We start from the raw sequence: 57671 nt of genomic DNA, 5'->3' as shown, positions 1-57671 counted from the left end.
GTTTACCAACCGGATTTTCATCGTTAATCTACTCCTTCTGCACCCGCCAACTTGGCGGATATTATCATTATGGGCGCAAAAAGAACAAATCAGCCGGTCGGCAGCGGAGCCTGGAGATCAGGGCTGCGTTCACTATATAATCAAACGGAAGTCACGTCCCGCTGCCGGCATGCTGATGTCAATTCTCTATGCAGTTTGTCGGAATTCGGCTGCCAGTCAGGCCTCGGGTCGCCATCCATTTAATATGTCACCTCTCACATAAGGGTTTATAACACCTTGTTTAGTATACCGCTGGTACAAGGTGCTTTCAAGCGCAAAAATGTGTCTATTTCGCGCCCTGAGGCAGTGTATGACAACGGATGATGAACGGTTCCGATCTGGGAAGCAGACATCGAACTGCATCTTGACGTGAGGGCATTAATGTAATAAAGTAGACGGTGAACCATATTTAATTACAATCTAATACAGCGAAATCTTATCAAGAGTAGGTGGAGGGACTGGCCCGATGAAACCCGGCAACCGGCGGTATACCGCACGGTGCTAATTCTTGCAGCGACTAAGTGTCAAGTGGCACTGTTGTAACTGAGAGATGAGAGAGGCGCATATCTTTTTTACATATGACCTTTCTCGAAATCCGAGGAAGGTCTTTGTTATATGCCCCGACTTCTCAGCAGTGATTTTCGCTAAGGAACTTGAGGTTGTTTGTAACGTTGGATGAAAGAGCAATTCAATGTTTTTACAAGCTCAAGGCAGTCTATACCTGTATTGATGTGAAGACATCAAGCCAGGGGTGGCTGCATCTATCTATGCAAAAGGAGGAGTTAGACTTACTATGCCAATCAAAATACCCGATACTCTACCAGCAAAAGAAGTACTTGAAGGAGAGAATATCTTCGTCATGGATGAAACTTCTGCATATCAGCAGGATATTCGTCCACTCCGTATCGCTATATTAAACCTGATGCCCACAAAGGAAACGACCGAAACACAATTGCTTCGTCTGGTGGGAAACACGCCTATTCAGGTAGATGTTGTTCTCGTACATCCCAAATCCCATACGTCGAAGAATACGTCTCAGGAGTATTTGGATCTGTTCTATAAAACCTTTGATGAGATTGAGCACCGCCGTTTCGATGGAATGATTATTACGGGTGCTCCGGTGGAACAGATGGATTTCGAAGACGTGAACTATTGGAATGAAATCCAAGAGATCTTTGAATGGACTAAAACCAATGTGACTTCAACCCTCCACATATGTTGGGCTTCCCAGGCAGGTTTATACCATCATTTTGACGTACCTAAGGTTGCACTGGATGAAAAGTGTTTTGGCGTTTTCCCGCATACCATCAATAAACCACATGTTCCGTTGTTGCGTGGATTCGATGAAGTATTCAACGTTCCACATTCCCGTCATACGGAAGTGAGACGCGAAGATATTGAAAAGAATGAGAATTTAGAGATTTTGGCTGAATCCGAGGAAGCGGGGATCTTCCTGGTTGCTACCAAAGACGGCAAACAGATTTTTGCCACAGGACATGCCGAGTATGACCCGTTCTCATTAAAGTGGGAGTATGACCGGGATGCAGCCAAAGGGTTGGATATCGCATTGCCTAGACATTATTATCCGAATGATGATCCTTCCCGTGTGCCACCGGCTACTTGGCGCGCTCATGCCAACTTATTATTCTCTAACTGGCTCAATTACTATGTGTATCAAGAAACACCTTACGATATTGGCCCGCAAATCTAATCGAGATTACAGGAGGATGCAGCAATGGAAGACAACAACAAGTTGAAAATCGAAAGCCGCTTAGCACAAATTGGGTCCATCAATGAACCGGTAACAGGCGCCATTAACTTTCCGATCTATCAATCCACTGCGTTTCGCCACCCGAAGCTTGGACAAAGCACGGGGTTTGATTATATTCGTACGACTAATCCAACCCGTAAAGTATTGGAAGAAGCGGCCGCAGCGCTGGAGTCTGGTGATGCAGGGTTTGCCTGTAGCTCGGGAATGGCCGCGCTGCAAACGATTTTTGCCATGTTTGGTCAAGGGGATCATCTGATTGTATCGCTGGATCTGTATGGTGGAACCTATCGTCTGCTGGAACGTATTCTGTCCCGTTTCGGCGTAACGGCAAGTTATGTGGACACGAATGACCTTGCAGCACTGGAGAAGGTTCGTCAGCCGAATACAAAAGCTGTATTTATTGAGACACCAACCAATCCACTGATGATGATCACCGATGTGGAAGCCGTTGCTTCCTGGGCGAAAAGTTACAACCTGTTGACTATTGTTGACAACACGTTGCTGACTCCATTTTTCCAACGTCCGATTGAACTGGGTGCCGATATCATCATTCATAGCGCTACCAAATATCTGGGCGGACACAATGATGTGTTGGCCGGACTAATTATTACCAAAGGTGAAGCGTTATCTGCAGAGATGGCGTTCCTGCATAATTCCATTGGAGCGGTATTGTCTCCAAGTGACTCCTACCAGTTGATGAAAGGTATGAAAACGCTGGCTCTTCGCATGGAGCGTCATGAGCACAATGCACTTACTATTGCTAAATACTTGCTTGAGCACCCAGCGGTGGTTGAAGTATATCATCCAGGTCTATCCGATCATCCGGGGTATGAGATACAGAACAAACAATCCACGGGTAACACAGGTATCTTCTCTTTCAAAGTGAAGGATGCACGTTATGTTGAACCATTGCTGCGTCATATCAAACTCATTGCTTTTGCCGAAAGTCTCGGCGGAGTCGAATCACTCATGACCTACCCAGCGGTACAAACGCATGCGGATATTCCGCTTGAGATTCGTGACGCCGTGGGTGTGGATGACCGTTTGCTCCGGTTCTCCGTAGGCATTGAACATGCGGATGATCTGATTGCAGATCTCGGCAATGCGCTGACAGCTGCACAACAGGAAGTGGAAGGAGGCGTGCACTCATGAGTGAGTCCAATAACAAGCCTAATTCCGAGTTGAAATTTGATACCAAATTGCTCCATTTTGGAGATGAAATTGACAAAACGACTGGAGCATCCAGTGTACCGATCTACCAAGCATCAACCTTCCATCATTTTGATATCTTCAATCCGCCTCAGCATGATTACAGTCGTTCGGGTAATCCGACACGTCAGGCTTTGGAAGATTACATCACATTGCTGGAGGGCGGTGCACGAGGCTTTGCCTATTCTTCGGGGATGGCTGCGATTTCAAGCGTGTTCATGATGTTCTCCGCAGGGGATCACATGATTGTAACGGAAGACGTATATGGAGGTACGTATCGTTTGCTTACTTCCATATTAAGCCGTATGCAGATCGAGACAACCTTTGTAGACATGACCAACATTGATGAAGTAAAAGCGGCACTCAAGCCAAACACCAAGGCAGTTTATATGGAAACACCGTCCAACCCTACACTGCGAATTACGGATATCGCTGCCGTAACTGACTGGTCGAAGGAACATGACCTGATCACGATTCTGGATAACACCTTTATGACTCCGTACTATCAGCGTCCAATTGAGCTTGGTGTGGACATCGTCGTACATAGTGCTACGAAGTTTCTCGGAGGTCATAGTGATGTACTGGCAGGGTTAGCCGTTGCTCGTACGGAATCACTTGGCGTACAACTGAAACAGTTACAAAATGGACTTGGAACTGTACTCGGGGCACAAGAATCCTGGCTTCTGATGCGCGGGATGAAAACCTTGGGGGCTCGCATGGCTCATAGTGAACGGAGCACAGCTAAACTTGCGGCATGGCTTAATGAGCGTAGTGATATTACCGCTGTCTTTTATCCTGGACTGGAGGATCATCCGGGCCGTGAGGCACATGAGCGCCAGTCCACAGGATATGGAGCTGTCGTTTCATTTGACGTCGGTTCAGGCGATCGCGCAAAAGCAGTTCTTAACCGGGTGAAGCTACCTATTGTTGCTGTAAGCTTGGGAGCTGTGGAGAGTATTCTATCCTACCCAGCCATGATGTCTCATGCGGCAATGCCAGCTGAGGTTCGCCGTGACCGTGGCATTACAGATGGGTTGCTGCGCTTCTCTGTAGGTCTGGAAGATATCGAAGATCTCATTGTAGATTTGGAGCAAGCACTTCAGGAATCCTAATAAAAGTGGATGACCGAATACGCCGATGCGTATCACTTAATCTCGAATAAATTCCATTCCATATGTAAAAATTTTTACTTATTTTTAAAGCACCTGTACATAAGGTGCTTTTTTTCACATGTAACCTGTGTTACGATATGTGGAGTACAGAAATACGATGTTGCCACCAGAACTTGCTTCTCTTGAACAAGTTGGGACGGATCGTTATATAATTTCTCTTCATGAGGGAGGCTTTTTTACGATGAGTACGGTAGACCGTATCTTAGATAAAGCCCTTCGGGGCGAACGTTTGGACTTGGAAGACACGATTGAGCTATTTGAATCGAATGAAGTGGACAAAATCGGGGCAGCTGCTAATGTTATTATGAAACGCATGCACCCTGAACCATACAGAACATTTGTAATTGGGCGTAACGTCAACTACACAAACGTGTGTGATGTGTACTGCCGTTTTTGTGCTTTCTACCGGAGACCTGGTTCGGATGAAGGTTATGTGCTTCCGGACGAAGTTATTTTCCAGAAGATTCAGGAAACGGAAGATGTGAATGGTACCGAGATTTTGATGCAAGGTGGAACGAATCCAAACTTGCCTTTCAGCTATTATACAGACCTGTTGAAAGCCATCAAAGAGCGTTTCCCAAATATCACGATGCACTCTTTCTCCCCAGCGGAGATTATGAAAATGGTTGAAGTATCCGATGGCCTTACATTGGAAGAGGTTGTACGTGCCATTCACGAAGCTGGTCTGGATTCCTTGCCTGGCGGCGGTGCTGAAATTCTGGATGACCGCACACGTCGGAAGATCAGCCGCTTGAAAGGCTCATGGCGGGATTGGATGGACGTTATGCAAACTGCACACCGCATCGGCATGAACACCACGGCAACGATGGTTATCGGCCTTGGTGAATCGATGGAAGAGCGTGCATTGCACTTGCTCCGCGTACGTGAAGCTCAGGACGAATGTATTGCCAACAAGTATGATTCCGAAGGTTTCCTGGCGTTCATTCCTTGGACTTTCCAGCCAGACAATACAAACCTTAAGCTGGAGCGCCAGACTCCGGAAGAATACTTGAAGACTGTAGCCATCAGCCGACTGGTGCTGGATAATATCAAGAACATCCAATCCTCATGGGTAACCATGGGTCCGGAGATTGGTAAGAAGTCGCTTGAATTTGGCTGTAATGACTTCGGTAGTACGATGATCGAAGAGAACGTTGTATCTGCTGCTGGTGCAACATATAAAGTTAACATTGAATCCATTCTGCGTTTGATTCGGGAGTCCGGTTATATTCCGGCACAACGTAACACCCGATACGAGATTGTGCGCATGTTCGACGAAGAGAATTCCGTGCATGAAGATTTCGTAATGCAGAACTAATCCTGATTATTTGAATACTACTCCCATAAATGCTGATCGTTAGATAAGTATCTATGAAAATTTATGAAACCAAGCCCGCTGACTACTCCGTTTGGAGAGACGGCGGGCTTTTTGATTTGTTTCTGCGGATTGAGGTCATCAAACAGTACAAGTTACGCAATTGGCGATATTTTATATTGAAATTGAACTGTTACAATGAAAGGGAACTTGTGTAGTCAGACACGCTGGAAGGGGTAAACCGATGAAGAGAAGAATACTTGGCAAGACGGAACTGGACGTACCTGTATTGAGCTTTGGAGCATCCTCACTCGGTTCTGTATTTCGTGACATTGACCGGGACGAAGGGATTCGCACTGTACATGCGGCAGTAGATGCGGGGATGAATTACATAGACGTTTCACCTTACTACGGCCTGACAAAGGCGGAGACAGTGTTGGGTGAAGCCATCCGCAGCTTGCCGCGCAGTTCATATATGTTATCAACCAAAGCCGGACGGTACGGGGAAAATGAGTTTGATTTTTCACGTCAGCGGATTCTGGATAGCGTGCAAGAGAGCCTGGATCGACTGCATACAGACTATATCGACATTCTGTTCCTGCATGATATTGAATTTGTGCCAGCAGAGATCATCGTAGAAGAAGCCTTTCCAACGTTGCTGCGACTGAAAGAGCAGGGAGTTATACGACATGCGGGCATTTGTGGATTGCCCTTACCGTTGTTCGAGAAGGTTCTGCCGCAGATCGATGCGGATGCGATCATCTCGTATTGTCATTATTCATTGAATGATACCTCATTATTATCGTTATTGCCCTTGTTGGAAAAAAAAGAAATTGGCCTCGTCAATGCTTCGCCTCTTTCTATGGGCTTGTTGAGTACCCGAGGTGCTCCTGCCTGGCATCCGGCAGATGATCGGGTGAAAGAGCTCTGCCTGAAGGCAGCCCGCTTCTGTGCAGAACAAGGTAGTGACATTGCCAAGCTGGCCGTGCAATTCTCCACGTCGAATGAACGAATTCCAACAACACTGGTGAGCAGTGCCAGCCAGCGCAATATCCTCAATAATGCAGTCTGGATAGAGGAACCGTTGGATCAGAGCCTGCTGGATGAAGTGCTGCGCATTCTGGCTCCATTGCATAACGAGACGTGGTCAAGCGGACGACCCGAATATAATATTAAGCCAAGCAACACGACAGCGAAAGCATCCAAGGGGGAACAACGATGAGAGCCATTGTATGTGAAGAAATAGATCAATTGAAGCTCCAGGACCTGCCTCAACCGGAACGAGCAGAAGGAGAGGCGTTGGTTGCCATTCGGCGGATTGGGATCTGTGGAACGGATCTGCATGCATACAAAGGCAACCAACCATTCTTTACCTATCCTCGTGTTCTGGGTCATGAACTGGCGGCTGTTATTGAAGAGATCGGTCCGAACGATGTAGGGCTACAGCCAGGGGATCAGGTAAGTATTATTCCCTATCTTCATTGTGGTCACTGTATTGCATGTCGCAGTGGAAAAACCAATTGTTGTGCGTCCATGCAAGTCATGGGTGTGCACGTAGACGGAGGCATGAGAGAAAAAATCAGCGTGCCTGTCTCACATTTACTCTCAGCAGAATGTTTGACGCTGGATGAGACGGCAATGGTAGAACCATTAAGCATTGGAGCCCATGCCGTCAGAAGAGCAGGAATTAAACCTGGTGAGCATGTGGTTGTGATTGGAGCTGGCCCTATTGGATTGGGCGTGATGGCATTTGCCAAACAGGCGGGGGCGCGTGTTATCGCTGTTGATCGTAATCTGGACAGACTTGAGCTTAGCCGGACTTGGGCTGGAGCCGATGACCTGGTCCAGGCTAATGAACATACTGTACAACAAGTGGCTGAAATCACGGGGGGCGACTATGCTACGGCTGTCTTCGATGCAACAGGTAACGTGAATTCCATGAATGAGGCCATTCAATATGTTGCGCATAGTGGTCAACTCATTTTTGTAGGACTGGTGAAAGCGGATATTACCTTTCATGATCCTGAGTTTCACAAGCGGGAAATGAGTATCCTGGGCAGTCGGAACGCAACCCGTGAAGATTTTGAACAGGTCCTGTCCACCTTGCGTCAAAAGAAATTAAGTATGGATGGGTATATCACACACCGAGTGGAATTTGATGAGTTACCTACTGCAATAGACCAATGGTTATTGCCAGATTCACATGTAGTCAAAGCTATCGTTGAACTATAATATCAATTAATTATAAAAACAGAAAAAAACGCTCTCTGACCTTGTTGAACAAAACTGTTCATCCATAGGGTAAGAGAGCGTTTTTTTATTTTTCCGGATTCGTCATAATGCCCGCATGTGGATCAATGTGACGAACAATGGACTTCAACCAGATCATCTCCAGCACATGTACCTCATAATAAAGTGCACCCGGGATCTGCCTGATCCATCCTTCAGCCATCGCGAGTTGTGTTGAGTCAGAAGTGGCTTCCAGCGTTCCAGGTTCACGGCGCAGCCGTTTGCGTACAGCTTTTTCAACTTGAGAGCTTTGTGTGGTCAAAATGCATACTTTGCGTTTGGAAGAGAAACCCCTGAACGCAATGTACACCATTTCATAAGCAATAAGGTAGGCGATTACGGAATACATCGCTTGGTCCCAGCCAAAGACAACACCAGCGGCTGTCAGTATCAACAAGTTAAGCAGCATGATTATTTTTTCGATAAGCATCCGTTTTCCGCTAAATACACGTTCAGGTGGGCGGGAAGACGGATCACCGATTTCCAGCGTATCCAGTGTCCCACCATACCGCACGACGAGCCCAATTCCGAGTCCGAGGCATAATCCGCCAAACATGGCGGCAGCCAGCGGATGCTCTACAAGTGGCGGCATGGGATGAAGCACAATGGCACCGATCGAAAAGACAACCAGACCCAGAACAGTAACCAGTACAAATTTCTTCTGCACAATCTTGTAGGACAGAAATATAAACGGAACATTGAATAAAAATAGGAATAATCCAATTCTCATTTCGGTCCAGTGGGCGAACAGGGAGGAAATGCCTGTAATGCCTCCAATAATGATCTTATTGGGGTGTAAGAACAATTCAAGTCCCACGGAGGCCAGAATTCCACCAACAATCACAAGCAACAGGTTTAACCAGCGGCGGGTTGACGAGATTCTGGTCTTGGCGGTGTTTGGCACCGGATTAGCCGATATCAGAGGTGCTTTCATAGGTCATCCTCCTTAGTGCGGCTTTCGAGCCATTCTCCCTGGGTTAGTCACAGAAAGATCGGCGTAAGAGCCGCGAAGTACGTTAGTATGTCTGTTCTGTACAGACATAGGGATTATCCTTCTTTCTGCAGAACCTTTGGTTCTTCTTTCTTTTTCCGAGGATCTTTGAACTTGAATATTTTATCCAATAAACGGAATACATGTTTGGACTCTTTGGTTAATAAAGGACCCAGAATGGCCAGAATTAGGACATACAGTGCGGCAAACGGTTGAATCATTGGCAGCAGTCCTCCTGCTTTACCCATGTTGGCCAAGATGATGGAGAATTCACCCCGTGACACAATGGTTAATCCAATATTGGCCGATGCTTTGGGCGATAGTCCTGCACTGCGTCCGGCCATCATACCTGCCAGGAAGTTACCGAACAATGTAATAACAACTGCAATCAGAGCTAACCATACGGCTTCGCCACCCAGAGACAATGGATCAATGGACAATCCAAAGCTGAAGAAGAAGATGGCTCCGAAGAAGTCACGGAACGGCAGAATCAAGTGCTCAATCCGTTTCGCGTGTTCTGTTTCAGCAAGCACCAGTCCAACCAGTAATGCACCGATCGCTTCGGCAACATGAATGGTTTCTGAGAAACCGGCTACCAGGAACAAGGCTCCGAATACTACGAGAGAGAATAACTCATTCGATCGGATTTTAAGCAATTTGTTTAGTAGCGGTGTTGCTTTGCGTCCAAGGATAATCACGATAAGCATGAATCCGAGGGCAATAAGTGCGGACATGATGACGCCTCCGATGGAGGATGAATCACTAAGCACAAGTCCGGACAAGATCGAGATATATACAGCGAGGAATACATCTTCGAACATAATAATACCCAATATCATCTCTGTTTCCGGGTTGGCCGTTCGTTTCAAATCGACGAGTACCTTGGCCACAATGGCACTGGAAGAGATGGTAGTTATACCTGCGATAATAAGTGCTTCTGCAACTGGGAAACCGGACATAAAACCAAATATTAATCCCAGCGTAAAGTTAATGCCGATGTAGATCGAGCCGCCAACTGCAATAGAGCGACCCGATTTAATTAAACGACCTACCGAGAATTCAAGTCCAAGGTAGAAGAGAAGGAACAGGATACCGATCCGACCCATAAATTCAATAAAAGGCTGACTCTCAATAAAACGGAAGTCCAGATGCCAGATTTTCATGGCATGTGGCCCAACGGCCATCCCGATCAGAATATAAAACGGAACGACCGAAAATCTTAGTTTTGCCGATAAAAGGCCGGCTGCCGCAATGAGCACAAGGGCCAGACCTACTTCGAATATCAAATGATCCATCTATTTACCCCCTTCCAGTCAGGAGGAGGGATTTAAACAGTTTCTGCTGATTGCGTTCGCCAACGGCTACCACCGTGGATTCTGCACTGATAACTACCTCCGGACCTGGGCTGATATGTTTTTTGTGATTTTTCTCTACAACGGCGATAACCGTTGCCCCAGAGTTTTGACGTACGTCCAATTCACCGATGGATTTGCCGATACATCCGAAGGATGGTTCGATTTTGTACCACTCGATAATCAGGTCGTCAAACGTTACTTCAATATTTTCAAGCTGCTTTGGTTTGTAAGTTAATCCGCCAACAATAGCAGCAATCTGTCGTGCTTCATAATCGTCAAGTGTGATCATCGAGATGCTTTGATCGGGATCGTCATACTCGAAGTGGTACATTTCCCGGCGACCGTCATCGTGAATAATAATGACAATTTTATCACCGCTGCTTGTTTCAATCTGAAATTTTTTGCCGATTCCCGGCAAGTCTGTTTCGCGTACATCCATGGATTGTTGCCTCCTTATAATTAGGGGCTGGCCACAGAAGACAGGCTTATTTCCCGAAAATGATTAATCTGCTGCTCAAAGGAACATCAAAAGATGCGGGTAAACAGAGCCAGAAATTCCTGACACAGCCATATGATTTGAATTTGTCGGTGTGGGTACAACAAAAATAGGTACTGTCATAAACATGGGTTTATCTAACGTGTGCTAAAAGGGTTATAAGTTATGCACAAGCACACCGTCTTATAAATACAGAGGTGTCTCCATGCAAAAGCAACCTGTAAATACGTCGTAACGGCTAGTTAAGAGCGTTCACGTATTTTGGTGCTATAGGGGTGAGGGATACATACATGCTGGTAAACTTAATAGGTAGCAGAAATAATCTGCGTTTAAACAGACAATACCACGGTTTAAAGGACAGACCCGTTGTAGGGATTCGCAGCATCAATAACAATGCGAGGACAAGAAAGACAGGCTTATTATGCGTAACCGCAATCAGCTTGGACATGACTTGTGGGTATTTGCGAATGACAGGTTTCTGCTGGGATTCGGGTATTTGCAACAGCACTTCTTTGTTGGAAGTTGCTTCTACAGACACCCCAACGGCAGATTCGGACTGCATCGGAATAGGGAAGCACAAGGCTTGGAAAACGCACAAAATGATAATGATAGTATAGTGGAGTATTCTAGGTTGTTGTCTCATTTTGGCTTCCCTCCTTTTCCGTGAAACATACTGTTATTAAAATAATAACACATTTTTGTCTTAACTCCAAACCTCTTCATAATATACTGAGAAATCATGACACGCTTTCCATCAATCCGCTTCGTATATCCCTATCGGCCTTGCCATATACTTTGAACAGGAAGGAAAGGAGTGATTCTTGTGGAACTGTTTGCTGTATGGACCGATGTATCAGGGCAAGAGGAAGCGGATCAATTTTATCGTTGTGTCAAGGAAAAAACCAAAGGTTTACATATAAGTAAAAGAGGATTCCGGCTCACCTTCAAACATAATGATGGAAGAGCAACCTGGGTGTGCAGAGGGAATGAGAATCACGAAGACTTCCAGCAATGGCTTCCCCGGATCAGTGATCTGCTCTCCCTTGGACTCGCCGACTTCATTATGGAGACACAAGAACGGAACATCGTAGAGGATATGATCGCCAAGGCATGTTCTGTCATGGATGAGCATGAGGTGGAGAAGGTTAATCGAATCTGCATGCCCCTTCTATTAAATGGTGATCTGGATCAGCCCGGACTTCGGGAGCGCCGGCGTACTACATTAGCCAGTGGACTACGGCAGGATCTGGAGGATGTTCACTTTTTTCACCTTGAAGGCATTATCAATTTCCGTATACGGCCATATAAGCAGGAGCTTCAGGAATTAGTGGAGTATGCGCTGGATGAGTTCTGGATGGATCGGCAATATGAAGAGTTTATGGGGCTGTTAAAATATTTTGTGTTTTTTCAAGAAGCCAAAGTACCTCTGGTTCATCTTGTACACAAGGGAATGCATGAATTTCAGGTCCTGGATGCTGGACTTAATCTGTTACCCGTGCAAAAGGATGAACAGGTCGTTGTGGAAATGCCGGGTCTGGAACTGGAGATGGATATCGAAGATATGATTGTAAGTACACTCATCTCCATCTCTCCTGAGAAGGTCATGCTCCATACACGCACCCCGGATCTGCCAATCATCTCGACCATATGCCAGATCTTCGAAGACAAAGTGCAAATATGTCATCATTGCCCGGAATGCGAAGTGCTGCGCTCAGGATTGTTGACAGGTCTTGACGCAAGTGATCTCGGCAATTATAATAACTGTTGATCCATGAATTTTTCATGTGAACCTTTGAACCAAAAGCGTTGACAAAGACAACAACCACACGCAAGATCGGTGCAGAGAGAGGAACCTAGGCTGAAATTTCCTCCGGATATCACGTATGGTTTACCCCTTTGTAGCTGCAATTTTGAAAGTGGAGTTAGCATATCGCCTTTATTGGGGATTATCCGCGAGTAAGGATCTGCCGGGTCATGCCCGTTATCGTCATGCCAATGAGGGCTGTATTTCCGAATATGGATGAATCAGCTGAATTAGGGTGGAACCACGAGTATATATCACTCGTCCCTTTGCCGGGACGGGTGTTTTTTGCGTTCCTTTGCAAAATGACTGGAATAGCAATAGATAATCAGTCCATAAATATCTGGACACGAAGGTTACATTAACAGGAGGAATGAGACAAATGGCAGTGAACATTAAACTACCGGATGGTTCGGTACGTGAGTACGCGGATGGCAGCACCATTGAAGACGTAGCCGCTTCGATTAGCAGCGGATTGCGCAAAAATGCCGTAGCCGGCAAGCTGGATGGTATCGTGGTGGACTTGTCCACAACACTTCATGAGGGAGCATTGGTGGAGATCGTAACTCTGGATTCACCAGAAGGACTTGAAGTGATGCGTCATAGTACAGCTCACTTGATGGCTCAAGCAGTGAAACGTTTATATGGTAACAAAGAGGTACGCCTCGGTATCGGCCCTGTCATTGAAGATGGTTTCTACTATGATATGGACCTCGAACATGCGCTCAATCCTGAAGATCTGCAAAAGATCGAGAAGGAAATGGAACGTATTGTGAACGAGAACTTGCCAATTGTACGTAAGGAAGTTAGCCGCGAGGACGCGATCAAAACGTTCGAAGAAGTGGGCGATCCTTACAAACTTGAGTTGATTCGTGATTTACCAGCGGACAGTGTGATCACGATTTATGAGCAAGGTGAATTCTTCGACTTGTGTCGTGGCCCTCACGTACCATCAACTAGCAAAATCAAAGTGTTCAAACTGATGAATGTCGCGGGTGCTTACTGGCGTGGAGATAGCAAAAACAAAATGCTTCAACGTATCTATGGTACGGCTTTTGTGAAAAAAGCACAGCTGGACGAGCATCTGCACTTCCTCGAAGAAGCTCGCAAACGGGATCACCGCAAGTTGGGTAAAGAGCTGGAAATGTTCACATTCTCCCAACTGGTCGGTCAAGGCCTGCCAATCTGGTTGCCTAACGGTGCGAAGCTGCGCCGTACTCTGGAGCGTTATATTGTGGATCTGGAAGAAAGCCTTGGATATCAACATGTATACACACCGGTTCTGGGTAACGTGGAATTGTACAAAACATCTGGACACTGGGAGCACTACCAGGAAGATATGTTCCCGAAAATGGTTATGGATAATGAGGAACTTGTTCTCCGTCCAATGAACTGTCCTCACCATATGATGGTGTACAAGTCCAGTATGCACAGCTACCGTGATCTGCCAATCCGGATTGCCGAGCTTGGAATGATGCACCGTTATGAAATGTCGGGGGCATTAACAGGTCTGCACCGTGTACGTGCAATGACACTGAATGACTCACACATTTTTGCACGCCCGGATCAGATCAAAGAAGAGTTTGCTCGTGTTATCGAGTTGATTCAAACCGTGTACAAGGATTTCGGTATTAACGAATACCGTTTCCGTCTGTCCTATCGTGATCCGAAGGATACCGAGAAATACTTCCAGAACGACGAGATGTGGGAAATGTCCCAACGCATGCTGCGTGAAGTTGTGGAAGAGCTTGACCTTCCATTCTATGAAGCAGAAGGTGAAGCAGCGTTCTACGGTCCGAAGCTGGATGTTCAGATCAAAACAGCTCTGGGCAAAGAAGAGACATTGTCTACGGTTCAACTGGACTTCCTGTTGCCTGAGCGCTTTGAACTTGAATATGTGGGAGATGACGGACAGAAACATCGTCCGGTCGTTATTCACCGCGGTGTAATTAGTACAATGGAACGTTTCACAGCATTCTTGCTGGAGAACTTTGCAGGAGCTTTCCCGCTGTGGTTGTCTCCGGTTCAGGCAAAAGTAATCCCGGTATCCGGAAACTTCGACGATTATGCGCGTGAAGTGGAAGCAAAGCTGAAACGTGCGGGAATCTCTGCTGAAGCTGATCTGCGGAATGAGAAGCTTGGATATAAAATCCGTGAGGCGCAGCTTGAGAAAATGCCTTATATGTTTGTTGTTGGTGAGAATGAGCGCAATGCAGAAGCAGTATCTGTGCGTAAGCGTGGAGAAGGCGATCTGGGCATGAAACCGGTCGATGAAATTATCGCTCAATTGAAAGAAGAAATTGCAACACGTTTGGTATAAATGAACAAATGATCTATCAGATAACCAGTGCATAAGTTGCGCTGATCACTCTGCATAACGCCTGGATAACATGGGATTGACTATGTTATTCAGGCGTTTTTTCGTAGTGTTTGCAGTAAAAAGTATAGATTAATTGCTTTTTGGAAAACCTTTGCAGTGAGGGGGAGGTTATACAATGAAAAAGCAATTCTCAATTCAAAAGAAACATATACGGGGTTTATTGGTTGGCTGTGTGATATTCGCCGGGATGATGATTAACCTGAATCAGGCGGATGCCTATACATTTGAAGAGGAAAGTACAGTACTGCATGTCGAGAGTCAGAGCAGCAGCAGTGAAGGTCCGATTATTGAAACTTCGAGCAAGTCTTATCAAGAATTTCCAGAACAGGTCAGCCATCAATACAGCGATGAGGCCCAGCTGACCACCATGGTGTATATGGCATTATTGTGGTCACCACAACCAATGGTCATTCCAAGGCCTGAGCTTCCAGAAAAACAAGTGGCGGATCCGTCTATGCCGGTGCTTGCTCCGCGTTCTGAACAAATCCTGGGTACACAAAAGGTTACAGCAACGGGATATACGGCAGGAGTGGAGTCTACAGGAAAAGGGCCTAAACATCCTCAATACGGAATTACGTATTCCGGTGTCAAAGTACGTCGTGATAAAGAAACAGTTTCCACGATTGCAGCTGATCCAAAATTGTTCCCGATGGGTTCCATTCTGTATATTCCGGGTTATGGATACGGTATTGTTGCAGATACTGGTTCGGCGATCAAAGGTAATAAAATCGATCTGTATTTCCCGACAACCAAGCAAGTGTACAAAGAGTGGGGCAAAAAGGATGTGGAGGTACAGGTGATCAGGCAAGGCGCTGGAAAGTGTACAGAAAAGATGCTCAGCGAGTTGGCCGATGCGATCGATGTGTACAAATCTGTACCGGATTCCTGGCTGGACAAGGCCATTTAATTTCACATGTGAACATGAATAACAGAAGTGCTCTCTCCACATAATATTGACTGGGGACGAACCCCGCGGTGCAGCAATGCATCGTAAATATGAAGAGAGAGGTGATTCGTTGTGGCTAAGAAATCACAAGGGTACCAAACGCCAAACGAGAAGTACAATGCAGAGTTTGGAGAAGAGAATGCAGCAGCAAAAGTGAAGCAATCCGCTCAAAACAAAGTACAAGATAATTTCCAAACACCTGATGAAAAATACAATGCCGAGTTCGGTGTAGAAAACACAGGCCAAACTGGCCAAGGTCAAGGCAAAGCATCAAAATACAAAAAATAATTGAAGATTCATTAATCTAATGATGATTCAGCACCCTGGAGCAGCAGCTCCGGGGTGTTTTACATATGCGAAGTTTTTTACATTAATATCCTCTCATCTCAGTCTCGAGACCGAGATGAATTCCATCTGCCGCCGCTGTTCTCATTGTCTTGTCTGAGTTACACTGGATACATAATACAGACAAAGGAGACATGAGCGATGAAACGATCGACGCGTGACCGCTGGTGGGTTGGCATACCTCTTATTGCTATTGGTGCGATGATCTTGTTCAGACAATTGGGATATGACATTGATGTAGGATATATTTTCAGAACATATTGGCCGTTATTTCTAATCTGGTGGGGGGTCAAAGGAATCTCCGAGATTCGTCGCAACGGGGGTTACGCCTTTATTGGACCGGTAATTGTACTGGCGATTGGTGGTTACTTTCTTGCCCGTAACCTGGGATGGATTGATTACTCCATGGGTGAGTTCATCCGTTATCTGATTCCGGTTATGCTGATTGGCGGAGGATTGTTTGTACTGATCGGGCCACGACGTCGTGATCGGAAACATCATGACAAGATGCAGCCACCTCCAGCACCTGAGCAACCTTATAAACCGTTGGCTCCGGAGGATCTGGAGATGCCGTCGTCGTTTGACGAACAATTCGAGAAAACATTTGGCAAACCAAAACAGGAACAGAAGAACGATTCACATGGCCCTCATTTCACAGGATCAACGGATTCATCATCACAAGGGCATCAATATAAGAAGAAACATCAATCGTATAACTCTAACGATACCGGATATGGAGAACATTATGGTGATGGCTACGGAAATGGTTATGGGGATTATGGCAGTGGCAATACCATTAACAAATCGGCGTTCATCGGTGATCTGTACATGGGGCAGGAAGTGTTCTCGTTGAAACCAATGAACATCTCGGCTTTTATCGGAGATACTGTAATTGATTTGACCAAGGCACAGATTCCTTATGGGGAGACGAAGATTGTCATTTCTTCATTTATTGGGGATGTGAAAGTATTTGTACCGGAAGATATGGATTTGGGTGTGACGGTGACGACAAATTCCTTCATTGGAGATATGTCACTGTTGAACCAGAAACGCGGCGGATTCCTGAGTAGTGCCCAAGCTGAAACTGCTCATTACCATGAAGCAAGCAAAAAGGTACGGATTATCGTAAGTGTGTTTATCGGAGACGTCAAAGTGAATAAGGTGGGTTAACGCATGATTCGAACAATTCTCAAGGCCAATAAATGGGAACTGATGATGTATTTTGCGCTAACCGGTCTGATTACGCTGGGCGGCTTCTATCTATTGTATGGAGAGGTGTTGATGGGGGCTGGTCGTCAGCGGGCATGGACCTATGTTGCCGTTGTTGTGCTGGCCACCGTTATCACCGGATATATCGCTGCATTACGGCTTCAGCGTAAGATCGACCTGCTAGATCTCAACATGTTGAAAGTTTCCAAGGGTAATCTGGCGGTGCGAATGCCTGAAGCGGATGACGCTTCGTTTGGTCGTGTCTATCAGGAGTTCAATGTCATGATGGATTCGATTGAGAAAAAAATGAGACTGCTTCAGCGCCTCGGTGAGCAGGAAGTCATTGAGAAGGAGCAAGCCTCGGAGCGGGCTGTGCTTGAAGAGCGCAAACGAATGGCAAGGGACCTTCATGACACGGTTAGCCAGCAGCTGTTTGCCATGCATATGTCGGCTTCGTCCTTACCTCGTCTGCTGGAGATGAATCCTGAACATGGCGGAAAAGTACTGGACCAGTTAATCCAGATGTCACATATTGCACAGCGTCAGATGCGAGGACTGATTGCCCAACTTCGACCGGTGGAGCTGGAAGGGCGTGATCTCACCGCAGCACTGGATAGTTGGTTTCCTGATTATTGCAGGCAGAATGGTCTTAAAGGTGTGAAAGAGCTGGAACTGGATGGCGGAATCTCGGATGCCATTGAGCACCAGCTGTTTCTTGTTATTCAGGAGGCGGTTGCCAATGTTGTGAAGCATGCAGAGGCGGGAGTGGTTAGTCTGTCCATACGGGAGAGTGAACATCAGATCAGCATGAGCATCAGCGATGATGGTCAGGGATTTTTGCAGCAAGCGGAGCGTCCGGGTTCATACGGTTTATCTACCATGCGTGAACGGGCGGAGAAGCTTGGGGGGCAAGTTCAGATTATATCAAAGCCGGGAGCGGGAACAACGGTACGGGTATTAATCCCGAAATTTCCGAATGTTTCTGAATGAACCAGAGGGGGAGACGGAATGAGTGGGAAAGTAAACGTAATGATTGTGGATGACCATGATATGGTGCGCATGGGGTTGAAAACGTATCTGATGCTGGAACCTACTTTTCATGTGATGGGAGAAGCGGGCCACGGGCAGGATGCGCTTGATCAGTTGCGTAAGTTAAATGATAGCGAAATGCCGGACCTGATCCTGATGGACCTGATGATGCCGGTAATGAATGGCGCTGAAGCAACAAAAGCCATTATGACTGAATTTCCAGGGATGAAAATTGTGATGCTCACCAGTTTTCTGGAGGATGATCTTGTTGTGCAAGCGATTGAAGCGGGTGCGGTAAGTTATGTACTGAAGACAGTCTCTGCTGAAGAACTGATCTATGCTCTTCAAGGGGCCTATAGAGGCATGCCTGTTATGACAGGTGATGTGTCGCAGGCATTAACCCGGGGAATCAGACAACGTACAGCTAGAGAGAGTGAATCGGGTCTGACTGAACGGGAGAAGGAAGTGCTGCTGCTTATTGCAGAGGGAAAGACCAACAAAGATATCGGAGAAGAATTACATATCAGTATCAAAACCGTCAAAACACATGTGAGTAACCTGCTGATGAAATGTGAGATGGACGATCGTACACAATTGGCCATCTATGCGCATCGTCAGGGTTGGGTGAAAACGAAAGGGTAAAATGCTGTCATGACAGGGAAAAGAGTCTATTCTTACGTGCTTTTATCTCCTTTTTAATTGTTTTTAAGGTACGGTTAAGGTTTAAAGTACAAAATAAGGACAGTTAAAGAATATCTCTTGGGAATAAGAGATTGGGAGGTAGAGAGGCATGGACGAACGCAACTATAGATCGAACCGTCAAGACGAGGAAAACGAAACCAAACAAACGGAGAACCGCAATTCTTCCGGAACGGACGAATCCTCCTATTATTATTCTTATGGACCTTTTCAGTCCGTGAATCAGGAAGATACAGCAAATCACATGGGAAGCAATAATCAGCGTGAAGAAGGAAATGTAGAGATTACAAAACCTGATCCGGTGAGACCCGTACCTACTTACTATAATAGTGAATCATCTGAACAAGCGAAAAGATCATCAGGAGGCGGCGGAAACGGCTCAGGTAACGGTGGAGATCAAGGGAATGGCGGCAAAGGCAACTGGAACTATAATAACCGCAAGCCGCGTTCTTCCGTAAGATCACTTCTATTTTCCTTTATTGCCGGTATGCTGGTCATCACCGTTCTCATGTACACAGCTGACAGAACAAACATGTTCACACCGGAGACGGCACTTACGAACACTGACAATCAAAGTTCAGGACAGGAAGCGTCCACAAACACAGGCGGAGGCAACAATGTGACAGCGTCGTTACTGCCAACAGGCAAAGAAGATGTGTCTTCCGTAGTAACAAGTACAAGTCCGGCTGTCGTCAAAATCGAAACACTCGCGAAGCAGTCCTCACGTACAGGATTGGGTCAGGGTGGATCAAATACAAGTGATCCGTTGTACCAATATTTCTTTGGTAATGGCGGCGGAACGGAAGGCAATCAAGGCCAAAGCCAGCAACCACAAAGCAGTAATCAGCTTGTGCCTATGGGCATTGGTTCCGGGTTCATTTTTGACAAAGAAGGATATATCCTGACGAATCAACACGTTGTTCAGGGTGCAGACGTAATACAGGTAACCCTGGAGAACAACAGCAAACCATATGAAGCTAAACTGCTGGGAAGCAGCTTTGATCTGGATTTGGCTGTATTGAAAATTGAGAAAAACAGTGGTGACGATGCGTTCCCTGTAGCTCCACTGGGTGATTCCAATAGTACTCAAGTCGGTGAGTGGCTTGTAGCTATCGGTAACCCGGAAGGATTTGAACACACGGTTACAGCAGGTGTATTGAGTGCTAAAGAACGTACGATCAGCATTCCAGATGAAGAAACAGGAAAAACACGTGAGTACAGCCATTTGCTGCAAACAGATGCTTCGATTAATCCGGGTAACTCCGGTGGCCCATTGCTTAACCTGAATGGGGAAGTCATCGGAATGAACGTTGCAGTAAGCGCAGATGCACAAGGGATTGGTTTTGCGATCCCGTCGAGCGTCATCTCTGAAGCTGTTAAATATCTTAAAGAGAACAAAGAAGTTCCCAAAGAGCCAGTACCATTTATCGGTGCGTCCCTGATGGCTCTCACGCCTGAAGTTGCTAAACAAATGGGAACAGATGTAACCGAAGGTTCTGTCGTAGCCAGCACGATCTTCCAATCACCGGCTTATCAAGCAGATCTTCGTGCATATGACATCATCACAGGTGCCAACGGTACGCCTTACGCGACAAGTCAAGATCTGATTGATTTCATCAAGAAACAGGAAATCGGCAGTGAAGTGACATTAAACGTGGTGCGTGACGGTAAGAAAATGGATCTGAAAATCAAAATCGGCAACAAAAATGATTTTGATACTTCACAAACAACAGGTACACAACAGCAGCAACCATAAATATCGGGTACGGATTGACAGAACGGAAGGGTTTGAAGGCCCTTCCGTTTTTTTGCCCTGATGGGGTAAGGTTTAATGGACTAATACTGATTGGAGTCCGCCTACTTGAAGATGCAGATTGTGCTTCTGCCTGTTACAATGGGATAAAACGTTAGGATAAAGGAGAAAGACCATGCGCTCAACTATTTTGATTGTGGATGATGACGAAAAAATTGTATCCATGCTCCGCCGGGGGCTGGCTTTTGAAGGATATGAGGTACAGACGGCTTCCAACGGAGCTGAAGGCCTCAGCAAACTGATGGACAAGGAGCCGGACATCGTTGTGCTGGATGTGATGATGCCGCAGATTGACGGATTTGAGGTATGTCGCAGATTGAGAGAAGCAGGCAGTAAAGTGCCTGTGCTGATGCTGACGGCCAAGGATGAAGTGCAGAGCCGCGTGACCGGACTGGACACGGGAGCCGATGACTACCTTGTAAAACCTTTTGCGCTGGAAGAATTATTGGCACGTGTCCGTGCATTGCTGCGCCGCAAGTCTGATAGTGGGGGTACGCCGGACAACCGCTTAATGTATGAAGATATCATTTTGGACAATGACTCACGTGAAGTATTGCGAGATGGGCAGCGTCTGGAGCTGACTGCCAAAGAATTCGAACTGTTGAATCTGTTCATGCAAAATCCAAGACGGGTACTTTCCCGTGATCTGATTATGGATAAAATCTGGGGTTATGATTACAGCGGTGAGTCTAATGTGCTTGAAGTGTACATTGCCATGCTCAGACAGAAGACCGAAGAATACGGTGGCAAGCGTCTAATCCAGACCATCCGGGGAGCCGGCTATATCCTGAGAGGTGACTCCTGATATGTCCATCCGGTTAAGACTAACCGCATGGTATTCTGGCATTTTGGCGGCTGTTCTTATCTTTTGGGGCGTTGTAATTTATGCCTTTGTTTATTTTAACTCCTATCAGGAAGTCGAACAGCAATTGAAGGTGAAGAGTACCCGGATTACGGAGCAGATCGGTGTTAATCCTCTTTCACAGTCGTTGGATCTGGACCCATTTACAGAGAGTCAGCTTCAGGAGGCACAAATCTATATTCAACTCTGGGATTACCAGAGCCGCTCGGGCATAATTTCCGGCAATATGAAGAAATTAGGGATTCAGTTTCCGGTATTAAAAACCAATGAAATTCTTGAAAAGCGTGGCATATCCAAGATCTATGTGGATGGGACACCGTTTCTGGTGAATCAGCTTCCCCTTTCTCTTCAGGGTACCAATGAAGTACGTGGAATTCTTCAGGTTGGTGCGAATGTAAGTTCACAGGAGCGCCTGTTGGAAGCGTTGCTTAATATTTTGGTTTTTGGTTGGCTGGTAGCGATGGCCCTCGCTATTACCTCAGGTCTCGTCTTGGCTCGCAAGTCGATGCGTCCGCTCGTGACTGTCATTGATGCCGCCAATCAGATTCAATCTGGAGATGACTTAAGTGTACGTATTCAATATGCTGGGCCGAAGGATGAGATCGGGCGTCTGATTGAAACGGTGAATAATATGCTTGAACGTACAGAATTGTCATTCCGTGGTTTGGAGGAGACGAATGCTGCCCAGCGCCGCTTTGTATCCGATGCATCGCATGAACTGCGTACGCCGCTGACCACCATTCGCGGGAACGTAGACTTCTTGAAGAAGCTGTGGGATCAGGAGGGAACCGACCGACCGAATCTGGATGAGGAGACTGTCAAACAAATGTCGCTGGAAGCCATTGAAGATATGGCGGACGAGGGAAAACGTATGAGCAGGCTGATCAGCGACATGTTATCGCTGGCGAGAGCGGATACGGGTCAGAAAATTGAACTGAATCCGATCCCGCTGCAGATTCTCGTACAGGAAGTGGCACGCAGAGCACAATTTCTGGATCGTCAGGCAGACTGGCTTCCGGGAGATTTTTCCATCCTTAACGGCATTTATGTGAACGGTAGCAAGGACTATCTGCAACAGATGTTATTTATCTTCATCGAAAATGCATTTAAATACACACCTGAAGGCTCTGTGACGCTGGATGCCGTATTATACAAAGGCCAAGTGGGACTACGCATCAGCGACACCGGTATTGGGATGGATCGGGACGAAGTGCCGTTCATCTTTGATCGCTTCTATCGGGCAGATGAATCCCGCGGGGCTACACCGGGCATAGGTCTGGGACTTTCGATTGCGAAGTGGATTATTGAGGAACATCATGGATCGGTTGAGGTTGTGACCAGACGTGCAGAAGGAACCACCTTTATTATCTGGTTGCCGGTTGTCTTTGCTCCGCCTATCGAATAAAGGTATAATAGACAGGACTGCAATTACATCGGCAACGTTGCCGAGAAAGAAAGCGGGTGGCAACCAAGTGGAAGTACTACGAATTTCGCCGCGGGGATATTGTTACGGCGTTGTGGATGCGATGGTGCTCGCGCGTCAAGCGGCACGCAATCTGGATTTACCACGACCTATTTATATATTGGGTATGATTGTGCATAACCAACATGTGACGGATTCCTTTGAAGATGAAGGCATTATTACATTGGATGGTCCGAACCGGATGGATATTTTGAGCCAAGTGGAGAGTGGCACGATTATTTTCACAGCTCATGGTGTGTCTCCTGAAGTGCGTAAGCTGGCACGGGACAAAGGATTGACAACAGTGGATGCAACATGCCCTGATGTCACCAAGACCCATGATCTCATTCGGGAGAAGACGGCAGAGGGTTATCAGATCATCTATATCGGCAAAAAGAATCACCCTGAACCAGAAGGTGCCGTAGGTGTTGCACCAGATCTCGTTCATCTGATCGAGAAGGAAGAAGAAATCGAAGAACTGAACGTATCTCCGGGCAAAATCCTTATTACGAATCAGACAACGATGAGCCAGTGGGATATCAAACACATTATGAGCCGTCTGCTGGAGAAGTTTCCGGGCGCAGAGATTCATAATGAGATTTGCCTCGCAACTCAGGTTCGTCAGGAAGCTGTTGCTGAACAGGCAGGTCAAGCGGACCTGGTTATCGTGGTGGGTGATCCTCGCAGCAATAACTCTAATCGTCTGGCACAAGTGTCGGAGGAGATCGCCGGGGTTACGGCCTACCGTGTATCCGATGTCTCCGAGATTCAGCAAGAATGGCTGAAAGGTGTAAATAAGGTGGCTGTTACTTCGGGTGCATCAACACCAACACCGATTACGAAGGAAGTCATCCTTTATCTGGAGCAGTATGAACATGACAAGCCGGAGACGTGGGAGATCAAACGTACCGTGAACATGAGCAAACTGCTGCCTCCAGTTCGAGAAAAAACACGTACACCTTAGGCGCAGCTAATGTAAAAGCAGCAAGTCTAAGTGTATGTGAATTGCAAACGAGTTGTGAATGAGAAGAACCCTGTTACGCAGATCCGAATGTCGGAGCCTGTGGAGCAGGGGTCTTTTTGATATAGGGATAAAGAATGTGTACCTTGACGCAATAGGAGAACTATGTTATATTCACTTTAACGGATAAAAGCTTAAAAGCGAACAAGCGTTTAAGCGCGACAGAGTTTTTATATTTAATCAGACGCACATTAAGAAATTATGGTGCTCTCATACAAGGAAGGATGGGAATTAATATGATCGTTATTGCAGGCAAGGCTACGCCAGAGGAACAGATTCAGGATATCGTTGCAGTTATTGAAAAAGAAGGGCTTCAGGTGCATATCTCTCGCGGAGAGGATCGTACTATCATTGGTTTGATTGGAAAAGTTGAACCTAAAATGCAAGAGCATCTTCGCCAAATGAAAGGTGTCGAGAATGTCGTTAAAATCTCGAAGTCCTACAAATTGGCAAGCCGCGACTTCCATCCGGAAGATACGGTGATCTCCATCAAAGGTGTAGATATCGGCGGAAAAGAACTTGTTGTCATGGGCGGACCATGTGCGGTTGAATCCGCTGCCCAGATTGATGAGATTGCCGGGCTTGTGAAAGCTGCTGGTGGGCAAGTGTTACGTGGAGGTGCATTTAAGCCGCGTACGGGTCCTTACAGTTTCCAGGGAACGGGCGTAGAGGGATTGATCATGATGGCAGAAGCAGGCAAGAAACATGATCTGCTGACCATTACAGAAGTCATGACACCTGAGTATGTGGATATTTGCGCCGAGTACGCCGATATTCTGCAAGTAGGTACACGTAACATGCAGAACTTTGATCTGCTCCGCAAATTGGGTGAGTGTGGCAAACCGGTATTGTTGAAACGTGGCTTCAGTGCGACATACGATGAATTGTTGAATGCGGCTGAGTACATTCTTGCGGGTGGTAACCCAAATGTCATGCTGTGTGAGCGTGGTATTCGTACGTTTGAATCCTACACACGGAATACGCTGGATCTGTCAGCGATCCCTGTTCTGCAGTCTCTGAGCCATTTGCCGGTTATTTCTGACCCAAGTCATGGTACTGGACGACGTGAACTAGTGGAGCCGATGACAAAAGCTTCCGTTGCTGCGGGCGCCAATGGACTGATCATTGAAATGCATACCGATCCGGATAACTCCATGACAGGAGATGGTGTGCAGTCCTTGTTCCCTGACCAATTCGCCAACCTGTTGCAGGATCTGGAGAAATTGGCACCAATCGTGGGTAAATCATTCAGCACAGCCAAACAACCGGCAGAATTTTTCCCGGCACGTGTAGGCGTATAATAAGAATTTCATAGTCAAGGTCTGGATCATCATCCGGGCATCTCCTCCGATCTCGTTCATTGCAACGGAATCAGATAGATGCTCGGTTTTTTGCATATTTTGCAGTTTTGAACGTATTTATTAATCAATAGTGATAAGAAACATTTATGATGTGAAGTTTTTTCCATGATTTAGGTTAAAATAGAGGTCGCTTTACCGCATTAAACCAGTTAAATGTATATGAAACTAGTTGTTATATGAATTTATGTTATTTATAAAGTGTGAGTATATCTAACATCCCTTCAAAAAATACCTTACATAAGTATTGACGATGTCATGTTTTAAAATTTATAATGACGACAGAAAAAAATTCGAATTTAGACATTTTCTTAGTGGGGTTGTTTAATGTTCGGAATATTTGGGAGGACGAATACATGTCGGTTGAAAACGTATTGAAATCAATTCAAGAGAACAACATCGAGTGGGTAGATTTTCGTTTTGTAGATTTAGCTGGTCGTGCACATCACATCTCGTTGCCAGCTTCGGCTGTTGATGCAGACACGTTCGTAAATGGAGTAGCTTTTGACGGTTCTTCTATCCAAGGTTTCCGCGGAATTGAAGAGTCCGATATGGTTATGATGCCAGACCCTGAAGCGACTTATGTCGATCCGTTCACTGCACACCCTACATTGAATGTTATGTGTGATATCTTCACTCCGGATGGCGAGCGTTATGAGCGTGACCCACGCAGCATCGCTGTTAAAGCAGAAGCTTATTTGCAAGAGAGCGGTGTAGGTACAGCGGCATTCTTCGCACCTGAATCCGAGTTCTTCATCTTCGACGATGTACGTTATGAGAGCGGCACGAACAGCTCTTCTTACTATGTAGATTCTGAAGAAGCTTCATGGAACACTAACCGCAAAGAAGAAGGCGGAAACCTGGGCTTCAAAGTTCGCACTAAAGGTGGATATGTTCCAGTAGCGCCAGTGGATACACAACAAGATATTCGTAGCGAAATGTGTCGCCTTTTGGAAGAAGCAGGCCTGTCGATTGAGCGTCATCACCATGAAGTGGCGACAGCGGGTCAAGCTGAAATCAACTTCCGTTTTGATACACTGAAGAAAACAGCAGATAACCTGCTTGCATACAAATACATCGTGCACAACACTGCACGTCAATATGGTAAAGTAGCAACTTTCATGCCAAAACCATTGTTCGGTGATAATGGTAGCGGAATGCACGTTCACCAATCCATCTTTGATGGCGATTCCCCATTGTTCTATGACAAAGCGGGATATGCTAACCTGAGTGAAATGGCACTGCACTACATCGGAGGTATCTTGTACCATGCTCCGGCACTGATCGCTTTGACTAACCCTAGTACAAACTCATTCAAACGTCTTGTACCTGGTTACGAAGCACCAGTTAACCTGGTTTACTCCAAAGGTAACCGTTCCGCAGCAGTTCGTATTCCGGTTGCAGCTGTGACACCAAAAGGTTGTCGTATCGAGTTCCGTACACCAGACTCCACAGCTAACCCATACTTGGCATTCTCCGCAATGTTGATGGCTGGTCTGGATGGAATCAAACGCAAAATCAACCCAACTGAGCTTGGATATGGTCCGCTCGATAAAAACATCTATGACCTGTCTGATGCAGATAAAGAAAACATCCGCAGTGTGCCAGCTTCTCTCGAAGAAGCACTTGATGCATTGGCAGCTGATAACGAGTTCTTGACTGAAGGCGGCGTATTCACAAAAGAATTCATTGAAAACTACATCAACCTCAAACGTGATGAAGCAAAAGCAGTAGCGATCCGCATTCATCCGCACGAGTACAGCCTCTACTTCGACTGCTAATCGGTTGGGGTCGGAACAGTTCTTGTTCCAACTTAAAGCCTCCGGGACACGTTCTCGGAGGCTTTTCCTTGAATTAAACAATGTAGTGCTTTAACTTTGCAGGGTGATAAAGGAATTTGATGACCTGAATTCAACACTTCAGTGCATATTGCCCTTGAAGCAGATAGAGAATACTGATATCATAGCGATAATATTCACTTTGAGTGCATTTTGCGCAAATCCATAGATCGACTTTCAATAAGTAAGATATAGATCAAAATGATTCGATTGGTCTATATCTTATACCCGTGAGCGATTCTAATCGAATTGTGCAAAATGCTGTTTGTATGTCAGAGTTACGGATGGAAAGGGCGGGGGATTTTGTGACAAAAAGAGCGTATAACTTTAATGCAGGACCTGCGGCGTTACCACTTGAGGTACTGGAGCGTGCACAGGCGGAATTTGTAGATTTTCGTAATACAGGCATGTCGATTATGGAGATGTCTCACCGTGGAGCGGTGTATGAGTCTGTACATAATGAAGCTCAGGAGCGGTTGTTGTCGCTTCTAGGCAATCCAAAAGGATACAAGGTTCTCTTTCTGCAGGGCGGTGCAAGCACTCAGTTCGCGATGTTGCCAATGAACCTGCTCGGTGCAGGGCAGACTGCAAGTTACGTGATGACTGGCAGCTGGGCCAAAAAGGCTCTGTCTGAGGCGAAATTGATTGGCGAGACACATGTTGCTGCATCTTCAGAAGCAGAGAAGTTCATGAAATTGCCGGATGTTTCGAATCTGAGTTTGCCAGAACGTACGGCTTATGTACATCTGACTTCCAACGAAACGATCGAAGGTACGCAATTCAAGTCGTTCCCGGATACCGGTTCAGTACCTCTGATTGCGGACATGTCGAGTGATATTTTCTGTAAACCATTTGATCTTAATCAGTTTGGCATGATCTACGCGGGTGCACAGAAGAACCTGGGTCCATCCGGAATTACGGTTGTAATTGCTCGTGAGGAACTGGTGAGCGAATCGCCTAAAACGATTCCAACCATGCTTCGTTACAGCACACATGTAGATAACAACTCCCTGTACAATACGCCGCCATCCTTCTCGGTATATATGGTGAATGAAGTATTGAAATGGATTGAAGAACAGGGCGGACTGGCTGGTATTGAGCAAAAAAATACGAAAAAAGCGGAATTGCTCTATAACACAATTGACGCTTCCGGCGATTTCTACCGTGGTTGTGTGGAACCAGAAGATCGTTCCCTGATGAATGTAACCTTCCGTCTTGCTTCTGAGGAACTGGAGAAAAAGTTCATCAAGGCATCGGAGGGAGAAGGATTTGTAGGTCTGAAAGGACATCGCAGTGTGGGTGGTCTCCGTGCCTCCATTTATAATGCTGCTCCTTATGAGAGTGTTAAGGCACTGACAGACTTTATGAGCCACTTCCAGAAGACAAATGGATAATTAGTATAGGGTACGGTGTAATGGACCTTCGTGTCTTATCCTGTGCCTTACCAGAGCCTTCCACATTGACGTGTGGAGGGCTTTTCTTTAAGATTAGAGGGTTGTCGTCAACATGAAATGAAAAGGAGATTGAACACATATGGCTTTACACATCGTTCTGGTTGAACCAGAAATTCCGGCGAACACAGGAAATATTTCGCGTACTTGTGCGGCAACCGGTACCCATCTGCATCTCGTGCGTCCACTTGGATTTCGAACAGATGATGCTACATTGAAACGGGCAGGGCTGGACTACTGGCATGCCGTTCATATTGAATACCACGACTCATTTGCAGAGGTTCAGGAAAAATATCCGGAAGGTCGCTTCTTCTACGCAACTACGAAGGCAAAGAACCGATACAGTGACTTTAATTTTCAGGATGGGGATTTCCTCGTTTTTGGTAAAGAGACTAAAGGCCTGCCACCTGAATTAATTGCTGCGAATCCCGATACATGCATGAAAATGCCAATGACTGGTGATGTTAGATCATTAAATCTGTCCAATTCGGCAGCAATTATTGTGTATGAAGCACTGCGTCAGCTTAATTTTCCGGGGTTAGAAGGATAAATCCGGGTTATAAATGACGGCTAGAATTCGGTAAAAAAACATTTTTCAAAAAAAAGGACAAAAAATGTTTATTTCCAGCAGGATTCGACAAAATCTTGGCGAATCTATAAACATAGTACAAATGTACCTAGAAATTTAGAGTAAGATAGGAGAGGTGTGCCGTAGCTATGAAGCCAGCTGGAGTAGTTCGCAAAGTTGACCAATTAGGTAGGATCGTATTGCCTAAATCTTTGCGTAAAAGGTATCAAATGAATGAGGGAGATCCTGTAGAAATCTTAGTACAAGGGGACCATATTATCTTGGAGAGATATCGTCCAAAATGTATTTTCTGCGGATCCATCGAGGAAGTCAACGAGTTCAAAGAGCGTTACATATGCGCACAATGTTTAGATGAAATGACTCAGCTTCCACAACACGGATAAGAAATAACGTCATGGGGTCCATTGACCCCGTGGCGTTTTTTTGTTTTATTCTCAATCGGATGGCATAATGCAAATTGAAATAAGATAAAACACTTAGGCTAACGCTGGGTGTAAAGGGGTAAAACCTCATTCCAGACGGCATTCAGGATGCCTTGCATATTTTCTTCCTCACTATTAATACATATGACAGCTTCCTTTGAGGGAATTACGATACACAATTGACCATAGGCTCCATCGGCGCGGTAAGCGCCATGAGAACACATCCAGAACTGATATCCGTAACCTTTTCCCCAATCTCCGCCTCCAGTCGTTTCGATCTGCTGGGACGTAGCCTGTCTGATCCAATCGGCAGGTACAAGCTGTGTGCCTTCCCAAAGCCCCTCCTGCAGCAGTAACTGTCCAAATCGACTCAGTTCCTCATTGCTTATCCAAAGACCTGCACAGCCAAGTGTTACTCCCAATGGAGAGGTTTCCCACTCTACATCATGAATGCCAAGTGGATCAAATAACCGTGGAGTCAGGTAATCTTTCACGGTTTGGCCGGTTGCTGCCTGTAGCATGGCTGAGATCATAAACGTATCCCCACTGCTGTATGTAAAATGTTCTCCGGGCATCCGGTCCAGAGGGAGAGACATATAATGTTTTGCCCAATCTTTCTCGGTCAAAGAAGCTCGTTCATCAGCCCAAAGAGGCGGCGAGTCATGGCCCGAAGACATTCGGAGAAGATCACGCAGTTTCAATTCCTGCGGCGATGGAAGATTGCGCTGTGCAGTTGGTACATGATCATAAGAGAAATAATCACCAAGTGTCGCATCCAGATGTAACAGACCTTCTTCAAGCGCAAGACCAACGGCCATACACGTGAAGGATTTACTGATGGAATGTTGTACCCTGCGCTGATCCTTATCCCGGTCCCAATGGGCAAGCAGATGCCCTTTTTGTAATATGCGAATGGAAAAAACGTTCAATTTTTGCTCAGTAATCGTATGAATGAAACCTTTGAGTTGCTCAGACATATTAACCTCCCTAATATCAGGTGAAACCTGAGTAAAATCGGTTGGTGAAACGTTTCCGTAATTCGAATGCAAAATCAGAACTCATGTTAGTATAAACCTGGTTTGGTGTCAATTAAAGTTGTAATAGCACTGACTAAATTTTCATTTTTTCGTAATAATAGTGTCTTTCGATGCAAATTTAGACTTAAAAAAGCATTTTTTCGAGAAAAAAACGCGAAATTTGTAAAAAGGTTATTGACAGGATTTACTCATCGGGCTTATGATTTATTCGAAACGATTCGAAGAAATCGCTTCCACATTAAAAGTGTTGTAATGAAGTCCATGTGAATCAACGTTGGCTATGTTTTGAAACGATTCGAGAAAATCGTTTCGATAACCCATCGTAATACAAGGGAATCTACAACAGCCTGCAATCCAACGCCAGAGAAACGAATGAGTAAAGACAGCAGGCGATGATGAGAGGGGTTACATTATGGCACATATAACGATCGAAACTGGATCGCCAACCTTATGCATGAATACCAGCATACATGTTGTGTCCAGTGACTCCGGAGAGACTTCAGGCGGTACACTATATCTGTTGCACGGGGCAGGCGATAATGCGAGTACCTGGCAGCGGTTAACTACAATTGAGATGTATGCAGCCCAATATGGCTGTACCATCATTATGCCGGAAGCGAATCGAAGCTACTACACCGATATGGAATACGGCCTGAATTACTTCCACTACATCACGCAGGAGTTACCTGAAATATGCAAGCGTCTGCTCAATCTGAATCCTGATCCGGAGAAAACATACGTCGCCGGTTTATCCATGGGTGGATATGGTGCACTGAAATGTGGACTAACTTATCCAGAGCGATATCGCAAAGTAGTGTCTCTATCCGGCGTAACGGATATTCAGACACGACTTCATGATCCCCATATGCCAGCGAGCATGATCAAGGAAATGAAAGCGGTTTTTGGAGAACGTTTACAGGTGAAAGCCGATCAGGATATTTACGCACTGTCGGCCAAGCTGCTGGAACAGGGTGTTCCTTTACCGGATATCCTCAGTTGCTGTGGCGATAGTGACCCCTTCGTAGAGATGAATCGCGACTATGCGAAATACATGCAAGGGACTGCCTTTGATTTTCGGTATGTGGAGACCCCGGGGGCTCATGAATGGAGATTTTGGGAGCACCACCTGAGAACGATGTTTGATTTTCTGTACAACGACAAGACCATAGTAGAGTGAGGAGATGCAATGTGAAACCTGCAGCCGAAGGACCTAGCAAAAAGCTGAAGGGAAACGTGAAGGGCAATTCGCTCTGGACTGAAATCTGGAAGCACCGAATGACATACACCCTGCTTATTCCGGGGCTTGTCTGGCTAATTCTGTTTGCCTACATGCCGATGGGTGGCCTGTCTCTGGCATTCAAAGATTACAAGGCCAACCTGGGCATCTGGGGAAGTCCATGGAGCGGATTCGAGAACTTCAAATATGTTTTCCGTGATCCAACCTTTATCGACGCAGTATGGCGTACGCTGTACATCAATATTCTGAAACTGATTATTCAGTTCCCATTCCCGATCATTCTGGCGCTGTTGCTGAATGAATTGCGGATGCGCAGAGGGAAAAAATTATTCCAAACCGTTCTTACGTTCCCGCACTTCCTGTCCTGGATCATCGTATCCGGGGTAGTCATCAATGTGCTGGCATATGACGGACTGGTAAACAGCGCGCTCGGATTACTCGGATTGCCAACGATTAACTTCCTGGGGTCTGAATCCAACTTTGTACCAATGTTGCTGTTGACTGATATTTGGAAATCAAGTGGATGGGGCGCGATTATATTCTTGGCTGCCATTTCCGGTATTGATCAGGATCAGTATGAATCAGCACAGATTGACGGGGCTTCCCGTATGCAACAGATGTTCAAAATTACTTTACCTAACATCCTTCCAACCATCACAATCATGTTTATTCTGTCGGTTGGTGGATTGATGTCTTCCGGGTTTGACCAGATCTTCAACTTGGCAAATGCCGCTACCAAAAATGTATCGGAAGTACTCGATGTATATATCTATCGGATTACGTTCCAGTCATCTACCGATTTCTCATTCTCGACAGCGGTCAGCTTGTTCCGTTCCCTGGTGAATATGGCCTTGCTGCTTCTTGCTGACAGATTTGCCAAGTGGCTTGGCGGAGACGGTTTGTTCCGATAAGAGAGGAGGAAAAATGAGATGAGCAAGAAAGCTAACAAAAAACCGAGAATTGGTACAGAAAAAATGACACTTCTCGATTACATTATTTTTGCCGTATTACTAGTGCTTGCCCTGATGATCCTGATTCCGTTCTGGAATGTTATCATGATCTCGTTTGCAACACAAAAAGAATATGCTGACAATCCATTTTTGATGTTCCCTAAAGAATGGACATTGGATTCCTACAAGGCATTGTTCGCTGACGGAACGATTCTGTCGGGGTACAAAAATACAATTATATTGCTAGTCATCGGCTTGCCACTCAGCTTGTTCCTGACAACAAGCATGGCATATGGCCTTAGTCGCAACAAATTTCCGTTTAAGAAATTTCTCTTTTTCCTAGTACTGTTCACCATGATCTTTAATGGTGGTATCGTACCGCTGTATCTGATCATGAAATCTCTTCATCTTACAGGTACGCTGTGGTCTGTTATCCTGGCGGGAAGCTTCAGTGCGTTTAACATGATTCTGATGATGAACTACTTCTACACCTTGCCTGAATCACTCATGGAATCGGCGAGACTGGATGGAGCCGGAGAGTGGAGAATTTTGTTCTCCGTTGTTCTTCCGCTGGCTACACCAATTATGGCTACAATCACGTTGTTCTACGGTGTGGCTTACTGGAACAGTTGGTATGATGCGATGATATTCCTTCGAAAAGCGGATCAATTACCGCTCCAGAATGTACTCCGAAATATTATCGTGACATCTACGACGAATGCATCCAATGCATCCAGTGTGGATGCTGCCCAGGCAAGCAACTTCTCAATGGGCATGAAGATGGCGGCCGTATTTGTCACCATGGTACCAATTATGTGTTTCTTCCCAATGCTGCAAAAACACTTTGCCAAAGGGGTATTAACAGGGGCAATCAAGACCTGATTATACGTATAGGATTTTGCAATAAAATTCTACTAAAAACATGGGGGTAAAACATGAAAACGAACAAAAAGTTGTCAGTAAGAGCTCTCTTTGCCATCACGCTTAGTGTAGTTATGCTGATGGTGACCGCTTGTTCCAGCCAAGGAGCTTCAGGTGGTAACGAAAAAGATGCAGAGGGAAATTACAAAGACAACCTGACCATCTCTGTAGCTAACCTGACCGAAATCAAAAACGGGAACCTGGATAATGACTTCCACAAGTTCTGGACAGACAAATTCAATGTAACTTGGGACTACAACTATATCGATTGGGATTCATGGGGCGAGAAGCTTCGTCTGTGGATCAACTCTGGCGACTTGCCGGATGTAGCGGTATGGAACTACGTACATGGCGATGCCATTAACAGTATTGAACAAGGTTTGTTCTACAAATTCCCGGATGACTGGAAAGAGCGCTGGCCTAACGTGGCAGCAGCTTACAATTTGACGGGTCTTGGAGACAAGTTGGAAGAATTGACGGGTGGAACATATGTCCTGCCTAGACCAATCTATTTCGAGAACAAACCAGCTGACCCACTGACGAACCAAATTGGTGTCATTGCGCTTCGTAAAGACTGGGCTGAAGCGGTTGGTTTTGAACTGAAAGATGCTTATACAACAACCGAATTGAATGAATATGCTGCGCTAGTGAAAGAAAAAGATCCAGGCAAAGTGGGTAACAAACTTGTACCTCTGTCCTACAATGCGGCAGATGCCATGACAAACATGATTATGCCAAACAGTGTGCATGCCATGACTGACTCTCCGTTCTACAAAGGTGAAGATGGCCAATTCCACTGGGGACCAGCAGATCCTGAAACGCTGACAGGACTTAAATTGATGCAAAAAGCCTATAAAGACGGACTGCTCAATCCTGAGTTCTACACATGGAAAAACAATGAAGGTCAAAACAACTTCAAAGTAACAGGTACAGCTGCTGTAACAAGTCTGGGCGGATTGGCTTCGTACAGACAAGGTCTGGATTCCGATATGAGAAAAAATCTGGGTGTAGATAGTGATGAACTGGTACACACAGCAATCGTAGTAGGCGATGACGGGAAATACCGTAACATGGAGCAAGCCAACTTCTGGTCTGCATTGATCTTCAATCCGGACATCAGTGACGAGAAATTCGAACGGATCATGGATCTGATCGATTACTCCGCAACAAAAGAAGGACAGTTGCTCATCAACATGGGCTTTGAAGGAAAAGATTGGAAATATGATGAAAACAACGAACTCGTTAGCTTGTTGCCAGAAGGAACGGTATTGGAAGATAAATATCCAGCACGTTTCGAAGGTCTGTATCTGCTGGGTGACGACTTCAGTGTTGTAAACCCTGCAATCAAAAAAGATTACCGTGATAGAGCCGTGAAATTGTTCGAAGAAAAAGCAAAACTTGGTACAGAAGGTAAATCCCTTGCAACTTACGATTGGGATGTCAACCTGTACGATTCCAAAGCTAAGAGTCAGGCTTCATTCGACTACCAGAATGAATATGCCAACTTGATCCTCAAAAACGGAGATCTAGAGGCGAACTGGAAAGAATGGGTAAACAGTAAAATGTCCCTGGTTCAACCTTATCTGGATGAGCTAAACGATAAATTCTAGTAATCATTCAGTAATTAATTTTGAACCCGGTGCGCGGTCTCTCCCCGAACGCAGCCGGGTTCTTTATTTCAACAACTTGTAGTGGAGGATACGATCAGATGAATAACGAGCAGTTGTTAGACCTGGTAAAACAGATGACGTTGGAGGAAAAAACAGCTCAGCTTCTTCAGTTGACTGCCAACTTTTATGAAGGAACAAATGTCGAAGGTCAGATCACAGGGCCGATGGAAGAGATGGGGATTACGGAGCAGTCCGTGGATGCCAGTGGGTCCATTCTGGGGTTGTCCGGTGCGCAGGCCATCATTGATGTACAGCAAGCTTATATGAAAAAAAGCCGTTTGGGCATTCCGCTTTTGTTCATGGCTGACGTAGTTCATGGATTCAAAACCATTTTCCCGATTCCACTGGCAATCGGTTGTTCATGGGACACAGAACTGGCTGAGAAAAGTGCTGAAATTGCAGCGCGTGAATCAGCTGTATCCGGTTTGCATGTTACCTTTGCACCGATGGTTGATCTGGTTCGTGACCCGCGCTGGGGTCGTGTGATGGAAACGACAGGAGAAGATCCTTATCTGAACAGTTTATTTGCGGCTGCGTTTGTACGTGGATATCAGGGCGATAGCTTGAAGGATGAGCCAGATCGTCTTGCAGCCTGTGTTAAACACTTTGCGGCGTATGGAGCGGCTGAGGGTGGTCGGGATTACAATACGGTGGACATGTCCGAGCGTAACCTGCGTGAGTACTATTTGCCAGCGTACAAAGCAGCATTGGATGCGGGTGTGGAAATGGTCATGACTTCGTTCAATACGGTTGACGGTATTCCGGCAAGTGGCAATGAGAAGTTAATGCGCGGCATTTTGCGTGACGAGTGGGGCTTTGATGGTGTATTAATCTCGGATTGGGCTTCCATTCGCGAGATGATTGCGCATGGTGCTGCGGAAGATGATCGTGAAGCGGCATATCGTGCCATTCGCGCAGGAGTAGATATGGAGATGATGACACCTTGTTATGTGCATCATTTGCCTGAACTGATTGAGAGTGGTGAAGTGGAAGAGAAGCTAATTGATGAAGCTGTTCTGCGAATTCTGCAACTGAAAGAGAAGCTGGGATTGTTTGATAACCCACTGCGTGCAGCTGATCCTGAACGTGAACGTGAGATTGTATTCTCCAAAGAGCACCGTCAGGTATCGTATGAACTGGCAACAAAATCAGCTGTCCTGTTGAAGAATGATGACAGTGTGCTTCCACTTCAACCTGACGCTAATGTAGCCCTCATTGGTCCTTTTGCACAGAGTCCTGATATTCTGGGCTGGTGGTCCTGTGAAGGGGTTAAAGAAGATGCAGTTAAGTTGGGAACAGCTCTGCAAGAACGCCTGACGGGTGGGAAAGTTCAATTTGCTCAGGGCAGTAATGTTCATACGATTACAGCTGAGCAGATTGCCGAAGCTCTGAAAGTGGCAAGCAAAGCAGACCTGATTGTCCTTGCTCTTGGGGAAGACTCAGAGATGAGTGGAGAAGGTGGCTCGCGCACGGATATTCGTCTGCCGGCAGCCCAACTGGAATTGGTTAAACAGCTCAAAGCAGCGGGAAAACCGATTGCCAGCGTTATTTTCAACGGCCGTCCATTGGATCTGCATGGTGTAATCGATGAATCGGATGCCGTTCTTGAAGCCTGGTTCCCAGGTAGTGAAGGCGGAGCAGCGATCGCAGATGTTCTGACAGGTGTAGTGAATCCATCCGCACGTCTGACGATGTCCTTCCCGCAGTCCGTAGGTCAGATTCCGGTCTATTACAACCATTTCAATACAGGTCGTCCACTGAACCCGGAGAAGACGGAAGAACGTTATGTTTCCAAATACATTGACAGCCCGAATGAACCGTTGCTTCCGTTCGGTTATGGTCTCTCTTATACATCCTTCGCTTATGGTGATCTTGAAGTCTCAAGTAATGAGTTGACTGCAGATGAGTCCCTGAGCATCCAGGTACGTGTTACAAACACGGGTGACCGTGCAGGTGTGGAGACCGTTCAGTTGTACGTTCGTGATGTAACAGGTGAAGTCGTTCGTCCTATGCGTGAGCTGAAAGGATATGTGAAGCTTGCACTGGAGCCAGGCGAGAGTGGTACAGCTACGTTTACTTTAAATGAAGAACAGCTTCGTTATCACCATTCCGACTTAAGCCATCGCAGTGATCGAGGCGAGTTCCATATTCTTGTGGGTGCAAACAGTCGGGATACTCAGAAGAAATCATTCAGACTTGTTTAATCCGGTGAATGAAAAGAGTAATGTGTCAGGCCTTTTGTTATGAAAGGCCTGATGAACATAACAGGGGAGCGAAGAATGTGGTCAGTATCAAGGATATCGCCAAACAGGCGGGAGTTTCCATCTCTACTGTGTCATATGCGCTGAATGGCAGCAACAAAGTGACCGATGAGACGAGTTCCAAAATTTTGGCCATTGCCAAAGAACTGAACTATGTTCCAAATGCCGCAGCAAGAACACTGAAGAAGAGGGAATCCAAAATTCTAGGTGTATTCTTGACCGATTTTAGAGGAGATGTGTATGGAGACTTGCTGAGTGGCATGAAAGCCGTATGTAATGCTCAAGGCTATGACCTGATCGTGTGCAGTGGTAAACAATCCCATCGCATGCTTCCAGAGAGGATGATTGATGGTGCGATCATTCTGGATCATACGTTTGCAAGTGAGGAACTAATGCAGTATGCCGATCGTGGGCACAAAATCGTTGTATTGGACCGTGAGATGGATCATCCCAACATTAATCAGGTTCTGCTGGATAATAAGGCCGGGGCAACACTTGCGATGGAACATCTTATTGAACAGGGACACAAGAAAATCTACGTGGTGACAGGACCGGAAGGTTCGTTTGACTCTGTGCAGCGGTTAAAGGCTGTGAGACAGGTTGCTGAACGTGAAGCCGATGTGGAATGGATTGAGATCACGGGAGATTTTGAAAAGAGTGGTGGAGAAAAAGCCGCAGATCAAATTGCGCAGGTGTATGATGGACCCGCAGCGGTATTCTGCCTCAATGATGAGATGGCTATTGGCTTGTGTGATCGTCTGGCAGACAGTGCACTTGGCGTTGGTCAGGAGATTGATGTCATCGGATTCGACAATATTGAATTGAGCAAATACGTCCAGCCGAGACTGGCAAGCATTGATTATTCCAAGCGCAAGTGGGGATCGCTCGCTGCTGAACAATTGATCAAAATTATTGCTGGAGAACCCGTCGATCATGAACGAATTTATGTCACATTAGTTGAGGGCGGGTCGGTGAGTGGGCCTATTTCGTCTGATTCGGTTATATCTATGCGGAATGACCGGGCGGTTAGCTATTGATCCCGAATACAGCAAGAGACAAGGCTTAGAAGAATCGAATCATTCTTTTAAGCCTTGTCTCTTGCTATTTCGAGGATGAAGCAATAGAAAAAGCCTCTCCGGAGAGAGGCTTGGCCTTTACAAGCCTTTTGTTTTGTCATTGTTGTAGGATGAAGTGAGAATGCCTGTAATGAAGAGAGTCAATACAATTGCAATAATCCAGAATGTCAGTGAAAATGACATGCCCTTCGCACCTCCTGCACAAGCTCATTTTCTTCTATTATAACCATTATAGGTAGAAAAGAAATGCTTCACCCTATTATTTGTAAAATAAAAAGTGTGTGGGCACCGGTCTGAGGCTGCCATCTGAAGGGTTATTCACGACCCGATTATTCAGAATAAGCGAGGATGATCCACCGCCATCCAGATTATAGGCGTCGATCACCCCAAGCTTGTACAACCGCCCTTGCAACTCTTCAAGGGTAGCACCGGAACTTCCGCCCTCATTATATCCGTCAACTACAATAATCAATAACTGATCATCCTTATAATTGCCAATGACTGTACGTGGTGCTCGTTTTGGTGATACTTTCCATTTGTCGGGAATTGCGGTTTTACGTCCATTCTGTAACAGCACGGGTACAAACGTAGCCCCAAATTGTGGTTGCAGGCGATCCAGTGAGTTTTTGTCAAAGAACTTGCCTCCAACCAGTTTGCCGGCATCATTAAGTCCTACAAAAAACAGATCTTTGAAACTGGCCTGGAAACCGTTCACGTATTTCCCGTCCATGACGGTTGTGCTAAGTGGATAACGTTTGCCGCCACTGTCAGCAAATCCACCTGCGTTAATCCCGGCAATTGCGCCGTTACGCTTCACAGCCTGCATGGTCGTCTCAGAACGCCCAGGTTCACTGTCTAGAGCCATCTGCATGGCCGTAGGGTCTTTTAACTTGATCTTCATGGCATAGCCCTTATAGCTGCCAGGATTCACTCTGTACATTTCAATCGTTAGCCGGTCACTGTCTACCCGTTCAAATGGAACGCCAAGCTTGGATGAAATCCGTTTGTTGTAGATCGTTTCCGGACGATCCGCTTGGGCGGAAGCCTTCTGCACAAGTGTAGACATCGTACTTGTTGTTTTATTATAGAGCTGTGTCGTTCTTTTAATAGAAGAAGAAGTCTGGACAGCAGCATCTTTTGCCCCCGCAAGCTCTTGGCTAATTGCTTGGGTCCGGGGTGTAATCGTATCCTCTGACAGTTCGGTAGGCATCAAACCTCCGGGTTCAAGTGGAGGACGAAGCAGCAGCAGGCATAATATCAATCCAACAAAAGGAGCGAGTGCAAGCATAAAAAAACGATTAACCTGTTTGACGGGTGTAATCATTTGAGCAGGTCCATCTTTTTCTGGAGTGTCTCCAGTTGTTTTTTGACTTCGCTCAGCTGGGTATACAGTTTGTTGCTGTTATCCGTTTTGTCACTTGCATTATCCTTGGTGAAAGTCAGCAATTCATTGAAGGATTGAACCTGTCCCTGCAGGTCTTCTACTTCCTTAGATATCGTTGTTAGCTGATTTTCGTAGTCGGTTTTTAGCGCTGCAATCTGCTGCTGATTATGGGCTTGAAGCTGGTTAATCATCTGTTGTTGGAGATGGTTACTATAATAGTAGGTTCCAACGACTCCTAGTGCAATGAGGACAATCCACATTACCAGAAACAGCTTGATTGAAGATCCAGCCTTGCCTTTGGCGCTCCGGGTGTGATGGATGTCAGAGGACGGGGCAGATGGTTTCATATCATCACTCCTGGTCATTAATAGGTACAAAAAAATTTCCAGTCCTCATTCTATCATGCCCCTATTGATTACGCAAAAATGAAATTCTTTACTTAATAGAGTAAAAAGAGATTGCATCGGAAGGAAGTCCTAGGATACAATTTCTTATAGATGCAATAAGTAGGAACTTTGGGCAGGTTTTTCGACTTTTTTAGATAGAAATGCAGGAAATTTATACTATATTTTGACCTTTCCGGGGATGGGAAGATGGACGTCATGGTGTTTTTATAACAAAATACAGTGAAAATAGAGCTTTTTTATCGGCTGCCTCCTGTATTTTTCTGTTTTTCGACATAATCCGACCTATGCTTCTTCTATACTCGGACTGTCGCATAGACAATGGAAATATCATGATAGAAGCTAGAAGTTATTTGTCCAATACATAACAGGGGGAACAACAATGAAAAAAGTATGGCAGGTGGTCATCATAGATATCCACCCCACCAGCATGCTCGGTACAAAATTGATTTTGGAAGAGCAGCAAGATCTGACGGTACGTGGCATGACTTCGACCGGAACAGAAGGGCTCGATCTGGTGAATATTCACCAGCCTGATCTGATTCTCATGGATTATCGTCTTCCAGAGGGCCAGGCAGATCAATATATTGCCCAGATGAAGAATCTGTCAGCTCACAGTCACATCATCATTTTGACGGATGAAGACAATGTGAAGCTGTTTCGTCATCTGATGAGCCTTGGTGCAAGCGGCATGTTATCCAAACAGGCTTCCCCTAGCCAGCTGATTCATCTGATCTCTGGATTACGTGAGGGCCATGTGTCCATTCCATTGTCGTGGTTAAACAGTGCGGAGTGGGCGCAACCTGTGGAGTCTCCGACAGAAGCACGTGTCATTGAATTAACAGAAACCGAAACTTTTATCATGGAAAGAATTGTTCAGGGTGTAACCTATGATAAAATAGCGAATGAGATCAACGTTAGCAGACGTTCCATTGATAATTACCTGCGTAAAATATACGTGAAGCTGGAAGTAAGCAGTAGAGCACAGGCCATTGAACGTTATGCCTTGCATGCAAGACAAGTGAAGACGGGATCCTGACGAAACAGGTTGGTTCTTCCCATGATCACAACAGTTCTGTATGCATCCGGTCATATTCGATGGCGCGCAGGAATAGGTTGTAGGGCTGCGGACTGCGAGTACAGTTTCGGAATAGGGACGAAAGGGGAACGGATCGATGAAATATTTCTTTGCTTCCCGTACCAACAGGCTTTTGTCATCACCACTGAGGGATATACGTGAGATGTCTGGCAGGGATTATTTCATTTCTCTGGCAGAAGAATTGCCTGCTGAGGAGTTGTTTCCTTTCAAATTGTTGGAAGAAGCAGCCGTGTCTGTCTTTAGTTCAGGCCCCTCTGCATTGCAATATGGAGAGCCAGCAGGCTACACACCCCTAAGAGAGTGGTTGAACAAAGACTGGAATGCACGCAAAGGCATACGAACGGTACCCGAGCAGATTCTGTTGACCACTGGTACCCAGCAGGCCATCGATCTGGTGATGCGTCTATTGCTTGAGCCAGGAGATTCTGTACTGGTTGAACATCCCACATCTCCAGGCTGTCTTGAGGTATTGGAGATGCAAGGAGCCAAGATTGTGCCCGTAATGGGTGATCGGGACGGCATACTGCCAGACCTTTTGGAGCAACACATGCAGCAGGTTAGACCGAAGCTGCTTTTTGCTGCACCCAGTTTCTCGAATCCGACCGGTGCTTTGTGGAGTATGGAGCGGCGGGAGGCTGTCCTTGAGCTGTGTTCGCGCTATGGTGTACTGCTTGTGGAAGATGATTCTTACGGAGAGCTCCATTTCGATGGCCTTGAGCCAACGGAATTCTATCGTAAATATCCTTCACTCTTTGCACTGGATACTGCCGATCAGGGTGGACATGTTCTCTACATTGGTTCATTCAGCAAAACAGTAGCGCCCGCTCTTCGAACCGGATGGGCTGCTGGACATCCTGCGCTGATTCAGGCAATGGCCTCGGTTAAACGAATTGCAGATGGTCAGTCCAGTCCGATGAATCAGCGGCTGTTGTATCAATTGCTTGCCCATTCCCCTTTTCGTTGGAGTGATCACCTATCCATGTTGAATAGGGAGTATAAGACAAGACTCAAACTGATGCTTGAACTGTTGAAGAGACCGGGCTGGAAAGGGTGTCAGTACAACATCCCTCAGGGCGGAATGTATCTGTGGGTACAGTTGCCTGAAGGTTTGGATAGTGGCGCTCTGCTTAAGGCGGCTTTGCCCAAAGGTGTATCTTTTCTTCCTGGATCGCTATGCTCCACAGGTGTACAGGATCAACGTTACATTCGATTGAACTTTAGCCATCCAGGCCGGGATGAATTGCTGCTTGGCATGAACCTGATCAGTGAAGCCATTTCCGAATTTACGGCTCGTAGCTAAGTCAGATCAACAAATAGATTGTAGCAAAAATTAAAATTGGTCCATGACCAAAGTGATTACGTTATTGCATCCACTAACATTTTTATATATAATATGTATTAATGAGTTGTTGGTTTCTTTATATAAGCTACAATGGTGGCCAGTTCAGAAAAAGCACTCATATATTTTATTTAACGGGGGAAAATTCAACATGTCTAATATTTTATTCGTAAAAGCAAATGACCGTCCTGCAGATCAAGCAGTCAGCGTTAAATTGTACGATGCATTCTTGAGCGCATACAAAGAGTCCCACCCAGGTGACACAGTTACTGAGCTGGATCTCTACAATACAGATATTCCTTACTATGGCAACACTGTAATTACAGGTGGCTATAAAGCAGCAAACGGCATTGAAGCAACTGCTGAAGAGCAAAAAGCTGCAGCGCTTGCTGCACAACTGCAAGATCAATTTTTGGCAGCAGACAAAGTGGTATTTGCATTCCCACTCTGGAACTTCACTGTTCCTGCTCCACTGGTAAACTACATCTCCTACCTGAGCCAAGCTGGTAAAATGTTTAAATACACAGCTGAAGGCCCTGTAGGTCTCGTAGGCGACAAAAAAGTGGCATTGCTGAACGCACGTGGTGGCGTTTATTCCGTAGAGCCAATGGCTTCTGTTGAAATGTCTGTTAAATATGTAACTAACGTATTGGCTTTCTGGGGCATTCAAAACCCTGAATTGGTTATCGTTGAAGGACATAACGCTTCTGCAGATCGTGCTGAAGAAATCGTTACTGCAGGTCTGAAATTGGCTTCCGAAGTAGCAGTAAAATTCTAATAACAATCTTCTATATAGAACACATCAAAACACCTGTAGTCTCCAGTGGAGATTACAGGTGTTTTTTTTGCATTCTCATTTTTTTCACATCCGTTACTTCAGATGATTCGGTTCAGATCTTGCCTGTATTTTTTAAGTAAAACTCCGCTGCTTCAGCGATGTGTGCAAGGTCGTCCTTATTATCACCAGATACAGAATACGTTACATCGAGTTCATTAATGGTTCGTTCAATCATATCATTATCCTCAAGCATGTGTGCATGCTCGGTTAACGCCTGTACTCCCTTAATTGTCAGAATATACTTTCCGCGGGAGAGGCGTTCAAACCAGCCATAATAATTTTTTTGCAGAATCGCCGCTGCAGAACCTACACCTGTCTGTCTGGCAAGATTGGCAGGAGAGGCTTCTCCGTTCGTCCGTAGAGCGGATGCGACGCGTAAGGCCTTCTCACGATATGCGGTGACCAGCTGTCTGCGTGTACTGCCTCCCGTATTGTAGTCTCCGCTGCGTTCATCGAATTCCTTAAGCAAACGTTTCCGCCGAATACCGCTTTTGCGGGTAACTTGATTGTGGCTAGTGAGGGCCGTCTGGGCAGATGGTTCGCACAGTACATCAATCAGGGGAGCTTTGGTTTTGTAAAATGTGACAGTCAGCAGCCCCAGACCGAGTTGTGTGCATAGTGCGGTCAGTTCGCTCCAGCGTTGGTTCACAGCTCCGCGTTTGCTGCGATTACGTTCGACGGCCAGATACACAAACGGGCTAAGCTTCAATCGCTGCATGCCCTGCAACAACAGGGAGAGGTTAAATGTTTTTTTCATTTCCACAATGAGTGGTTCGTTCTGGTCCGATCTGACCCCTACGAGGTCACAATGTCTGACTTCCGCCTTGACGTCGAAGCCACGCTGCTCGAAGAAAGCCTTCACAGGCGAATATAATTCTGTTTCGTATTTCACTGCCATCGTCCGTGCTCCTTTCCAGAAGTGGCCTGTCTCTGACCATGTGTTGTCCGGTGTCCTGAATTTAGAACCCTCATTATATCATATTCGTTCTTTTTTTTCTGAAGGCACAAGATGTCTGATAGAACAGGGAAAAGCCAAAATTCGAAGCAGTTGATTGAAAAAAAGAGGTCAACTTATCCGAATTGCCGCATAGGTATGTAATACACTTTTCACAACAAAACAAGACGTTTGGACAGAGGGTGGCGGGACTACACAGGACCGCAAGATTGGTATTCAAGCAGGAGCCGCAATTCTATTGATTTCTTCATACCATTCGGAATGGTTGACAATCACACTAAAGGAGCCATGGGAGGTACCAAGCATGAATATTTTTGAACGCGTTGCGGAACATCGGGCAGAGAGTGACCGTTTGACATGGAACGGAACATTTGAAGATTATATTGCACTGCTGAGAGAGGACCCGACTCCGGCAATGACGGCTCACGCCAGAGTGTATGAGATGATTGAATCGTTTGGGGTGGAAGAAGTAGGTGGGCATAAGCGGTACAAGTTTTTTGAACAGGAGATCTTTGGACTGGATCGTTCGATTGAAAAGTTGGTTGAAGAATACTTCCACTCGGCAGCACGTCGTCTGGATGTACGTAAACGGATCTTGCTCCTGATGGGTCCCGTAAGTGGAGGGAAATCGACGCTGGTGACGCTGCTGAAGCGGGGGCTTGAACAGTTCTCGCGGACAGAGAAAGGTGCCATATACGCCATTGATGGATGCCCGATGCATGAGGAACCGCTGCATCTGATTCCACTGGAGCTTCGTCCTGAAGTGGAAAAGGAAATTGGAGTCCGTATTGAGGGTAACCTTTGCCCATCCTGCCAGATGAGACTCCGTACCGAATATGGTGGTGATATCAGCAAGGTGCCGGTGGAACGGGTCATTGTTTCCGAAGATAATCGGGTGGGGATAGGAACGTTCAGTCCATCCGATCCGAAATCACAGGATATTGCCGATCTGACGGGTAGTATCGACTTCTCCACCATTACCGAGTTTGGTTCCGAATCCGATCCACGTGCCTATCGTTTTGATGGGGAGTTGAACAAGGCGAACCGTGGGTTGATGGAGTTCCAGGAGATGTTGAAATGTGATGAGAAATTCCTGTGGAATCTCCTGTCGCTCACGCAGGAAGGGAACTTCAAAGCTGGACGCTTCGCCTTAATCAGTGCGGATGAAATGATTGTGGCGCATACAAATGAATCAGAGTATAAATCTTTTATCTCCAACAAGAAGAATGAGGCACTGCAATCCCGGATGATTGTCATGCCGATTCCGTACAATCTGAAAGTGTCCGAGGAAGAGAAAATCTATGCCAAGCTCATTCAGCAAAGTGACATGAAGCATGTTCATATTGCACCGCATGCACTGCGGACTGCAGCCATTTTTTCCATACTTACCCGCTTGAAGGAAACGAAGAAACAAGGCATGGATCTCGTTAAAAAGATGCGCATGTATGATGGTGAAGAAGTGGAAGGATACAAAGAAGCCGATCTGCGCGAGATGCAAAATGAGTATTTGGATGAAGGGATGTCCGGCATTGATCCACGGTATGTCATTAACCGGATCTCAAGTGCTTTGATCAAGCAAAATCTTCAGTGCATTAACGCGTTGGACATTCTGCGGGCGATCAAAGACGGTCTGGACCAACATGCCTCGATTACAAAGGAAGAGCGGGAGCGTTATCTGAACTTCATTGCTCTTGCACGTAAGGAGTATGATGAACTGGCCAAGAAGGAAGTGCAGAAAGCATTTGTGTACTCATTCGAGGAATCCGCAAGAACGTTATTCGAGAATTACCTCGATAACATTGAAGCATTCTGCAACTGGTCCAAGATTCGTGACCCGCTCACGGATGAAGAGATGGACCCGGATGAGCGTCTAATGCGATCCATTGAGGAACAGATCGGGATCTCCGAGAATGCAAAGAAAGCGTTCAGAGAAGAGATTCTGATCCGAATCTCGGCATACTCCCGCAAGGAGCGCAAGTTCGAATACAGCAGCCATGACCGTTTGCGTGAAGCGATTGAGAAGAAGTTGTTCACCGATCTGAAAGACATCGTCAAGATCACAACCTCAACCAAAACACCGGATGCAACCCAATTGAAACGTATGAATGAAGTCATTAAACGCTTAATTGAGGAACATGGATACACCGCAGCCAGCGCGAATGAACTGTTACGTTATGTGGGCAGTCTGCTTAACCGCTAATCGGCAACGAACCATTCCGGATCAGGCTCCTGATGCCTGTTGTGAGGCTCCTTCACAGCAGGGTCAGGGCCTTTTTAATTACATGAAGGTCATATTAATCTAAAAAAGCTGACAAATAAGGTTAATTTTAAAGAGAATTAGTTCTAATGGTATATGTATATTTAGGTATTTTAGTCTATAATCAATACATATATTTACAATTTAAAGTAATTTAGTGTTTATTAAGGAGCTGACTGAACCAGATATGAGCAGTATTTCCGCAACAAGACAGAAGCAACTTGATTACATGGGATTAACCGCAGGGGATCTAAAACTGCTTGCCGATCATCGGCCTGTTTTTAAAAAAGTCGTTAATGAAGTGGTAGATCATTTCTACAATCATGTGGGAAATTATCCTGAATTGGTAGATCTGATCGCAAGATTCTCTACCATTGATCGTCTAAAAGAAACACAGAAGATGTACTGGTTATCGATGACCGATGGAATCGTGGACGACGCATATATTGAGCAACGGATTGCAATTGGGCTTGTGCATTCCCGTATTGGCCTGTCCGAAGATTATTATCTGGGTACCTATATGGTATACCTAGATATTGCAACGAGCATATTCCAACAGGTTATCCCTGATTCCTGGCATCTTGTCATTCAGGCGCTCAGCAAAATGTTTAATCTGGATTCACAGCTTGTCCTTGAAGCCTATGAGAAGAAAGAAAAAGAAAAGTTACATCAGCTTGCCGATGACCAACAACATACGTTGCAGGCGATTACGCAGATTACCCAAGAGCTTACAGGCATGATTAGTGAATTAAATGAGAGTGCAATGGCTATATCGAGTGTAGCCAAAGAAACAGCGGCTTCTCAGGATCAGGCTCAAATTCTGCTCACGGAATTAACAGGGGAGATCCAGCAGATCGGAAAAATGGGTGAACTCATTCGCGAGATATCGGATCAGAGTCATCTTGTCGGTCTGAATGCAGCGATTGAAGCTGCTCATGCAGGAGAGTTCGGACGTGGCTTCGAAGTGGTTGCCAGTGAGGTGCGCAAGCTTGCAGCCAGTTCTCGGGACGCCCAGGGTAAAATTCAGTCTAATCTGGAGCAGATCATGAAGAAACTGAGCAGTGTGCAGCAGGAGTCAGATCATACCTCTCGCGGAGCACGTAGCCAAGCTTCACGCTCAGCTGAACTCGCTGTATTTGCAACAACAATGGAGAAACTGTCTCTGGATTTGAAGAATCTGGAACAGCAGGAATAGAGCTTAAAAGCATTAGGAACCTTCCATACCGTTTCAGGCTGTTTTAAGCTATAATGGGTAGACAAACCTGCCGATGTTATAGAAAAGCAGCCGGAGACAGGGGATTTGAAAGAGGTTGAGGTGATCAGATGGCTTCTATCCATGATGTAGCCAAGGAAGCGGGAGTATCTGTTGCAACCGTTTCCAAAGTGATAAACGATTATCCTGATGTAAGTGAAAAAACACGCAAAAAAGTCAATATAGCCATCGAATTATTGAAATATCAACCCAATGTGGTCGCACGTGGACTTGTCAAACGCCGTTCATGGACGGTGGGAGTGCTGTTAACGGTTCCGTTTACGAACCCTTTTGTGTCGGAGTTGCTGGAAGGGATCAAAACAGCGCTGGAGAACAGTGGATATGATCTGGTCCGGTTGTCTACTCGATTCGATGATCCGGCGTACTCGTTCATCAAACATTGCCGTAGTCGTAATGTGGATGGGGTTGTGGTATTCGGGGAAGGCAGAGAAAACGCGAGTATTCAGGAACTGGTGGATGCAGAGATTCCAACGATGTTTATCGATACGGACATGTTGGGCAAGCGTGCCGGTTACATTACTACGGATAACGCGAACGGGATCTCGATGGGTGTCAAACATCTGCATGAGCTTGGGCACCGCAAAATTGCCTATATCTCAGGGACACTTGGACCTGCCGTAGCCAATCTGCGATTGGAAGGATATCGGGAAGGGCTGCGAGAATGCGGCATCCCGTATTCTACGGTATATCTGGAGATCTGCGATTATTCCTTCGACGGAGGAAGCAAGGCTGCCCGGCGATTGCTGGCACTTCAGGATCAACCAACGGGAATTGTCTGTGCATCAGACATGTCTGCGTTTGGTGCGATTCATGAAATTGAAAAGCATGGACTGAGTGTACCAGAAGATATCTCGGTTGTCGGGTTCGATAACACGTATTATGCTGAGGTATTCAAACCGGGGTTGACCACGGTGAATCAGAATATCTATTCCATCGGCATTAAGTCCATCGAATATCTGATTGCCATGATCGAGAATCCATCTTATTCTCCTCCTGTGGTGACGGAACCTTCCAATCTGGTCATTCGTCAGACGACAGCACCCTTAAAAGCCTAAATAGTAAAGATGTTTACACGAAGCACAGCTAATAAGCTGTGCTTTTTGCCGTTCTATATCTCATTTGGAAACATATGGTTTATGGAGTGGTGCAAGTCCTATAGTTTAACGGGTAAACAAAGTTCGCTGGCAATCGTATAATGAAAGTGCTTTCAATTTCTATTGAATAACGTCTATCCAATCCTGCACAACGATCTTGTAAAGGGCTGGCGCATGACAGAACAAAGGTTACTCTTCACAACCAACCAACAAGGAGGAGATCGGATGCATTTGAGAAAATGGTGGAGCTTGTGCTTGTCGGCTGTATTGATCTTCAGTTTGTTCCCAAGTGTGGGAACAGGAGGGGCACGTGTTTCGGCAGCGGACGTTAAGACTAGCGATGATGAAGTGCTGTTCGAGGCTAATTTTGAAGATGGTGTATTGGGACAATGGCGTCCACGTGCGAGTGAAAAGCTAGATATCGTAACGCAAGTAGGTCACGACAGTACACGCAGCCTGAGAACCTCTTCACGTACCGAAACGTTCCATGGACCCTTAATTGAAGTAATAGACCATGTACAAAAGGGCAGCACGGTTCATATTTCGTTTTGGGCCATGTACGATGAAGGACCGGACAGTCAGGTCATTAACGGTTCGCTTGAGAAAGAGTACAATAACGATGCTTCAAGTCGTGAATATGCTACGTTTGCCTCTGCAACTCTGAACAAGGGACAGTGGAAAAAAATCGAGGCAGATGTGGTGATCCCTGGCGAAAATAGCGGCATCACTGGATTCCGCATGTATGCAGAGACACCTTGGAAGACGTCAGCGGAAGTGACGCCGGCGGATACAATTACATTTTACGTGGATGATGTTCTGATTACGGAAGCCGAAAAAATTGAAATAGAGCCAAACATTCCGAATCTAGTGGATGTTGTGGGACAACACTATGCAATGGGAGCGGCAATCGACCAGTCTGCACTGGATGCAGAAGATCCACATTCCCAGTTGTTAACGAAACATTTTAATAGTATTACAGCGGGCAATTTTATGAAAATGGATGCGATGCAACCAAAGGAAGGGCAGTTTGTCTGGTCAGAGGCGGATCGTCTGGTGAACTTCGCCGCAGCAAATGACATGGAGGTAAGAGGTCATACACTGTTATGGCATAGTCAGGTGCCGGACTGGTTCTTTACCGATCCGAACGATGCTTCAAAACCTGCCACGCGGGAACAGTTGCTTGCACGGATGAAAACTCATATTCAGACCATCGTGACTCGTTACAAAGGAAAGGTTCATACATGGGATGTCGTCAATGAAGTCATCTCAGACGGAGGCGGCTTGCGGAATGGGGCCAGTAATTCCAAGTGGAAAGATATTATTGGGGATGTGGATGGCGACGGAGATGACAGTGATTACATTGAGCTGGCTTTCCGATATGCACGCGAGGCTGACCCTGATGCGGTATTGGTGATTAATGACTATGGAATGGAGGGCAATGGAAACAAGCTGAATGATATGGTGAAGCTTGTAGAGAAGCTGCTTGCTAAAGGAACACCGATTGATGCGGTTGGATTCCAGATGCATGTATCCATGTACGGACCGGATGTAAAGCTCATTCGTGAGGCTTTTGAGAAAGTGATCGCTCTTGGTGTGAATGTACAGGTTACAGAGCTGGACGTTTCGATCTATTCAAGTAATTCTGAACTGGAGATGCCTGTCACAGATGAATTAATGCTGCAACAGGCTTATCGTTATCGTGAACTGTTCGACCTGTTCGACGAGTTAGGAAAACGCGGTGTAATGGACAGTGTTACGGTCTGGGGACTTGCGGATGATGGTACATGGCTTGACAATCATCCAGTCAAAGGACGCAAAGATGCACCGTTGCTGTTTGATCGTAAATTGAAAGCGAAACCGGCCTATTGGGCACTGGTGGATGCTACCACTCTTCCGATCTATCGTAATGAATGGACAGCACTTAAGGCCAGCCCTTCTTTCCCGAATCACAAAGGACAGGAAGATATTCTTTGGGGTGCTGTGAAAGGACTTGAAATTAATCATCTGGCAGATGGTACATCTGCTGTTACGGGTGAGGCTCGTATGATGTGGGATGCCAAAAAGGTGAATTTACGAGTGGAAGTGAAGGATACCACACGTCGCAAAGGGGATCAGGTGCAGGTTTTCCTCGCGGAAGAAGTCAAGGGGACAGGCGCTGCAACTTCTGAAGCTGATCTGTCTGCCAAGAAGAAAAATCCGTCGTCTGCAAATGGTCAATATACATTTAAACGGGATGGCGGTAAAGGCAAAGATAAAAATACTTACAACGTACAGGAGACAAAAACCGGGTATGTTGTATACGCATCACTGCCTATGTCAGCTGCTTTACTTACCGAAGGCCAGGTCTTGTCTCTGGATTTTCGGATTACGGATGAACATGCTGCTGGAAAGACAGCGACCATTGTTTGGAATGATATTTCCAATCAGCAGCCCGACAAACCAGCCAACCGGGGCAAACTGAAGCTCGGTTCTGTCTTGAAACAAACCAAGGTCACTTATGGCAAACCTGTCATTGATGCAAAAAAGGATAACGTCTGGAAAAAGGCTGCATCTGTTAAAACGGATGTCTGGGTGGTCGGAAACTCCGGTGCAACGGCAACTGCACAGCTGTTATGGGATGAGAAATACCTGTACGTATTGGCAGATGTGACGGATCCTTTGCGAAGCAAATTAAGTTCTAATGCACATGAGCAGGATTCGATTGAGATTTTTATCGACCCGAGCAAAGATCAGACAACATTCTATCAGGAGGATGACGCCCAGTACCGGGTCAATTTTGATAATGAGGCTTCTTTTGGAGGAAATGCACGTAAAGAAAGCTTCAAATCAGCTACTCGATTAACAAGCGGAGGGTATACAGTTGAAGTGGCAATCCCACTAGATAGCGTTCGTGCTGAAGGCCAAAGATGGATTGGATTTGATCTGCAAGTTAATGATGATGGCGCGGGGGATGGCAAGCGAAGCAGTGTGTCCATCTGGAGTGATTCATCAGGTAATTCTTATCAAGATACTTCCGGTTTTGGCAGTCTGTTACTGACTCGCAAATAGAATATTCAGTTGTAAATTAGAATATGAGAATGTTAGCTATTCGACATCGTATATCTGGAAATAAGTGTTGATTTTAAAGGCTGGGACGTTTAGACTATATACATTCAAATAAACGGGTTCCAATGTATGACAACGGCTTCAACTAAGTCTGTGGTCACGAGTCAAATGATGCGGAGGGAGTGCCTGTCATCCAGACAGCGCACTCGCTTCTTTTTTACATTTTTGCATACATACAAGGCATTTCCCGGTTGAAAGGACAGAGTGAGTGGAGCACCTACATGGTACGTACAACTTAGAACTTGTTATTTTATCCTATATTATTGCATCGTTAGCTTCATACGCAGCCCTCGACCTTGCAGGCCGTGTAAGTCAGGCCAGCGGGATGGCGCGAAATGTATGGCTTACCTGCGGAGCAGTCTCGATGGGGTTGGGAATCTGGTCCATGCATTTCGTAGGTATGCTGGCTTTTGTTCTGCCTACGCAAGTCTCCTATTCCACCGGTAAGGTTGTTTTATCTGTTCTACTTGCTATTGTCGCATCGGGGGTGGCCTTGAACATTGCGGGTAGACAATCCGGCAGGATAAGCAAGCTCATGATTGCTGGAGTGCTGATGACAGCGGGGATCAGCTCGATGCATTATGTGGGAATGGCAGCGATGTCAACTCCGGTTACGTATGAACCAGGCAGAGTGGTGTTATCCATTCTGATTGCAGCGCTTGCTTCCTTTGCAGCATTGTGGCTTATGTTTTTCTTCCGTTATCATCAATCAAGACATACCTGGGTTTACAAGATGGGCAGCGGTCTCATTATGGGTATTGGAATCTCTGGCATGCATTATACCGGGATGTCAGCCGCACATTTCCATCACTCACATGGCTCGATGGCAAGTTCAGGTATGCAGATTGAGCCAGGCATTCTCGCCTACTTGATCGCATCGGGCACATTTATTGCTTTGGGCTTGACGTTGTTTGGCATATTTATCAATCAGCGAATGTCACAGAAAGATCGGCGGATTCATGAGAATGAGCAATGGTATCAGGCCCTGTATCATAACCATTCGGATGCTATTATTTCAGTGAATAAGGAAGGTATTGTCAAAGGGATTAATGCTGCTGTAACAACAATCACCGGATATCCTGAAAAAGGGGTCATGGATCGTTCCATTGATGAGATCGCTCAGCAAATCGATATAGAGTGGATAAGTGAATTTGATTCCATCGATTGGAATGATCATGGGCTGGAGCAGGCGCACTACATGGCCAAAATGAGAGACGTGCAGGGTGAACTTCTGGACCTTAGTATTGTTGTAGTTCCTGTTGTCATTGATGACAGACATGTGGGAAGTCACATTTTGATCAAAGACGTTACGGAGGAGAAACAGGCTCAGGAGAAGATTCGTCACCAAGCTTTGCATGATCCGTTGACGGGGTTGCCCAATCGGCGCAAGTTGGATGATGTGCTGGCTTGTACGATTCACGATTCAGCAGAAAAAGGGAATTCTTTTGCCGTTATGGTGATGGATATAGATCGTTTCAAGATGATTAATGACTCGCTGGGACATTCCATTGGAGATGTATTTCTAAGAGAAGTCAGCAGCCGGATCATGAAAGCCATAGAAGCTTCTGATCCCTTGGCTATGGAGAATGTCATGCTGGCCCGGATGGGCGGTGACGAGTTCACACTCGTTGTGACCCAGGATCAAGCGACAGAAGTAAGAGTGGCAGAACTTGCAAAACAGATTGTTGAAGCCATTCAGTTACCTTATCGACTGAAGGAAAATGATTTTTATGTGACCGCCAGCATTGGGATTGCGATGTATCCGGATCATGGAGTGGGCGTGGATGCTTTGCTGAAACATGCGGACTCCGCCATGTATGAAGTGAAGAAAAACGGCAAAAATGGCTTCCAATTCTACACTGCCCAACTGGATTCCGAACTATATGAACGCATTGAGCTGGAGGGTTATCTTCGTAAAGCTTTGGAACGCGATGAGATGGTCCTATACTATCAACCACAGATTCGTACCGAGGATAGCCGCATGATTGGTGTGGAGGCTCTTATTCGTTGGAATCATCCACTCAAAGGTCTGCTCGCACCCAATGTGTTTATCCCGCTTGCAGAAGAGACAGGCATGATCTATGAGATTGGCAACTGGACGCTGCGGGAAGCTTGCAGACAGATGAAGCTCTGGCACGCCAGTGGCGGACCGCTCATTCCGGTATCGGTTAACTTGTCCAGCCAGCAGTTCCACCAATCCAACTTGGTAGAACAGGTCAAGAACGCACTCTTAGAGACAGGGCTTGAGTCCCGATATCTGGAGCTGGAAATAACAGAGAGCATGATGATGGATGCAACGGTATCTACGGCGATTCTGAATGAACTGACAGCACTGGGTGTCAAGATCAGCTTGGATGATTTCGGTACGGGATACAGTTCACTGAGTTATCTGAAGCATTTCCCGATTCACAAGCTCAAGATTGATCGTTCATTCGTGACGGACATTACAGAGAGTCACAGTGATCAAGCCATTGTGGCGACCATTATATCGATGGCACAGAATCTCAAGATGGAAGTCATTGCGGAAGGCATTGAGACGAAAGGCCAACTGGATATTCTGATGCAGAATGATTGCCGGGAGATACAGGGGTATTATTTCAGTCGTCCACTGCCAGCAAGTGAAGTGGAGCATGATTTTTTTGTGCCGCTGCGATTGCAGGGTAATGGTGCACCACTGGTATAATCAGAGTGAACATTTCAATTAAAGGATCTTACAGTTTAGCTGAAGTATATCTTAAACGGCAAATCCCCAATCACGTATAGGGAACTTGCCGTTTTAGTTTTTAGAGCAGTTTGTAAGGGGAATGATTAGAAAAGAGGGAGTTAAAACCTGGTATATTTTATATGATTGATATTATTGGTAATCCTAAAATTGATGGCTGAGATGCAACATGGTTGTATGCTATAATTCAGGTAAAAGTTCTATTTAGCAGTTTAGCAATATCATTGAAGGAGGTTGTGAGGATGAATTTTAGTCTTAAAGCTCCTGATGGGACCGTCATTGAATCCTATGAGAAGGATCATAAGGAATTCATTCGTATTGCTGGTCTGGAATATGAAATCTATAACCCGGTGGATGAGCTAGACTCCGATCCGGAGATACGGCAAATGATTGAAGCTTCTGAGAAAGACATAAAACAAGGCAAGCTGTATTCAACAGATGACTTGATTGAACTGGTGAAGCGTGGTGAGCTGTAATTGATGGTTCAATGGACCGCCACGGCAATGAACCGACTTCGCCAGATCAAAAGCGAACATTTTAAAGATCAAGAAACGATGGAATACAAAATTAATCTCATTCGCCGTGTTGAAGAGAAGATTGTTACTATGGGAACAATGCTGCCGTCTCGTGAGTACCGCAACACGTACTACTGTTTTGTGGATCGATACGTTGTATCTTACAAGCTGTTGGACAACGGTGAGGGATATGTAATCACTTCTTTTAAGCATGGTGCAATGAAACGTAATTTTAAATATTAATTTTATAAATGCCAAGCGGCAAGTTCCTGTGTATGTCGGGAACTTGCCGCTTTTTTAGGTCTTATCTTTTATTAATCACTAATCTCACTCATGATAAGAGCATTTATATTTTAGTTTCAAATAGGATAATTTACAACCTCACAAAAACTTGCGGTGGTGTTTCTTACCATCATACGTAAACCAGATTGGTTTATCCTCGACACGTGTCTCCACATGTACGGTACGTCCCCAGAGGCGATACAGATAAGGCAGGGTGCGTTCCATATATTTCAGATCCAGCTCGATGCCCTCATATTGGTGTTTGAGCACGAGTTCACCGGTCCGAAGATAGTCAGCATCTTGCACGACTAAGTAAGGGGAGCCCCCGTTGACACGTGAAAATACGAGCTGATCCCGTATGTTCTCCCAAGACTTGTCGGTGATTTTCCAGTCCGGCCCTTTTTTCTCAAATACGTAGAGGTCGAGATCCTCGGTTAATTGTTTGGTCATGTAATTGCGGATAAAGGAGGTATCGGAATCGAATTCACGCACCTCGAACATTTTGGCGCGACCTTGCCCTGGTTTGCGGCCCCAACGTTCCTGTTCTTCACGGGTTGGGTTATCCCAGCGCCGTTCAATATCCTCGAAAATCTTCAGTCCCAAATAATACGGATTCAGACTTTGTTTCGATGGCTGCACCACGGAGGAGTTGAGTTTCGCAAATTCGATCGTATCCTCACTGTTCAGATCGAGTTCACGGATAATGCGTTGATGCCAGTAGGAGGCCCAGCCTTCGTTCATGATTTTGGTTTCCATCTGTGGCCAGAAATATAACATCTCTTCACGCATCATACTCATGATATCCCGCTGCCAGTCGGTCAACACTTCCGAGAATTCCTGAATAAACCACATGACATCCTTCTCCGGTTCAGGCGGAAAGTGATGGACCTGAATACCTTCGGCGGGTGCTTCTTCCGTCTGCACATCATCAAGCGACCATAGATCATCATAGCGACCTTCCGGCCGGGGTGCTTTCTCACCGCGCTGCTCCCGCATTTTCATTTCCATGTAGCGTTGTTTGTCCAAATGGCGGGGTTTAATGAGTTGTGGGTCCACATGTTCCTGAATCGCGATCACGGCATCGATAAATGCTTCAACGGCTTCCGTTCCGTACTCCATCTCATAATTGCTGATCCGATCCGCCGTAGCAGCCATGCTTTCGACCATATTACGGTTGGATTTGGAGAAGCGGGCATTGTTTTTGAAAAAATCGCAGTGTGCCAATACGTGGGCTACGATCAATTTGTTCTGAATCAGGGAATTGCCATCCAGCAGGAAGGCATAACAAGGGTTGGAGTTGATGACAAGCTCATAAATTTTGCTGAGTCCAAAATCGTATTGCATTTTCATCTTATGAAATGTTTTGCCAAAGCTCCAGTGGCTGAATCTG

Annotated in this window: 47 protein-coding genes, 1 pseudogene and 1 riboswitch (2 of these 49 running past the window's edge); of the genes and pseudogenes, 38 read left to right on the top strand and 10 right to left on the bottom strand. The window is 45.9% G+C overall.

Features of this window, described 5'->3' with window-relative positions; all coding sequences use genetic code 11:
* Positions 1–21: the 5' end (the start) of a magnesium/cobalt transporter CorA gene (gene corA / locus BLS69_RS14820; protein ID WP_062833460.1), read on the bottom strand. Its footprint begins 915 nt before the window's first position; the window shows 21 of its 936 coding nt (coding positions 1–21); it begins with the start codon at positions 19–21; its stop codon lies off the left edge, out of view.
* A gap of 451 nt (positions 22–472) precedes the next feature.
* A riboswitch (SAM riboswitch) is annotated at positions 473–596 on the top strand.
* A 236-nt stretch (positions 597–832) separates the two neighbouring features.
* Between corA and metA the strand changes: the two genes are divergently transcribed.
* From metA to BLS69_RS14790, 6 genes are all read left to right on the top strand, one after another.
* Positions 833–1750, top strand: coding sequence for a homoserine O-acetyltransferase MetA (gene metA / locus BLS69_RS14815; protein WP_036610071.1), 918 nt, complete (start codon positions 833–835; stop codon positions 1748–1750).
* Positions 1751–1774: 24 nt separating this feature from the next.
* A complete protein-coding gene (locus tag BLS69_RS14810) occupies positions 1775–2962 on the top strand; it encodes a PLP-dependent transferase (protein WP_091032745.1) in 1188 nt (395 codons plus the stop codon).
* Positions 2959–4131 carry a trans-sulfuration enzyme family protein gene (locus BLS69_RS14805; RefSeq protein ID WP_036669808.1) on the top strand — a complete coding sequence of 391 codons (1173 nt, stop codon included), beginning with the start codon at positions 2959–2961 and terminating at the stop codon, positions 4129–4131. The genes BLS69_RS14810 and BLS69_RS14805 overlap by 4 nt, the downstream gene beginning before the upstream one ends.
* A gap of 241 nt (positions 4132–4372) precedes the next feature.
* On the top strand, positions 4373–5509 hold the full coding sequence (gene mqnC / locus BLS69_RS14800) for a cyclic dehypoxanthinyl futalosine synthase (RefSeq protein ID WP_091035048.1): 1137 nt from the start codon (positions 4373–4375) through the stop codon (positions 5507–5509).
* Between the two features lie 241 nt (positions 5510–5750).
* Positions 5751–6728: an aldo/keto reductase gene (locus BLS69_RS14795; protein WP_091032743.1), complete on the top strand. Its 978-nt coding sequence runs from the start codon at positions 5751–5753 to the stop codon at positions 6726–6728.
* Complete coding sequence (locus tag BLS69_RS14790) at positions 6725–7738, top strand: zinc-binding alcohol dehydrogenase family protein (RefSeq protein ID WP_091032740.1); 1014 nt, start codon at positions 6725–6727, stop codon at positions 7736–7738. The genes BLS69_RS14795 and BLS69_RS14790 overlap by 4 nt, the downstream gene beginning before the upstream one ends.
* 85 nt (positions 7739–7823) lie before the next feature.
* On the opposite strand, the gene BLS69_RS14785 is transcribed toward BLS69_RS14790, so the two are convergent.
* From BLS69_RS14785 to BLS69_RS14770, 4 genes are all read right to left on the bottom strand, one after another.
* A complete protein-coding gene (locus tag BLS69_RS14785) occupies positions 7824–8729 on the bottom strand; it encodes a YitT family protein (RefSeq protein WP_091032738.1) in 906 nt (301 codons plus the stop codon).
* 113 nt (positions 8730–8842) lie between these two features.
* Complete coding sequence (locus BLS69_RS14780) at positions 8843–10081, bottom strand: cation:proton antiporter (protein ID WP_076289901.1); 1239 nt, start codon at positions 10079–10081, stop codon at positions 8843–8845.
* Positions 10082–10085: 4 nt separating this feature from the next.
* On the bottom strand, positions 10086–10580 hold the full coding sequence (locus BLS69_RS14775; protein ID WP_091032736.1) for a cation:proton antiporter regulatory subunit: 495 nt from the start codon (positions 10578–10580) through the stop codon (positions 10086–10088).
* A gap of 295 nt (positions 10581–10875) precedes the next feature.
* Entirely contained in the window at positions 10876–11280 is a 405-nt protein-coding gene (locus tag BLS69_RS14770; protein WP_091032733.1) for a hypothetical protein, read from the bottom strand.
* Positions 11281–11460: 180 nt separating this feature from the next.
* Here BLS69_RS14770 and BLS69_RS14765 point away from each other — a divergent pair, with 180 nt between their 5' ends.
* The 16 genes and pseudogenes from BLS69_RS14765 (at position 11461) to BLS69_RS14690 (ending at position 29823) form a co-directional block, all read left to right on the top strand.
* Entirely contained in the window at positions 11461–12405 is a 945-nt protein-coding gene (locus BLS69_RS14765; RefSeq protein WP_143023581.1) for a putative sporulation protein YtxC, read from the top strand.
* A gap of 415 nt (positions 12406–12820) precedes the next feature.
* Positions 12821–14758, top strand: coding sequence for a threonine--tRNA ligase (thrS, locus tag BLS69_RS14760; protein WP_091014697.1), 1938 nt, complete (start codon positions 12821–12823; stop codon positions 14756–14758).
* 511 nt (positions 14759–15269) lie between these two features.
* Positions 15270–15725, top strand: a pseudogene (locus tag BLS69_RS32950) (3D domain-containing protein); the annotation flags it as partial.
* Positions 15726–15836: 111 nt separating this feature from the next.
* Positions 15837–16052: a hypothetical protein gene (locus BLS69_RS14750; RefSeq protein WP_036610057.1), complete on the top strand. Its 216-nt coding sequence runs from the start codon at positions 15837–15839 to the stop codon at positions 16050–16052.
* Positions 16053–16250: 198 nt separating this feature from the next.
* Positions 16251–17279, top strand: coding sequence for a cell wall-active antibiotics response protein LiaF (liaF, locus tag BLS69_RS14745; protein WP_091032724.1), 1029 nt, complete (start codon positions 16251–16253; stop codon positions 17277–17279).
* Positions 17280–17282: 3 nt separating this feature from the next.
* A complete protein-coding gene (locus BLS69_RS14740; protein ID WP_091032721.1) occupies positions 17283–18308 on the top strand; it encodes a HAMP domain-containing sensor histidine kinase in 1026 nt (341 codons plus the stop codon).
* Between the two features lie 18 nt (positions 18309–18326).
* Positions 18327–18989 carry a response regulator gene (locus BLS69_RS14735; protein ID WP_017689597.1) on the top strand — a complete coding sequence of 221 codons (663 nt, stop codon included), beginning with the start codon at positions 18327–18329 and terminating at the stop codon, positions 18987–18989.
* A gap of 148 nt (positions 18990–19137) precedes the next feature.
* Complete coding sequence (locus BLS69_RS14730; protein WP_091032719.1) at positions 19138–20802, top strand: S1C family serine protease; 1665 nt, start codon at positions 19138–19140, stop codon at positions 20800–20802.
* A 172-nt stretch (positions 20803–20974) separates the two neighbouring features.
* Entirely contained in the window at positions 20975–21664 is a 690-nt protein-coding gene (locus BLS69_RS14725; RefSeq protein WP_091014684.1) for a response regulator transcription factor, read from the top strand.
* Position 21665: 1 nt separating this feature from the next.
* On the top strand, positions 21666–23126 hold the full coding sequence (locus BLS69_RS14720; protein ID WP_091032716.1) for a sensor histidine kinase: 1461 nt from the start codon (positions 21666–21668) through the stop codon (positions 23124–23126).
* Positions 23127–23193: 67 nt separating this feature from the next.
* Positions 23194–24147, top strand: coding sequence for a 4-hydroxy-3-methylbut-2-enyl diphosphate reductase (locus BLS69_RS14715; RefSeq protein WP_091032713.1), 954 nt, complete (start codon positions 23194–23196; stop codon positions 24145–24147).
* 293 nt (positions 24148–24440) lie between these two features.
* Positions 24441–25505, top strand: coding sequence for a 3-deoxy-7-phosphoheptulonate synthase (gene aroF, locus BLS69_RS14710; RefSeq protein WP_036610039.1), 1065 nt, complete (start codon positions 24441–24443; stop codon positions 25503–25505).
* Between the two features lie 413 nt (positions 25506–25918).
* Complete coding sequence (gene glnA, locus BLS69_RS14705) at positions 25919–27343, top strand: type I glutamate--ammonia ligase (RefSeq protein ID WP_074094318.1); 1425 nt, start codon at positions 25919–25921, stop codon at positions 27341–27343.
* Positions 27344–27705: 362 nt separating this feature from the next.
* Positions 27706–28794: a 3-phosphoserine/phosphohydroxythreonine transaminase gene (gene serC / locus BLS69_RS14700; protein ID WP_091035043.1), complete on the top strand. Its 1089-nt coding sequence runs from the start codon at positions 27706–27708 to the stop codon at positions 28792–28794.
* Between the two features lie 139 nt (positions 28795–28933).
* Positions 28934–29401 carry a tRNA (uridine(34)/cytosine(34)/5-carboxymethylaminomethyluridine(34)-2'-O)-methyltransferase TrmL gene (gene trmL / locus BLS69_RS14695; protein WP_017689589.1) on the top strand — a complete coding sequence of 156 codons (468 nt, stop codon included), beginning with the start codon at positions 28934–28936 and terminating at the stop codon, positions 29399–29401.
* Between the two features lie 167 nt (positions 29402–29568).
* Entirely contained in the window at positions 29569–29823 is a 255-nt protein-coding gene (locus BLS69_RS14690; protein ID WP_036610032.1) for an AbrB/MazE/SpoVT family DNA-binding domain-containing protein, read from the top strand.
* A 98-nt stretch (positions 29824–29921) separates the two neighbouring features.
* Here BLS69_RS14690 and BLS69_RS14685 read toward each other — a convergent pair whose 3' ends face one another.
* Positions 29922–30839 (bottom strand): serine hydrolase domain-containing protein, encoded by a 918-nt coding sequence (locus tag BLS69_RS14685; protein ID WP_091032711.1) that lies wholly within the window; start codon positions 30837–30839, stop codon positions 29922–29924.
* Between the two features lie 472 nt (positions 30840–31311).
* Here BLS69_RS14685 and BLS69_RS14680 point away from each other — a divergent pair, with 472 nt between their 5' ends.
* The 6 genes from BLS69_RS14680 to BLS69_RS14655 all read left to right on the top strand — a co-directional run bounded on the left by BLS69_RS14680 (position 31312) and on the right by BLS69_RS14655 (position 38975).
* The gene (locus tag BLS69_RS14680) at positions 31312–32076 is read left to right on the top strand and encodes an alpha/beta hydrolase (RefSeq protein ID WP_091032708.1); all 765 of its coding nucleotides are present in this window, start codon (positions 31312–31314) and stop codon (positions 32074–32076) included.
* Between the two features lie 11 nt (positions 32077–32087).
* Positions 32088–33047, top strand: a complete 960-nt coding sequence (locus BLS69_RS14675) for an ABC transporter permease (RefSeq protein WP_017689585.1) — start codon at positions 32088–32090, stop codon at positions 33045–33047.
* 18 nt (positions 33048–33065) lie between these two features.
* Positions 33066–33968: a carbohydrate ABC transporter permease gene (locus tag BLS69_RS14670; RefSeq protein WP_076209164.1), complete on the top strand. Its 903-nt coding sequence runs from the start codon at positions 33066–33068 to the stop codon at positions 33966–33968.
* Between the two features lie 53 nt (positions 33969–34021).
* Positions 34022–35617 (top strand): type 2 periplasmic-binding domain-containing protein, encoded by a 1596-nt coding sequence (locus tag BLS69_RS14665; RefSeq protein ID WP_091032705.1) that lies wholly within the window; start codon positions 34022–34024, stop codon positions 35615–35617.
* Between the two features lie 98 nt (positions 35618–35715).
* Positions 35716–37881, top strand: a complete 2166-nt coding sequence (bglX, locus tag BLS69_RS14660; protein ID WP_091032703.1) for a beta-glucosidase BglX — start codon at positions 35716–35718, stop codon at positions 37879–37881.
* 77 nt (positions 37882–37958) lie between these two features.
* The gene (locus BLS69_RS14655; protein WP_091032700.1) at positions 37959–38975 is read left to right on the top strand and encodes a LacI family DNA-binding transcriptional regulator; all 1017 of its coding nucleotides are present in this window, start codon (positions 37959–37961) and stop codon (positions 38973–38975) included.
* A gap of 298 nt (positions 38976–39273) precedes the next feature.
* Here the strand turns inward: BLS69_RS14655 and BLS69_RS14650 are convergent, their stop codons facing one another.
* Together BLS69_RS14650 and BLS69_RS14645 are read right to left on the bottom strand one after the other, a co-directional pair.
* Entirely contained in the window at positions 39274–40338 is a 1065-nt protein-coding gene (locus BLS69_RS14650; protein ID WP_091032697.1) for a phosphodiester glycosidase family protein, read from the bottom strand.
* Positions 40335–40745, bottom strand: a complete 411-nt coding sequence (locus BLS69_RS14645) for a uroporphyrinogen-III C-methyltransferase (RefSeq protein ID WP_017689578.1) — start codon at positions 40743–40745, stop codon at positions 40335–40337. The genes BLS69_RS14650 and BLS69_RS14645 overlap by 4 nt, the downstream gene beginning before the upstream one ends.
* Before the next feature lie 439 nt (positions 40746–41184).
* On the opposite strand from BLS69_RS14645, the gene BLS69_RS14640 reads away from it, so the two are divergent.
* The 3 genes from BLS69_RS14640 (at position 41185) to BLS69_RS14630 (ending at position 44018) form a co-directional block, all read left to right on the top strand.
* Entirely contained in the window at positions 41185–41841 is a 657-nt protein-coding gene (locus BLS69_RS14640; RefSeq protein WP_017689577.1) for a response regulator transcription factor, read from the top strand.
* A gap of 136 nt (positions 41842–41977) precedes the next feature.
* Positions 41978–43201 carry an aminotransferase-like domain-containing protein gene (locus BLS69_RS14635; protein ID WP_091032695.1) on the top strand — a complete coding sequence of 408 codons (1224 nt, stop codon included), beginning with the start codon at positions 41978–41980 and terminating at the stop codon, positions 43199–43201.
* A 190-nt stretch (positions 43202–43391) separates the two neighbouring features.
* Positions 43392–44018 carry an FMN-dependent NADH-azoreductase gene (locus BLS69_RS14630; protein WP_091032692.1) on the top strand — a complete coding sequence of 209 codons (627 nt, stop codon included), beginning with the start codon at positions 43392–43394 and terminating at the stop codon, positions 44016–44018.
* A gap of 112 nt (positions 44019–44130) precedes the next feature.
* On the opposite strand, the gene BLS69_RS14625 is transcribed toward BLS69_RS14630, so the two are convergent.
* Complete coding sequence (locus BLS69_RS14625; protein ID WP_091032689.1) at positions 44131–44976, bottom strand: DUF2161 domain-containing phosphodiesterase; 846 nt, start codon at positions 44974–44976, stop codon at positions 44131–44133.
* 361 nt (positions 44977–45337) lie between these two features.
* On the opposite strand from BLS69_RS14625, the gene BLS69_RS14620 reads away from it, so the two are divergent.
* The 7 genes from BLS69_RS14620 to BLS69_RS14590 all read left to right on the top strand — a co-directional run bounded on the left by BLS69_RS14620 (position 45338) and on the right by BLS69_RS14590 (position 56242).
* Positions 45338–47233 carry a PrkA family serine protein kinase gene (locus BLS69_RS14620; protein WP_036610009.1) on the top strand — a complete coding sequence of 632 codons (1896 nt, stop codon included), beginning with the start codon at positions 45338–45340 and terminating at the stop codon, positions 47231–47233.
* Positions 47234–47477: 244 nt separating this feature from the next.
* The gene (locus BLS69_RS14615; protein WP_091032687.1) at positions 47478–48485 is read left to right on the top strand and encodes a globin-coupled sensor protein; all 1008 of its coding nucleotides are present in this window, start codon (positions 47478–47480) and stop codon (positions 48483–48485) included.
* Positions 48486–48613: 128 nt separating this feature from the next.
* A complete protein-coding gene (locus BLS69_RS14610; RefSeq protein ID WP_091032684.1) occupies positions 48614–49618 on the top strand; it encodes a LacI family DNA-binding transcriptional regulator in 1005 nt (334 codons plus the stop codon).
* A gap of 264 nt (positions 49619–49882) precedes the next feature.
* The gene (locus BLS69_RS14605; protein ID WP_176872717.1) at positions 49883–52705 is read left to right on the top strand and encodes an endo-1,4-beta-xylanase; all 2823 of its coding nucleotides are present in this window, start codon (positions 49883–49885) and stop codon (positions 52703–52705) included.
* 265 nt (positions 52706–52970) lie between these two features.
* Positions 52971–55445: an EAL domain-containing protein gene (locus BLS69_RS14600; protein WP_091032680.1), complete on the top strand. Its 2475-nt coding sequence runs from the start codon at positions 52971–52973 to the stop codon at positions 55443–55445.
* A 281-nt stretch (positions 55446–55726) separates the two neighbouring features.
* Positions 55727–55960, top strand: a complete 234-nt coding sequence (locus BLS69_RS14595) for a hypothetical protein (protein ID WP_091032678.1) — start codon at positions 55727–55729, stop codon at positions 55958–55960.
* A complete protein-coding gene (locus BLS69_RS14590) occupies positions 55961–56242 on the top strand; it encodes a hypothetical protein (protein ID WP_091032674.1) in 282 nt (93 codons plus the stop codon).
* 138 nt (positions 56243–56380) lie between these two features.
* On the opposite strand, the gene BLS69_RS14585 is transcribed toward BLS69_RS14590, so the two are convergent.
* On the bottom strand, positions 56381–57671 hold the 3' portion of the coding sequence (locus tag BLS69_RS14585; protein WP_091032671.1) for a SpoVR family protein. The gene runs 146 nt beyond the window's last position; 1291 of the gene's 1437 nt are visible here — the last part of the coding sequence; its start codon lies off the right edge, out of view; the stop codon is at positions 56381–56383.

This window comes from Paenibacillus sp. CF095, from assembly GCF_900101225.1.
Lineage (GTDB): Bacteria > Bacillota > Bacilli > Paenibacillales > Paenibacillaceae > Paenibacillus.
The sequence above is the reverse complement of the archived record's forward strand: the minus strand, read 5'-3'. Positions and strand labels throughout refer to the sequence as shown.

Bases quoted from the DNA above. Each gene is read 5' to 3' on its own strand.
- BLS69_RS14635 (WP_091032695.1), top strand. From the start codon at position 41,978: ATGAAATATTTCTTTGCTTCCCGTACCAACAGGCTTTTGTCATCACCA.
- aroF (WP_036610039.1), top strand. From the start codon at position 24,441: ATGATCGTTATTGCAGGCAAGGCTACGCCAGAGGAACAGATTCAGGAT.
- BLS69_RS14620 (WP_036610009.1), top strand. From the start codon at position 45,338: ATGAATATTTTTGAACGCGTTGCGGAACATCGGGCAGAGAGTGACCGT.
- BLS69_RS14810 (WP_091032745.1), top strand. From the start codon at position 1,775: ATGGAAGACAACAACAAGTTGAAAATCGAAAGCCGCTTAGCACAAATT.
- liaF (WP_091032724.1), top strand. From the start codon at position 16,251: ATGAAACGATCGACGCGTGACCGCTGGTGGGTTGGCATACCTCTTATT.
- BLS69_RS14785 (WP_091032738.1), bottom strand. From the start codon at position 8,729: ATGAAAGCACCTCTGATATCGGCTAATCCGGTGCCAAACACCGCCAAG.
- glnA (WP_074094318.1), top strand. From the start codon at position 25,919: ATGTCGGTTGAAAACGTATTGAAATCAATTCAAGAGAACAACATCGAG.
- BLS69_RS14795 (WP_091032743.1), top strand. From the start codon at position 5,751: ATGAAGAGAAGAATACTTGGCAAGACGGAACTGGACGTACCTGTATTG.
- BLS69_RS14735 (WP_017689597.1), top strand. From the start codon at position 18,327: ATGAGTGGGAAAGTAAACGTAATGATTGTGGATGACCATGATATGGTG.
- BLS69_RS14775 (WP_091032736.1), bottom strand. From the start codon at position 10,580: ATGGATGTACGCGAAACAGACTTGCCGGGAATCGGCAAAAAATTTCAG.
- BLS69_RS14720 (WP_091032716.1), top strand. From the start codon at position 21,666: ATGTCCATCCGGTTAAGACTAACCGCATGGTATTCTGGCATTTTGGCG.
- BLS69_RS14770 (WP_091032733.1), bottom strand. From the start codon at position 11,280: ATGAGACAACAACCTAGAATACTCCACTATACTATCATTATCATTTTG.
- BLS69_RS14725 (WP_091014684.1), top strand. From the start codon at position 20,975: ATGCGCTCAACTATTTTGATTGTGGATGATGACGAAAAAATTGTATCC.
- BLS69_RS14780 (WP_076289901.1), bottom strand. From the start codon at position 10,081: ATGGATCATTTGATATTCGAAGTAGGTCTGGCCCTTGTGCTCATTGCG.
- BLS69_RS14680 (WP_091032708.1), top strand. From the start codon at position 31,312: ATGGCACATATAACGATCGAAACTGGATCGCCAACCTTATGCATGAAT.
- BLS69_RS14650 (WP_091032697.1), bottom strand. From the start codon at position 40,338: ATGATTACACCCGTCAAACAGGTTAATCGTTTTTTTATGCTTGCACTC.
- BLS69_RS14730 (WP_091032719.1), top strand. From the start codon at position 19,138: ATGGACGAACGCAACTATAGATCGAACCGTCAAGACGAGGAAAACGAA.
- BLS69_RS14805 (WP_036669808.1), top strand. From the start codon at position 2,959: ATGAGTGAGTCCAATAACAAGCCTAATTCCGAGTTGAAATTTGATACC.
- BLS69_RS14595 (WP_091032678.1), top strand. From the start codon at position 55,727: ATGAATTTTAGTCTTAAAGCTCCTGATGGGACCGTCATTGAATCCTAT.
- BLS69_RS14670 (WP_076209164.1), top strand. From the start codon at position 33,066: ATGAGCAAGAAAGCTAACAAAAAACCGAGAATTGGTACAGAAAAAATG.
- trmL (WP_017689589.1), top strand. From the start codon at position 28,934: ATGGCTTTACACATCGTTCTGGTTGAACCAGAAATTCCGGCGAACACA.
- mqnC (WP_091035048.1), top strand. From the start codon at position 4,373: ATGAGTACGGTAGACCGTATCTTAGATAAAGCCCTTCGGGGCGAACGT.
- thrS (WP_091014697.1), top strand. From the start codon at position 12,821: ATGGCAGTGAACATTAAACTACCGGATGGTTCGGTACGTGAGTACGCG.
- BLS69_RS14690 (WP_036610032.1), top strand. From the start codon at position 29,569: ATGAAGCCAGCTGGAGTAGTTCGCAAAGTTGACCAATTAGGTAGGATC.
- BLS69_RS14685 (WP_091032711.1), bottom strand. From the start codon at position 30,839: ATGTCTGAGCAACTCAAAGGTTTCATTCATACGATTACTGAGCAAAAA.
- BLS69_RS14790 (WP_091032740.1), top strand. From the start codon at position 6,725: ATGAGAGCCATTGTATGTGAAGAAATAGATCAATTGAAGCTCCAGGAC.
- metA (WP_036610071.1), top strand. From the start codon at position 833: ATGCCAATCAAAATACCCGATACTCTACCAGCAAAAGAAGTACTTGAA.
- BLS69_RS14740 (WP_091032721.1), top strand. From the start codon at position 17,283: ATGATTCGAACAATTCTCAAGGCCAATAAATGGGAACTGATGATGTAT.
- BLS69_RS14630 (WP_091032692.1), top strand. From the start codon at position 43,392: ATGTCTAATATTTTATTCGTAAAAGCAAATGACCGTCCTGCAGATCAA.
- BLS69_RS14610 (WP_091032684.1), top strand. From the start codon at position 48,614: ATGGCTTCTATCCATGATGTAGCCAAGGAAGCGGGAGTATCTGTTGCA.
- BLS69_RS14625 (WP_091032689.1), bottom strand. From the start codon at position 44,976: ATGGCAGTGAAATACGAAACAGAATTATATTCGCCTGTGAAGGCTTTC.
- bglX (WP_091032703.1), top strand. From the start codon at position 35,716: ATGAATAACGAGCAGTTGTTAGACCTGGTAAAACAGATGACGTTGGAG.
- BLS69_RS14645 (WP_017689578.1), bottom strand. From the start codon at position 40,745: ATGAAACCATCTGCCCCGTCCTCTGACATCCATCACACCCGGAGCGCC.
- BLS69_RS14665 (WP_091032705.1), top strand. From the start codon at position 34,022: ATGAAAACGAACAAAAAGTTGTCAGTAAGAGCTCTCTTTGCCATCACG.
- BLS69_RS14640 (WP_017689577.1), top strand. From the start codon at position 41,185: ATGAAAAAAGTATGGCAGGTGGTCATCATAGATATCCACCCCACCAGC.
- BLS69_RS14605 (WP_176872717.1), top strand. From the start codon at position 49,883: ATGCATTTGAGAAAATGGTGGAGCTTGTGCTTGTCGGCTGTATTGATC.
- BLS69_RS14615 (WP_091032687.1), top strand. From the start codon at position 47,478: ATGAGCAGTATTTCCGCAACAAGACAGAAGCAACTTGATTACATGGGA.